The organism is Scytonema hankhaensis NUACC26 (assembly GCF_045865695.1).
Lineage (GTDB): Bacteria > Cyanobacteriota > Cyanobacteriia > Cyanobacteriales > Nostocaceae > Scytonema.
The window spans coordinates 1-57,671 of record NZ_BAACAP010000211.1; the positions used below are offsets into that span (position 1 = coordinate 1).

Sequence of the window (57,671 nt, forward strand, 5' to 3'; positions counted from 1 at the left end):
CGAAACTTTCGGGCATACGCCTGGTTCCGTAGCGCCTTTTCTTTTTTCGGATTGCGGCGCTTAGCCATGTTCACCTCATTAAATAAACAACAAAAACTCGCTTCTAGGGTTGATGTAGGCAGTATCTACTGTTGAGCTTACTTGTTTTTCTCGCCTAGATTTGCGACATCTATATTTTAAACAGCAATCTATACTAACCCATTATAAAGTTTCTGTCAAATCTTGGCATTGGGCATTAGGCATGGGGAGATAATTATTTTCATACCTAGGTTGTGGGATTTTCCTACGATGTCTGGCAGGAAAATAGAGCGTAGGTAGGGCTATGCCTTACAACATCAAACGTGCGACATAGCCCTATCTACTAGAAAATGGAGACTCGAAAAATAATAATTTTCATACCTTGGTTGTGGGATTTTCCCGCGATCGCTATTTGCTAAAGAGAGTGGAGAATAGTGGTCGGATGGTGTTTTCTAAGATAATCTTTAAGATATAGCTCCAAACCACAGCTATTATTATTAGAGGTGCAACTCAGCATTTTTGTTGAGAAATTTTGATGTGGTGAGGTTCTCTACACTACAAGCCTAAATTTGAAGCCCAAATTGGAACATTGAATAATTTTGCTTTTATGGATGTGGCTGTTCAGTCCACACGTAGTTTATGGCGATTTGGACAAACTGTGCTTGGCATAATTTTCCGCCATCCAGTTCCGGGGACAAGTATTATTCCAATATTACCAGATGGTCGGATTGTTTTAATCCGACGACGAGACAATGGTCTTTGGGCATTGCCTGGAGGTATGGTGGATTGGGGCGAAGATGTTCCGAGTGCAGTGGAACGGGAGTTGATGGAAGAAACCGGATTGGAATTAGTGAAGATTCGGCGTTTGGTTGGTGTATACTCAGCACCAGATCGCGACCCCAGAATCCATTCGATTTGTATAGTTGTGGAAGCTGATGTACGGGGAGATATGGTTGTTCAAGACACGTTGGAAGTTATGGAAATTCAAGCTTTTCCAGTCAATTCCTTACCACCAGGGAAAATGTCTCACGATCACAGTCGCCAATTACAAGACTATTTAAATGGTTTGACCACGCTGGCATGAGAATTATGAATTATAAATTATGAATTATGAATTATTTTTTCATCATTCATCATTCATCATTCATAATTTCCACTAGTGTGCATGACTATATTAAATAGCTAATATGGACTCTCTATTCCGTAACTCCCGAAGAAAGCTCTCTCAGGGGCTTTTGTTTTGGCGCGAAGTTGGTGCAGGAATTCCTGTTGTTTTTTTACATGGTTCGTGGAACGATAGCAGCCAATGGGTGTCTTTAATGGAATTGCTTTCGCCAAATTTCCATTGCTTTGCACCAGATTTATTTGGCTTTGGTGAATCTGAGAGTCCAAACATCCACCATTCGATAGATTTACACGTTGAGTGTCTGGCTGAATTTTTGCAAGCATTAAAGCTAGAAAGGGTATACTTGGTAGGGCATTCCCTTGGAAGTTGGATTGCGGCTAGTTATAGTTTGAAATATCCAGAACAAGTTTATGGTTTGGTGTTGATATCACCAGAAGGGATCGCAATTGAAGGACAACAAAAGCGTTTGCAAAGAATGCGGCTGCTCGTTAAGCTTCCACCAACATTGTTTCAAATATTGAGAGTACTCCGCCCAATTACTAAAATTTTTGGCTGGGATGAGCAAATTGCACGAGATTGGAAGTTACGTCAGGCAATGCTCAATTATCCCACAGCCTGTGAATTACTCTTCCAACGTCAGAAATCAGAAATTAAAGCAGAGTTGTTGCAAGAGCGATTGTCCTCAATACTGGCTCCTGTTTTAATTTTAGAAGGAGGAAAAGACTCGAAAGAAGTTCTGGAGATGAGCCGAGCCTATGCTCAGTACCTTTCTCAAGCAGAGTTGAAGGCGATCGCTCACGGTGCTAACGATCTACCTGAGTCTTGCGCCGGGATTATTGCTGGAGATATCCGTGATTTTATTAAGTTAACAGCGATCGGTGACCAGTTTAACAGTGACCAGTTTAACAGTGACCAGTGACCAGTGACCGGTTACGAGTTAAAGCAGTTTCTAGATTCGGATAGACTTCTTCATCATATCCTGATTCATCTTGTTGCCACTCCGAAACAAGCGCAATCATTGAATCCAAAGCTTGCATATCATTTTGGGTGTTCATCTGCTGCTCTGATAAAACAACAATGTCACTATCTTCAACCAAATCTGAAACAAATATTGTTTTGGAATAAGAACCTTTTCGACGTAAAAGAGTTGTATTTCCAAAAGTAGCAGTATTTGAGGTTTTTAACTGTATTAATTTATCAACCTTTTGTTTGACTTCTAACAATTCTTCTAAACTTAAACCATCTAATTCACACAGAATTCCTAATAATGTATCAAATTTCATAGCTTTAAAGTCCTAAACACTCTAACTATATATAGCAATCCTATTCGATTTATAAAATACACGTAGGGTGGGCATTGCCCACCGTTTGCTGTTGGTGGGCAATGCCCACCCTACAGTACCTAAAATTGTTTACAAATGATTTAGGATTGCTATAGTAAAAGGTGATAAAGCTCTACGGCTAGGCAAACTGTCCTACATCCACGACAATAAGACAAATAGTACAAAATTGAGTCTATGCCTTACAGCAACTTTACGTTTGCAAAAGCTAAAAAAGACTTTAACTTAATCGCGGTTGAAGGCGGACGGTTTTTGCCACAAGTTGAGATGATTTCACCAAGTACTAAATTACAAGCAGCTTTGGAGGATTTACCGTGGGCGATCGCTGTTGGTTCTGAACGAGCGAAGTGTGAATCGATTGTTTATCCTGTATTACAAGAAGTGAGACGGATTCTCAACTTTCAAGTCAGCCTGTTCTCTGGACGGGATTTTACTGTTGCTCCAGAAAAGGGACTAAATGGTTATGTTGATTATCTTATCAGTCGTTCTGTTGAACAACTCGAAATTGAAGCGCCAGTAGTGGTTCTGGCTGAAGCCAAACGGGACAATCTTAACGAAGGAATCGGACAATGTATTGCCGAAATGGTTGCTGCTCAGCAGTTTAATCAAATCAATGAAGTACCTATCTCCACAATTTACGGGGTAATCAGTAATGGAACCCAGTGGCGTTTCATGAAACTTGAAGACAGAACAGTGACAATTGACTTAATGGATTATCCTCTACCTCCTGTCGAACCCATCCTTGGTATGCTAGTTTGGATTGTTAGGGAAGGATGAAATATTATGAACACAACAATAGAACTACCTAGTGGTAAAATTCTCAATATAGCCCGCTTTATTGCTCTACTACCCAATCAAAAAGTTGATGAAAGCTACGACCTCATTTTAGAAGGTTATCCACATCCTATTACTCTAGAGAAAAAGGATGTAGAAATTCTTATGAGGCGATTTCAATTTGATTTAGATTCTGAAAGAAGAGAAAACCAAGAGTTTCCAACTTCTTGTAATGAAAGTGGATGGGATAGAGAGGAGCAGTTACAAAAAAATTTAACAGCTTTAGAATTGCTGAAAAAGCGTAGGGAAAGGTATCAGAACATGAGCGAAGATGAATCAAAGCTTCGAGCAGAATTCTTTGAAAATTTTAAAAAAACTGTTGACTCAGAACGCCTTCCCGGACAGAAGTTGTACTCAGAAACATGATAGTTTTTATCGACTCAGGAATTTTGGGGATTTTAGCTAATCCAAATAAAGAAGGTGAAGTCAGTGAATGTGAAGAATGGCTATATGGCTTATTATCAAAGGGAATTTATGTGTTAACTTCTGAGTTGTGCGATTACGAAATACGAAGAAGTCTAGTTCTTGAAGCCAAGAAAAACCCTCAGATAAATGGAATAAAAAATTTAGACGAGCTTCGGGGAATTATCACTTTTCTTCCCATTACTTCTACTTTATTGAAAGAAGCATCTGTACTTTGGGCTGAAGCACGAATTCAAGGTGTTCCAACAGCAGATGCGAAAAGCTTGGACGTTGACATCATTATTTGCACTCAATGCATTCTTTTAACAGAAGAGTTCCCTGGTCGTTCGATTATTATTGCCACAACTAATATTAAGCATCTAAGCCGCTTTGCCTCTGCAAGAAATTGGCGAAATATTAAAGTTTAATTAAAATTGGTATGCTAGTTTGGATTGTTAGGGAAGGATGAATACAACATAGACTGATGGAGAATCTGAACGATCGCCCGAACTAACTGCTCTGGCTCTACAGGTTTGGCAAGATGTTGTTGAAATCCGGCTGCCATCGCTCGTTGATAATTAATCTCTCCAGCATAAGCAGTTAAGGCGATCGCGGGTACTTGTCTGTTCTGAACCGAAGAAGATCTCACTTGCTGTAGCAACATATACCCATCCACCTCCGGCATCCCAATATCGCTAATCAACAAGTCGAACTGATACTGACTCAATGCAATCAGCGCTTCTACTGCTGATACCACAGCAGTCACAGTTGCTCCATACTCTTGGAGTAAGAAAGTGATGTATTCCCGCGTATCTATGTCATCATCTACAACTAAAATCTTCAAAGTATTTAAGTCTGAAGGTTGTTGAGACTGCACCAAATTTTGTTGCGTTGTGTGTTGCTGTTGCGTCAGTGGTAACTTTACTGTAAACGTAGCTCCCTGTCCTTCACCTGGACTCTCTGCTTGAACCGTTCCGCCGTGTAACTCGACTAAACGATGCACGATCGCCAGTCCCAACCCCAATCCGCCAAACTGACGAGTGATTGTGCTGTCCCCTTGGCGAAAGTATTCAAATACGTGGGGTAGAAAGTCAGGGTGAATGCCCTTACCAGTATCGCTGACTACAATGTGGGCGTGAGTCTCGATACGATGGAGGTAAATATCTACTCGTCCGCCTTCAGGTGTAAACTTAATAGCATTGGAGAGCAGATTCCAGATTACTTGCTGTAATCGACTTGAGTCTCCCAAAACCTGCCCCACCTCTGGTTCAAACTCGACCTGCATTTGAATTTCTTTAGCAAGTGCCGCCAGACGCACCGTTTCCATAGCAGATTGAATCGTTATTGCTAAATCGACTGGACACACATCAAAGCTGAGTTTGCCTTGAAGAATGCGGGAGACATCCAGCAGATCGTCTATCAGTTGCGTTTGTAATTTGGCATTACGTTCAATAATTTCTAGAGCGCGAATTGTCGTCTGCTCGTCAAGTTTACGACTTTGCAACAGCTTTGACCACCCCAAAATTGGGTTAAGGGGGGAGCGCAACTCATGGGACAGAACGGCTAAAAATTCATCTTTAACTCGGTTAGCTTCGATCGATTGCTTGGTCTGTTGCTGCAACGTATCCTCCGCTTGCTTGCGATCTTCAATGTCAATTGCGGTTCCTACCCAATTGATGATTTGACCGGTACTGTCGCGTACTGGTCCGATAGACCCTAAATGCCAGCGATATTGCCCGTCCTCAGCCCGACGAAAGCGATATTCAATTTCGTAGCTTTCACCCGTTCTCAGTGCTTTTTGCCAAAGAGCTTGGGTGCGTTCTCGATCGTCTGGGTGCAAAACGACTGCCCACCCTAAGTTAAGGGTTTGCTCTGGAGTCAAACCAGTATAATGATACCAGTACTGGTTGCAATATATGACTTGACCATCCGGCAATGAATTCCAAACAAATTGGGGCAATGCCTCGGCAAGAAGACGATACTGCTGTTCGCTTCTTCTCAATTGATCGTATAACCGAGATAACAGCGCCGAGCGCTCGCTCTCCATTAGCGTGTGATAGCGAGTTTCAATAAAGGTCTTGCCCAACGTCCTCAGTAACTTCGCGTACATCCGCAACGTTTTTTGAGCCACAGGGCGTTGTTGGGAGGCTAATTTCCAAACTTGCTGGGGTGAGAGATTTAATCGTTTTGCGTTCTGCTCCAATTGGAGTTGCAATCGGTCGGGGAACTGGTCGAACACTTGACCTGCAATCAATGTTCCTAGTCGATGCTCGCCTAGTTGCAAAGGTACGACAAAATGTGCCAAGCCCAGGCGATCGCTTGTGAATACTATCTCCCCTTGATGCAGTGCATCTGCAATTGCAGTACAGGGTACAGACCGAAGCAGACAGAAAGGACATCCTGGTCTTTCCTTCATCTGAGTCTGAAAAAAATTCCAAATTGGTTGAGGATTAATGCACTCTCCTAGCATCTGTCCCTGTGAATCCGTCAATACCACAGCTAGATTCATTGCTAAAGCGTATTCCTCAAGCACAGGATGCCAGAGTGTAGGATTTAACAGGGTATCGCGTACCTCTGTTCGCAGTTCGTTTTGGATTTCGATCTTGTCTCGGCTGTCTTCCAAACCTTATGTTTCTCCTCTACTTCTCTGACTTCATGCGATCGCAAACGCTTTAGAATGCGAGTTACAGCCATTTTCATTACATGGAGTAGGGTGGACGTCCTCGCCCGCCCTCTGATCTACAACGGACGAGGACGCTCCGCAGTCGCCTCAACTCTGGGAACCCCGCACGGTGAGCCAGCGCTGCAGGCGGGTTTCCCACGCCCAGGCGACTGGCGAACCCGAAGGGCGCTGCTCTCCGTACCACAAGAAAATGCTGTGGTTCATTTAGGTGAAAACTGCTTTAAGTATAGTGGAGGCGGCAGAACTACCCCCACTTGACTCGACTTTGAGGGATTGAATCTTCTCGATTTTATACCATGTAATTTGTGTTTCAGTCATCTATTTCAGAAGTGAAAGAACGGTGACTCCGACTGAATCGAGTCGGCGCTCGACTCAGTAAATTGTAGTAGCTACCGAAGGGCAAGTTTGGCCCTTCGGTGCTGTCCTCTAATGCTAGAATAATTCCACCTCGGTCAATTCGATACTCGCGGGTCACGTACTGATGGTTACAGCCCCGCGCCTTAGCAACTGTAATTGCCCGATGCATGACGTTCCCTAGTTCTACGTAGCTAAGTAAAATAACATTATCCACTACAGAGGTTACGGTAGAATCGGTCATGAAGCGGGTTACCCCAAACAGTTCCGGATTTTCATAACTAATAAAAATTGTCATTAACCGATTTTTCGTGAAAGCAATTAATGCGTGAAAGAACTCACGGAACACTCGTTGATCGTGGATGGCATTGCTATAGGTCGTGATACCATCCACTACGATGCGATCGATCTGTTGTTCCTCAATTGTTCGGACAATCATGTCGAAGTGAACATTCACCTCTAACTCCAATGGTGAGTCGTGCAGAATGTGAATCATCCCAGCTTCCACCTGCGATCGCATATTCAGACCGAGCGAGTCAGCATTGCGGAGAATTTGTTCTGGATGTTCATCCAAGGTAACTAGCAGGCTCCGCTTGCCCAAAAGCGCTCCTTCCACCAGCACTTGATACCCTAGAACAGACTTTCCCGTACCCGAAGCACCTACAACTAAGGTGACAGACCCGTTATAAAGCCCACCGCCTGTGAGGTCATCTAGTGGCGCACTGCCAATCACCGATCGCTGTACGGTAGAAGTTGGTTGACTGCCAACCGTATGTATCCGACACTGTACCCGACGAAACACCTCTAACCCTCTACCAGAAGTGATTCGTAGTGTGTGTACCCCTGCCTCAAAGTCCTGTCCTCGGCTTTTGAGGATTTCCAGGCGACGATAAATACCTTGCGAATAATCCCCACGTTTGAGCGAGATAACAGTATCTGCCAAAAACTCAGCCACATCTAGAGTCAGGGCTGGCTCTCCACGAGTTGCAAGTTCATGAGAAAACATGGCGGTAAGCCCTTCCCGGTCGATCCCCTCAATCACCTGCAGCAAGAGTTCGCGGTAGGAACTAAGTCCGTTGGATAATGGGGAATCCCCATTAACTATGGTTGGACGGAGTAAGGCAATCCCATCAATAAAAATCCGTCGCGCTCCCAGTTCAGTTGCGGTCTCTATCAGCAAACTATCCGCCGAGCGCAGTTCTTGTTCTAGCACTTGGGGAGTCGTAAAAATAATCCGCAATCGGTTCTGCTGCTGCAACTCCTCTAGATTCCATTCAAAGTTTGCAACATCACGCAACAGCTTTCGCGGGCTATTTTCAAATACGACAATAATACCAGGTTCGTCATACTCGATAATGCCTCGATAGATGAACTCAATGCCAAGTAGAGTCTTCCCCGCCCCAGCTTCCCCTTCTACCAGAATTACATTACCTCTGGGAATGCCACCTAAGAAAATATCATCTAAGCCAGTAATACCTGTTCGCACTAGATCGCCGTTACTCACCCTGTTGCTCCTCACCGCCCGTCTCAATCGTTCAAAAAAAATGAGAGTTGCTAATCTTTCAACAAGACCCAATAATTCTAGAGCATTTAGGGTATCAGCAGTGCATACTCAATCTATCTAAACTTTAGCAACAACTGCTCGCATTCCCCAAAAAATCAAATTCTTTTCCACATAGAAACGTGGTGCAATCTCAGGAAACTGAGCTTGCAAATACTTTATTAACAAAGTGCGATCGCCTCCTGTCATGACAATCTTACCGAGAGGGTAATCCCGCCACCACGCTTCAACAAAGTCTTTGATTCCAGCAATCAGAGTGTAAATAACTCCACTTTGTATGGCTTCTTCAGTCTTTAAAGCAAACCGTTGTGGAAGTTGCTCTTGTACTTCAACAATTGGTAATTGTCCGGTTTTTTGAGCGAGAGTCGTCAACTGTAAATTCAACCCAGGAAGAATTGCACCGCCAACTAAACGCTTGTTAGCATCTGCACCTGTAAAAGTTAGTGCTGTTCCCGCATCAATAACTAACATGGGAAAACCCCAATTCTCTCCTGCACCCAATAGAGCTAAGGCGCGATCGATTCCCAGTGTAGGATAAAGACCTTGTAAGGGGATTTGGTCTAAGGCGATCGCCCGAACATTTGGGTAAGACAGCCAGAGTTCTGTTTGGCTGGGAACCACAGAAGCTAGGAGGAGAGAGGGAACGGAGGTGGGGGAGAGTGGGGGAGAAGGGGAGGAAGGAAAATGAGTAATGAAGTCCTCTAATGTTTTACAGTTAGATAATTGGTGTATGACTTTTGGTGGCAAATGGTCTGTGTCCCAAGCATAAATACGTGTGTCTGTCAACCACGCCCAATGCAGTCGGGAATTCCCTATCATTAATGCTAGCCACAAAGTACTGTCTGCCATTCTGCTTTTTAAGGGATTGGGGATTAGGGGTTAGGGTTTAGGAAGACGAGTTATTGAGTACTTGTCCCCAGTCCCCAGTCTTTCTCATATAGTTTTTTAACCAAAAAATAGAAAATTTAATAAAACGTTACAAAAATCTCGTGTCACAATAGAACAAGAGTAATAAATACTCATTCGCATAGGAGGGGATAATATGGTAGCACTTACCGAAAAAACTAACAAAAGGCTGACCGTACAGGTTGTCGATATTGCTTCCGACACAACAGCAATTCGCTCTCTGGATTGGGATCGAGACCGCTTTGATATTGAGTTCGGTCTGCAAAATGGAACTACCTACAACTCATTCCTCATACGCGGCGAGCAAATAGCGTTAGTAGATACTTCACACGAAAAGTTTCGCCGACTGTATTTAGATACCCTCACGGGTTTGGTAAATCCTACCGACATTAGCTATTTAATTATCAGCCATACCGAGCCAGACCACAGTGGTTTAGTTAAAGATGTTTTACAACTGGCTCCAGATATTACTGTTGTTGGTTCTAAAGTCGCTATTCAATTCCTGGAAAATTTAGTACATCAGCCTTTTAAACGGCAAATCGTGAAAAATGGCGATCGCTTGGATTTGGGCAACGGACACGAATTAGAATTTGTGATTGCACCCAATTTACACTGGCCTGATACCATCTTTACCTTTGACCACAAAACCCAAACACTATTCACCTGTGACGCTTTTGGGTTGCACTACTGCTCGGACAGTACTTATGACGAAGATTTAAAAGCGATTGAAGCCGATTTTGAATATTACTATGAGTGCTTGATGGCTCCTAATGCCCGTTCTGTACTATCTGCGCTCAAGCGTATGGCTGAATTGGAAAAGATTAGCCTAATAGCCACAGGTCACGGTCCTTTATTATATCATAATGTTGAAGAATTAACCGGACGGTACCGCAATTGGAGCAAAACACAAACTAAAGCAGAAACAACAGTTGGGGTGTTTTACATCTCAGATTACGGGTACAGCGATCGTCTAGCTCAAGCAGTCGCTTTAGGTATCACAAAAACAGCAGGCGTTGCTGTGGAACTGGTAGATTTGCGTGCTGTTGGTGACATGGTAGAATTGCGAGAACTTGTCAGTCGTTGTGCTGGAATTGTCATTGGAATGCCTCCAGCTTCAGATGCAACTCAGATCCAAGGTGCTCTCAGTACCATTTTAGGTTCTGCTAATGAAAAACAAGCGCTCGGAATTTTTGAGTCAGGAGGTGGAGATGACGAACCAATTGACCCGTTACTCAGTAAATTCCGGAATTTAGGTTTAATAACAGCCTTTCCAGCGATTCGGATTAAACAAACGCCCACAGAAAGCACTTACAAGCTTTGTGAAGAAGCAGGAACGGACTTGGGACAATGGGTGACACGCGCTCGCAGTATCAAGCAGATGAGATCTTTAGGTGCTGACCTCGACAAAGCCTTAGGTAGAATTAGTGGCGGGCTTTACATCATTACTGCGAAAAAGGGTGATGTCTCCAGTGCGATGTTAGCTTCATGGGTGAGCCAAGCCAGTTTTAAACCTATAGGTATAACAATAGCGGTTGCTAAAGATAGGGCAATTGAATCGCTTATGCAAGTGGGCGACAAGTTTGTACTCAATGTCTTAGAAGAAGATAATTACCAACGCTTGATGAAGCACTTCCTCAAACGATTTGCTCCCGGTGCTGACCGTTTTGAAGGAGTCAAAACCCAACAAGCAGAAAATGGAGCACCCATCCTTACAGAAGCTTTGGCATATATGGAATGCGAAGTCATCAGTAGAATGGACGGTGGCGATCACTGGGTTGTGTACAGCACAGTATATGCGGGACGGGTGAGCAAGACAGAAGCCCTCACCGCCGTTCACCATCGTAAAGTTGGAAACCATTATTGATTGTTAGTTGTTAGGGACTTCCAAATAAAAAAATAACCACCTTTCTCTTGTGGTACGGAGAGCAGCGCCCCTTCGGGGTTCGCCAGTCGCCTAGGTCGGGAAACCCTCCTGCAGCGCTGGCTCACCGTGCGGGGGTTTCCCCCCAACCCCAGAGGGAACCCCAAAGCCCCCCGTTGAGGAGCCACTGCGTTGCGGGGGTTCCCCCCGTTGTAGCAAGTGGCGTGCGACTGCGGGGCGTCCTCGCCCGTCACCAATAAAGAACGGGCTAGAAGCCAGTACCACAAGATGGATAATTTATTTCTTGGCCATCCCTTAGTAGGAATCACAACTAACCACTATCTACTAACGACTAACTACTAACCAAAAAGCAATGACTTCCACAAAACCCCGTGACGTTCAAGTTCTACCCATTGCCACGGATACCACTGTATTCCGTTCTCGCAGTTGGACTCGCTTAAGATTTGAAATTGAATATGCTCTGGCAAAAGGTACGACAGCTAATTCCTTTTTAATCAAAGGGGATAAAACTGCTCTTATCGACCCTCCAGGGGAAACATTTACAGAAATTTATTTGGATGCACTGCAAAAGCGGTTTGATTTACAGTCTGTTGATTACGTAATTTTGGGTCATGTCAATCCCAACCGCGCTGCAACTTTGAAAGCAATGCTCGAAATTGCACCTCAAATTACCTTTGTTTGTTCTAACCCAGGAGCAATCAATTTGCGCGGTGCTTTGGAAAACCCAGATTTACCAGTTCTTGTCATGCGAGGGGAAGACACTCTCGACTTAGGGAAAGAACATCTTTTACAATTCATTCCGACTCCTAACCCTCGCTATCCAGATCAACTCTGTACTTACGATCCACGAACAGAAATTCTCTATACAGATAAGTTATTTGGCGCACATATTTGTGGCGACCAAGTTTTTGATGAAGGTTGGGAAATATTTCAAGAAGATCGACGCTATTACTATGATTGCTTAATGGCTCCTCATGCTCGTCAGATTGAGACAGCGTTAGAGAAACTTTCTGATTTTCCCGTGAGAGTGTATGCAACCGGACATGGCCCTTTAGTACGTTATAGCTTACTCGATCTCACCGAGGCTTACTATCAGTGGAGTCAACAGCAAACATCTCAAGATACTTCTGTGGCATTAATTTATGCTTCCGCTTACGGGAATACCGCAACTCTCGCTCAAGCGATCGCACGTGGTATTACTAAAGCGGGTGTTGCGGTAGAATCAATAAACTGTGAAGCTGCTGAACCAGAGGAAATTCGGACAGCTTTGGAAAAAGCATCCGGCTTTATCATTGGTTCCCCAACACTAGGCGGTCATGCACCAACGCCAATTCAAACAGCACTTGGTATTGTTCTTTCAACTGCGACAAACAACAAACTCGCTGGCGTGTTTGGTTCTTTTGGTTGGAGTGGGGAAGCCGTTGATTTCCTGGAAGATAAGTTGAAAGATGCAGGTTATCGTTTTGGTTTTGAAACTATCCGAGTCAAGTTCAAACCAAATGATACCACTTTACAAATGTGTGAAGAAGCAGGAACTGACTTTGCCCAAGCACTGAAGAAAGCTAAAAAAGTACGTTCTCAAAGCGTACCTGCTACCACAACAGAACAAGCTGTTGGGAGAATTGTTGGTTCGCTGTGCGTATTGACAGCAAAGCAAGAAGAGATTTCCAGTGCTATGTTAGCTTCTTGGGTATCTCAAGCAAGCTTTAATCCTCCTGCATTAACCGTTGCGGTGGCTAAAGACCGTGCGGTCGAATTGCTGACACACTCTGGCAACAAATTCGTTCTCAATGTTTTGAAAGAAGGCAATCATTTGGGTTTGATGAAGCACTTCTTAAAACCCTTTGATCCCGGACAAAACCGATTTGTTGATGTTGCAACAGAAGAGGCTGAGAATGGTTGTCCAATCCTAACTGATGCACTTGCATACATGGAGTGTACTGTAACAAATCGTATGGAATGCGGCGATCATTGGCTGATTTATGCTGTTGTCAAAGATGGTAAGTTGCTAGATAACGAGGGCGTGACTGCTGTTCACCATCGTAAGTCAGGCAATCACTATTAACACCTGACACCTGACCAGTAAGCAAGTTGGTTTAGATACTTAACTTCTTGTACTTCTGGTTTTCAGGTTAATAGACCACTTAATTGTGGTACAGTGGTACGGGCGTCCTCGCCCGTACATTCAGAAGACGGGCGGGGACGCCCGTACCACAAGAAACAAGATACAAGGCACAAGAAACAAGATACAAAGCACAAGAAACAAGATATAAGACACAAGAGACAAGAAACAAGACACAACCACAAGAAACAAGATACAAGGTACAAAATTTTTATTCACTCATAATTGATACTTGGTCGGGTTGAGATAACTGCATATCTAAGTTCTGAGCATTGCAATAAGCTAACTTGCTACCAAAGAGATATCCCGTACTGATAAGTAAAGATAAAAACGCAATAGTTATAGGAGTCATCAAACGATCGCTTTCCACTTTCCATTGAGGTTGAATTCCCAAAAATTCATGTACACTTTTAATAGCCAAAAGCAAAGAATTTTTCTCAAGTCTGTTCCATGTCATCAAATCTCCATTTTTATTGGAGTTGAGGTAAGCACATAAATAACGGGGCATTGACTCATCTTTTTTGATAATAAATGAATAGCCATTAGTTAGCTTGGCAACTAGGGTTTTTCGCCCTTGTTGTTGAATTGTACTAGGCTTCATATTATTTTCTTCAAGGATCGCGATCGCTTCTTTCTCTGATAGCATTTTGCACCCCTACACTATTTTGATGGAAGCTTGACAAAATATTATTTCTCAAAATTTAAACTTCTTTATTTAAACATAAGTTGTGACCAGTAACACATCTTTCTCTTGAGAGAGAAAATACTTTCAAGAGATAAGGTTCCCTGGTCACTAGTCACTGGTCACTCGTCACTGGTCACTGATTAAAAATATTCAACCCGTGCATCTAGACCTTGCGATCGCAAATATTCTGACCGTTTTTCTGCTTCTGAGCGAGTGCTATATTGTCCGGCATTGACATAAGTACCCAGTCGCGAGTCTGCTTGAAAAGCAGAAGGTACATATTGACGGACTCTACTCAAAGTGTCGTAATTGCGAATTGGTACAACGACAACATAGCGATTTTCTCGTCTGGCAGTCCATTCGGGAGGATTGCCTGCATTACCAGGAAACTCAGGAGGATAACCACCAGAATTACTAGGGTAATTTTCTGGATTATCTAATCCCAATGCTTGCCAAGTTTGATAATTTACAAATCCATGGGCTTCAAGTCCACGACTTCTTTGAAATTGAGCAACAGCATTCCTAGTTGCCGAACCGTAATAGTTAGTGATTCTACCTTGAAACAATCCTATATCTTGCAAACGCCGTTGTAAGATTTCGACACGCGGACTTCTTTCGCCCAAACAAATATCACCTCGATCGACCGAACAATTAGAATTTGCTGAATTGCTTCCTCCTCGCAAAGCATCTGCTATTCTGGCTAAGGTTTGTGAATCTACAACACCATTGCTTCTCAATCCAGAATTTTGTTGGAAACGTGCCACCGCTTCTTGAGTTGTGGGACCATAGTATCCCGTGGGATTTGTACGAAGATAACCCAATTGCTGCAGGTCTTCTTGCAATTTTCTCACTTCTTGACTGGAATCACCCTGTTTTAAATATGAACCTCTAATGTTATCTGAATAACCAGATTGGTTTGGTGGATAATACTCGGGTTGATTTGGTGGGAAACTAGGTTGGTTCGGTGGATAATACTCGGATTGATTTGGTGGGAAACCGGGTTGGTTCGGTGGATAATACTCGGGTTGATTTGACGGGAAACTAGGTTGGTTCGGTGGGTAATACTCGGGTTGATTTGACGGGAAACTAGGTTGGTTCGGTGGGTAATTATTAGGTTGATTCGGTGGGTAATTATTAGGTTGGTTTAAACTGACACGAATAGCTTCTTGTGTTCTCGTACCAACAATGCCATCCGGGCTAATGCTATAAGATTGTTGGAATTGAGAAACGGCTCGCTCTGTTTCTGAGCCAAAATAACCTGTTATGGCACCGTTGAAAAATCCTAAACGTTGCAAATCTTGCTGCAACCTTCTAACAGATGCACCTCTGCTACCCCGTCGCAAACCCTCATCGACACGACCACCAGAAATTTTTTTGCTTTGACATTGCGATCGCAAAAGTTTTTGCGTTTGAGTACCTACTTTTCCAACAGTAGGAAGTCTGTTATCTCGTTGAAAACTTCTGACAGCTTCTTCTGTTTTGGAAGCAAATTTACCTGTTACCTTACCATTGAAATACCCTAATTTTTTTAAACACCTTTGAATGGTAGCAACTTCAGGTCCATCACTGCCAACTTCCCAAGCAGCTAAAGCCTGTTCTGCCATACCGAAAACAGACAAGGTTAAGGCTACAGCCAAAAAATGCCTTGCCGTAGTGCTAGATAGTTTCATCCAATCGATCTGTGTCAAAAAATTTCCACTTAATTTAATAGGTGCATAGGGATTGCCAGATAACAGTTTATTTGCTGACTCTGAATAATAGTATCTAATGATTTCCATAGTGGTTCGCGGGCGTGTGGTTTACAAACCTAGTAACGAATTTTTATTTTAACGATCGAGATGGAACTAAACTGAGCTTTATTTAATTGTTGGTCGTTAATATTACCACGTCTTGTAACATTTTAACACTGTATATTCAATTCAATATTTCTTACACATAATTTTTCCAAAATGTCATTAGTCATTGGTCACTGGTTACTGGTCACTGGTCACTGGTCATTGGTCACTGGTCACTGAAAAAGTCCGTATTTTTACGACTGGTTTATATAGAGATTTATTACCAAAATAGAAATTATCTGTACCAAAATTTTTTAGAAATTAACAAAAGAAAATCTTATGGAAAATTTGCTCCTAGAACAGTTGAGTTTAACTCAAGAAGTCTTTTTACACCGCATTGCAAACCGGATTCGGCAATCTTTGGAACTACAAGAGATTTTGTCCACAACGGTTGCAGAAGTCCGTTCGTTTCTTGGTACAGATCGCGTCAAAATATACCAGTTTCAACCGGATGGGCATGGGTTAGTCATTGCCGAATCCATTCAAGAAGGGCGATTACCTCCTTTGCTAGGGCTAAACTTTCCGGCGGATGACATTCCGCTTTACGCCCGCGAACTATATGTTCGAGCACGCCAACGAACTATTGTGAATCTGACAACACACGAGATTGGTATCAGTCTTCTTGATTGCCCAGATACAGGAGAAACTTTGGAAAATCAAGATATTCGCTATCGTCCTGTCGATCCTTGTCATATAGAATATTTGACAGCAATGGGGGTGAAGTCTTCCGTTGTTGTACCAATTGTTTTGGAAAGTCAGGAAACCGGACAAGATTCATTACCTTCGTTACGGCAATCGTCTCTGTTGTGGGGGCTATTGGTTTCTCACCACTCAGAAGCACGGTCTGTTACAGAGCTAGAATTACAATTTATTCAGGCGGTGGTGGATCGGGTTACAATTGCAATTTCGCAATCAATTTTGCTCGATCGCGTTCGAGAGCAAGCTCGTCAAGAAGCTATTATGAACCGAGTTACCGAGCGATTGTATACTACACCTGTTGTCCAACTTCAATTTGCTCTTGAAGAAACAGTTGCTGTTTTTCACGGTTCTGGAGGAAGGCTTTATTTACTACCGGAGGTGGATCTCCTTTCAGAAATTTACACCTGTGGGGAGCAGCCAACCCAGCTAGATGAAAGTAGACATATTGAAGAGCATAGATTGTGGCAAAAATATCTTTACTCTACTGTTCCAAACGTTGAGAATTGTGAACAGCCTGGAACTAAGTTATGGTCGGTCAATTGGATGAGAGCTATTTATGCTTTGACTCCTCCAGCTAACGAAGTTAGTACAAGCTCGAATTTGTGGGCAATAGCTGATATATACAAAGAACCCTTATTCCGGTCGATGACCCCTTGCTTCCAAGCAACGCAAATTCGGGGTTTGTTAATTGTACCACTCCAGTATGGTTCCACTGTGGTTGGTTGCTTGACCATTTTCCGCGATGAGATAAATATTGAAACGGTTTGGGCGGGATGCGTTGATACTGATTCTCGGCAACTCATGCCACGTCAATCCTTTGCAGCATGGCGAGAACTGAAAACTGGACAAGCACAACAATGGGTGGAAACAGAATTAAAGCTAGCACAAGCATTGGGAGAAAGATTTTCAAATGCGGTGAAGCAGTACCGATTGTATCAACAAGTGCAAGCCTTGAATGCAAATCTAGAGCAACAAGTTCGCGATCGTACTGCGGAATTACAACAAACCAATACTAACCTGCAACGCTCGACTCTGGAACTAGAGCGTTCGGTTGAACGACAGCAAGCCCTTGCGCGGATCATTGCCAAAATGCGACAGTCGCTGAATGTTGAAACCATTTTTAAAACCACGACTGAGGAAGTTTGTCAATTGCTTAAGAGCGATCGCTTAGCAGTTTACCGCTTTAATTCTGATTGGGGGGGAGAGTTTGTAAGCGAGTATGAATTCACAAGTTCTCGATGGCAGAAAAATGTTAATTTTGGGGTAGGCACTGTATGGAATGACACGCACTTACAGGAAACTCAAGGCGGGCGTTATCGTAACAATGAGACTTTTGTAGTTAATGATATTTACAGCATGGGATTTGCACAGTGTCATATCGATTCACTGGAACAATTTCATGTTAAAGCGTTTATGATTGCTCCAATTTTTGTAGGTCAAGAGTTATGGGGCTTATTAGGAGCTTATCAACACAGTGATATTCGCCATTGGGAGGTTTTGGAAGTTGACTTTTTCACGCAGATTGCAACTCAGCTTGGGGTAGCATTACAACAAGCTCAGTATTTAGAGCAAGTGCGATCGCAAGCAACATTACTAGCACGTGTTGCAGAAAGACAGCAAACTTTGGCAGGCGTTATTACTAAAGTTAGAGAATCAATAGAATTAACAGTGATTTTTGAAAAAACGACTCAAGAATTACGTCGTGTTTTAAATGCCGATCGCGTTGTGATTTTTCAGTTTTATTCTGAATCTAGCTACGATGGTGGTGAAGTTGTTGCAGAAGACGTTGCTTCTCATTTTCCATCAACTTTAGCAGCAAAAGTATACGATCGTTGTATTGGCGAAAAATATACAGAGAAATTTTGTCAAGGATATGTTCATGCAGTGACTGACATTTATAACTCTGAGTTAGATGACTGTTACATATCAATGCTATCTCGCTTCCGTATAAGAGCCAATTTAGTCGTTCCCATGATTAAGCAAGAGAAACTTTGGGGTTTGTTGTGTATTCATCAATGCAATAAAACTCGTGAGTGGCAAGAATCAGAAATTGAATTTGTGAATCAAATTGCCTCTCAACTAGGAGTTGCAGTACAACATGCAGTCCTACTTCAACGCACACAGCAACAAGCCACACAACTTTCTCAAGCCCTAGATCATTTGAGACAAACTCAAGCCCATTTGATTCACAGCGAAAAAATGTCTAGTTTGGGACAACTCGTCGCTGGAGTTGCTCATGAAATTAATAATCCAGTTAATTTCATTTATGGTAATCTCACTCATATCCATGAGTACACCCAAAACTTGATTGAAATGCTCAATCTTTATCAACAGCAATATCCCGAACCCAATCTAGAAATTCAACAAAAAGCCGAGGTAGTAGATCTAGAGTTTATTGCTGAAGATTTACCCAAGCTATTTTCTTCTCTTAAACTTGGTGCTGAGCGAATTCGTGAGATTGTGTTGTGTTTGAGAAATTTCTCTCGTATAGATCATGCTCAAGTGAAAGCTGTTGATATTCATGAGGGATTAGATAGTACTTTATTGATTTTGCAGCATCGGTTTAAGCCGAATTCATTACATTCAGGTATTGAAATTAGAAAACAATATGGCAAATTACCTTTGGTAGAATGTTTTGCTGGACAACTCAATCAAGTATTTATGAATTTACTATCCAATGCTATTGATGCGTTAGAAGAATCCTGTCGTCAATCTGCTAAATTTAGTGCTAACGAATATCTACCAACCATTACTATTGGAACAAAGATGATAGGAGATGATTGGGTACAAATTTCTATTCAAGATAATGGAGTAGGTATAACAAAAGAAGTACAATCGAAATTATTCGCTCCTTTCTTCACAACAAAACCTGTAGGAAAAGGAACGGGTTTAGGTCTTTCTATCAGTCACCAAATTGTAGAAAAGCATGGAGGCAAATTACGTTGTATTTCTGAACTAAATGAAGGGGCTGAATTCTTGATTGATATTCCTGTAATGCAGGTGGTTAGTAGTTAGTAGTTAGTAGTTAGTGGTTGGTCGTTAACAACTATCAACTAACCATCATCAACTCTTCTGACATATCAAAATTACTAGAGCGTTGGGTTTCGTTCCTCAACCCAACCTACGATGTCTTAATATTTATTAATAACCAACATCAATTCTTCCGACATATCGAAATTGGTGGTAACATTTTGTACGTCATCTAAACTCTCTAAAGAATCGATTAACTTTAAAAGCGATCGCGCTTGTTCTGAATCTGTGACTTCTACGCTATTATCGGGAATCCACCGTAATTCAACATCGCTCACCTGAAAACCTTTTTCTTTAAGAGTTTGGCTGAGGCTTTCCAAATTTGACACTTCGGTAAATACCTCAGCTGTCTTATCCTCAGTCATTTCATAAGTATCAGCACCTCCTTCTAAAGATGCTTCTAGAAGCTGTTCTTCATCCATAACTCCTTGTACCGTACAAACGCCTTTTTGAGCAAACATCCAACTGACACAGCCTGTTTCGCCCAAGTTTCCACCGTTTTTGCTAAAGGCGGTACGCAAATCAGCAGCAGTTCGGTTGCGATTGTCAGTGAGTGCTTCGATGAGAACGGCAACTCCAAGAGGACCGTATCCTTCATAGCGAATTGATTCTAAACTAGAATTATCGCCTGCAAAAGTACCAGCCCCTTTAGCGATCGCCCTTTCAATGTTATCATTAGGAATTCCAGCGGCTTTTGCCTTTTCAATAGCAGTACGTAATTGAAAATTGCCAGCCGGGTCGGGTACTCCGCTTCTGGCGGCTACAATAATTGCGCGTGACAGTTGGGTAAAAGTTTTACCTTTTTTTGCGTCTACCACTGCCTTTTGTCGTTTAATATTTGCCCATTTACTATGTCCTGCCATATGTGGAAGCGATCGATACGAGCTTTTCAATCTGAGAATATAACCTAATTTTATCCTTTGCCTAGTTCTGTTTATGAAAAAGCTAGTGCCATTGCTTATCACCTGCGTCAAAATAAAGACAGAAATGTCCGCGATAAACGGCTACATCTCTTCCCTGTACTGACAACCCAATTCTCATGACCTCCTCTGCTTCCACCTCAGCATTGACATTAACAAAAACCTGTATCTGGCAAGGATTTCCCATTTGTTATCAAACTCAGGGAACCTCCGGACCAGCTGTTGTTTTAGTACATGGCTTTGGCGCGTCATGGTGGCACTGGCGAAAAAATATACCGAAGTTGGCAGAAAATTGCCGTGTGTTTGCGGTTGATTTAATTGGTTTTGGTAGTTCGGCAAAACCGAAACCAGGTGAAAAAATTTCCTATACTTTTGAAACTTGGGGTCAGCAAATCGCAGACTTTTGCCGCGAGGTTGTAGGCGAACCAGCATTTTTAGTTGGTAACTCTGTTGGTTGTATTGTAGTAATGCAAACAGCCGTGGATAATCCAGAAATTGTTTTGGGAGTCGCCTTGCTCAATTGTTCCTTGCGTTTGCTACACGATCGCAAACGCATAACTTTACCGTGGTATCGTCGCTTTGGCGCACCGTTACTTCAACAGGTACTCTCCATTAAAGCTATAGGAAACTTCTTTTTCAACCAAATTGCCAAACCAAAAACAGTACGGCAAATTCTCCTCAAAGCCTATGTTAATTCTGAGGTAGTCACAGAAGAACTCGTAGATATTCTGATGCAACCCGCACAAGACCCCGGTGCTGTCGCCGTGTTTCTTGCCTTCACCGCATATTCTACCGGACCCTTACCGGAAGACCTATTACCTCAACTCCCATGCCCCGCTATTATTTTATGGGGAGCAGCCGATCCTTGGGAGCCAATTGAATTAGGAAGAGAATTGGCAAATTACCCAAAAGTACAAAAGTTTATTCCTTTAGAGGGCGTTGGGCATTGTCCGCAAGATGAAGCTCCTGAAATTGTCAACCCAATTTTACAAGCTTGGATTTGGGAGTTAGAAGCAAAGTATAAACTTTAAAATATACGCAGTAGGGTGGGCATTGCCCACCATTCGCCGTTGGTGGGCAATGCCCACCCTACAAAAATCGGCAATTTTAGAGCGCAAAGGAAGTAACACCTGATACAATCGAGTGGAGTCAATTATTTAGATTGCAATCCGTGTTAGCAGCTTTACTTTACGGTAAAGAAGATTTACGCTTGGAAGAAGTCGCCGAGCCAACACCTGACAAAGGCGAAGTCATTCTTCAAGTAGAAGTATCAACAACTTGCGGTACAGATCTGAAAGTGTGGCGGCGCGGCGGTCACGCAAAAATGCTGAAACCACCTACTCTCTTTGGTCATGAAGCTACAGGACGGATTGTAGCTGTAGGAGAAGATGTTACAAATTGGCAAGTGGGCGATCGCGTAGTCGCAAATAATTCGGCTCCGTGTATGAAGTGTTTTTTTTGCGATCGTCAAGAATACTCTTTATGTCCCAACTTAACCTGGAATAATGGAACATTTGCCCAATATTTAAAAATTCCCGCTCCAATTGTGCAGTATAATATGTTGCCCATTCCTGATGACTTACCCTCTGAATTGGCAGCCATGACAGAACCTTTGGCTTGCGTATTGCACGGGGTTGCTCGTTCCAATATCAAATCGGATGCTCGTGTTGTTGTGTTAGGGGATGGGGCAATTGGGCTGATGTTCGTAGCAAAGTTAGCTCTCGATACACAAGTAGAAGTACTGCTTTTTGGAGGAAATGACCAACGACTGGCTATTGGGAAAAAGTTAGGTGCGGCAGAAACATTTAATTACCACCAATTACCGGATATTTCTGATTTTGTGAAAGATTTAACGGAAGGAATGGGTGCAGATGTTGCGATCGAGGCGACTGGAATACCTAGTGTTTGGGAAACAGCAATTGCCTGTACTCGCCCTGGTGGAACTGTTAATCTTTTCGGTGGTTGTCCGCGAGATACTAGTATTACTGTAAGTACAGAACAACTCCACTATAGCGAACTGACACTAAAAGGAGTTTTTCACAACACTCCTGTATTTGTAAGAGAAGCACTTTCACTCATTGCTAGCAGGAAAATTCCTTTTGAGTTATTGATTAGCGATCGCCGTCCCTTAGCCGATTTAGAACAAGTTTTCTGTGATATGAGGGAACGTAAAGTTATTAAAGTCGCAATAGTTCCTTAAACACATTTAATAAATACTAGTTATCGAAATTCTCCTAGCGCTAGCCCTGAGTATAATTTCTTCAATCATCGATGAACTAGATTTAAATTGGTAAAAAATAAATGCAACAAAAAACACTTGACGCTCTATTCCGGGTATATGCGAAACTTGAAGAAATAACCAACGAACTGTACAACCTAGCAGATGACGCCGTAGACGAAGGAAATTTCAATGACGCTAGCATACTCCAAGCTAGAGCCAATATACTTTATGAACAAATGGAGAATATAGACGTTGTAATTTCAGAATTAGGAGGTTAACCCAAAATGCTATCAACCATAGAGTATGAAGAACTGAAAGCTAAAATCAAACAATACAGTCATCAAGCGGCTGAATTAAGCAATCAAGCTGTAAAAATTTCTAAGGTGGATCGCAAACAAGGACTCGATTTAATGCGACAAGCCAGAGATGCCAGTACCCAATGTCAAGCATTAATAGAAGAATTGAAACGATTGCAAGCTAGTTAAAACTGGCAATATACATATTCTGCTAGTTTCTATTCCAAAATACAGAAGCCCTTCTAGGTGAGGGGCTTTACTGATTTTTATTTGGAAGTCCCTTAAAGCTTTTGACTGAAAAAGGGAAAACTATAATTACTTACCCTGTCAGTCACAAACAAAAAATGATACATAAATCTCTACCTAAGTTTTTAATATTACCTTTTTCCCTTATTGCCTGCTTTTCTTGGAGCGTTATCTTTGATTCATCAGCTTTTGCTTTACCAGGACAGTCCACAGAGGATGTTGCTGCTTGGATTAAAGCACATCCTACATTACGCCCATCCCCAGCAGAGCGATTCTTTGTCCAAAAGAGCGACACGGCTGCCCAAAGATTCTCTTTTCAAGCATCAGTGCTAGCAGCCGGTAAAGTCGGATTTACAAAAGACCGTAGTAAAATTCGTAACGAGCGGATTACAATGTTCGATGCTGTTAACGGCATGACATTCGATCGCCTTCAAGAATCTTTACGATCTATTTATGGGTTGGAAATTTATCAAGACTTCAAAAATGCTCGCGTTGTGTACGAGTATCCCAACCAGAGTACAGTGAATGCCTCCCGCTTTGCCAAAACTCCAATCAAGGAAGCTTTGCAAGGACAATTACGTGTAGGCGATCGCTATGCTTACTGGGTAGAAGTCGCGCAACCCAGGGATGGCAAAGCATTTACGGGTCAAATGACTGTTTTACTGAAATCCGATCTAGATAAATTAGAGACAGAGTTAAAAGTTCGTTAGTTGGTCTGGTCACTGGTCACTGGTCACTGGTGAGTCCAGCCCTGTAGGCGGGTCTCCCGCCGTAGGGGACTGGCGAACCCGGAGGGCGAACCCGGAGGGCGAACCCGGAGGGTCACTGGTTTAATGTAAACTTTGCCACTCGCCTGACAGAATACTTTCAGTAGCGATCGCAATTCTCACCAAATCTTCCTTCAGCAGTGGTGGCCATTCAACCCCTGCTTTACGTCCTGCTGCAAATAATTGTTGTGTTTTAACAGCTAACTGGAATAAGGCAGACACTATTTCCCTGTCCATCATAGTGGCATCCTTTAGACCTTCAAACACCACCTTCATGGCCAGCAAAATCGAGGTGATTTGACCGGGTACAGGAGGTTTCCCCTGTTTGAGACGAGTCAACAGAGCATCTGGGCTATCCTCATTTGTTATTGTTTGGTCAATCAGGAATTTGCGAGCAGTTTCGTAATTCATTAATCTTATTAGAAGGCATTGCGAGGTGTATGAAGAATGAAAGTATAAGAGCAAGGAAAAAGTGTAATTCATAGCTTACTACAACACTAGCCATACAAACATAAATTCAGAGTAAAAATACTTAAATGTTTTTACGTAATTATAGTTTCTGAGAGATTTAAACCGAACGTGAGAAATGCTGTGAAGCTAACTTTGCTCGCATAAGTTCGTAAATTAGCTAGAGTAAAGTTACTGTGAGTCAAAAAAAGTATGATGTCTGTGCTTCCCGTCAACGACGCTCAAAATAATTTACAAAAGCTAATCAACCAAGTTTCAGAGCAGGGTAAACCCGTTATTATTCAGGGTGAGCATGGTAATGCGATTCTGCTTGCCGAAAAAGACTGGTCTGCTATTCAGGAAACTCTTTACTTATTATCTGTCCCTGGAATGCGAGAGAATCTAGAAAAGAAGGGCTAGCAACTCCTCTCGAAGAATGTGATGGGGAGTTGGATTGGTGAGTTAGAAGTTGGTTTATACAAAACAAGCGCAAAAAGACGCCAAGAAATTAGCTTCTAGTAATTTGAAGGAGAAAGCGGAGGAATTACTCGCAGTCCTTAAAGAAAATCCTTTTCAAAATCCTCCGCCTTATGAAAAGCTGGTTGGTGACTTATCAGGTGCTTATTCTCGCAGGATAAATATACAGCATCGTTTGGTATATGAGGTAATCGAATCCGAGCAAGTAGTTAAGATAATTCGTATGTGGACTCATTACGAGTAAATTTTATACCAATCTTAAATGATGCGTAAATATTCAACAATTTGCATAACTTCCTTTTGCATTGGCTTGAAAGTCAAGCGAGCGCAGGATGAGGGTCCTTTGGCTGGTTGTTCCACACATTATCCTCGTTCTTCACAGAAAATTGCACACAAAAATCAACTACTTGTTTAAGTGAAGGCGTTTACAATACCGATGTAAAGTTAACTATTATGAAAGAAGTAGATGAATTGCAGCACATTTTGGTATCTACTCTTCAAAAACTAGAAAAGAAGAGGGAAGATGAAAGACCAAAGTTGTTTGAAAACTCCTTTCTTCTTCTTCTGTAACGTGCGTAACGGGTTGGCAACTTTATCCTTTAAGTTACACAATAACTCGCTTATGCTTCTAGACCTGACGAATTATGGGTCTAGTTACAATTACTTTCATGTTCAGGAAATGGCATAGAACCTATATGTGGATAGTTTAAAGCTAAAAGTCCATTCCCTTTTTTTAAAACTATACCTAAAGCTGATAAAACCAATGATTGAATGTTTTCTACAATATCTTCGTTAGCATTTCCTCGTACTCCAATCACTCGTGCTCCTTCAAGAAATTGCTCAAAGGCTACTTCCGCAAAAATTTTCTCAACAGTTGCTAAAGCATTGGCAACATCTTCTGGAAGCACAAGCATATTTCCCAAGTACCCAGGAAGTCTACTAGCCCTTTCCCAACCCAAACCACCCCAAAGAATTTCCGCTGCTCCCACACGATTAGTTATAACAAATTCTAATTTTGCTTTGTCCATTGGTTCAGAAATAATTGGAGCATCTCCCATAAAAAGATTTTCAAACATTTTTACAAAAGTATGTGGAAAGAAAAGATGGTATGTCTTATGTAAATCATTCCAATCAAACACGCCAAAGTTTTTGTTTTTATTCACAAAAGACCCAGGAATAAAATGATTGAGCGTAGCTTTATCTTGACAATGAAATTCATTAAATTCTTCTACCTGCTTTCGGAGAAATTCCTGTAATTTTTCAGAGACTTGAGACTGTTCTACAGCTTTGTCAAATGTTTTTTTTACATTAGGCACGTCTGAGGGTTTTACTCTAAACAAGCACCAAACCGGGTCTGCACTCATGATTCTGTTTACTTTTATGTTGTAATAATGTGTGGTGATATAGCAGAGCAACAATTTGGAAAAAGTTAGGCTTTCGCTGATACTACCTTAGTCAAAGGTACTCCTGCTACTTTCAAACGCAATGCTTTACAGTGTGGCAGATAGCCACGCTTCTTCTATACTATCTAAGTAATAGGAAGATTGTTTCCGCAGTTATCTAAATGGTATGTGCAGAACAGAAGGGTTGTTTCCCCATCTATCTCTGACAAGATTAGCAAGCCCCTCATTTGAGAATGCCCATTGAAGATTATATCGACATTCACTTGCTACTCTTAATTGTCTGGCTCTTTCTCCTTCAAATGTCGTAAGATTTGCCTCAGCTAAAAAGGGAACCGTAAGCATTATTTCATAACCGTACTTTGCTTCCCAAACATTTCTAGTTCCAGGTGTACGACCATCAAAAGTAGCTGCAACTCCATCTGGTGCAATTTTTATCAAAATCAGATTGCCAACTTCGTCATAGCCATACTCCGTCCAATCAGAGAGCGCATTTTTCACTCCAGTCAAACGACCCAAATCGTCATAGCGATATTCAGTGCGCTTTTGGTTTTGGTCGAGCGCCGCAATGCGCCGACCTAAGCTGTCGTATTCAGTGGTAGCGTAAGTCTTATCATTGCTTTATACAATGGAACACATTTAATAACTACTGTATAAGTTGCCGACGTTGGCGTTCGCGAAGCGCAAGCTGTACCCAGCTTATCGCCCCAACAGGTGGTTGGCGGTCAATTGCCGAGACCCCACACACCGCTTTGATGATTTTCATTCTCCTTCAGTCATTCTTAGTCCAATAAAGCTGGACTTTATTGTCTCAATACATCTGTGCCTAAAAGTAGATTTTCAATTTCAGTATGCCCAGATTCCTGCGCGTAAGTGAGTGCTGTATACCCTTCTTTATTCTTTAAATTGGAATTTGCACCAGCTTTCAATAGAATATTGACTATTTCTAGATGACAATTTTTTGCTGCATACATGAGAGCATTACACTCATTCTTATCAGAATAATTCACATCTATATCACTTTCTAGCAAGAGACCAACTATATCTTTATACCCTTCATTAGAAGCTAAAATTAGTGCAGCACCGATATCTTCAATATTTATTTCTGTTTTTAAAACCTTTTTAACTATATCTGTCTTTCCCTTTCTAGTCGCTACTAATAATCTTTTTCCTTGGTGAGATCTTCGATATTGAAGTTGTTCTTTAGCATACTTTTGTTCGTCTAAAGATAATAAGGGTAATAAATATTCAACTATTTTCCATCGGTTTTCTCTTAAAGCAATATTCAATGCTGTATGATTATCGTCATTAACTATATTGATATCCGCTCCGGCATCAATTAACAGACGAGCAATATCATCACAGCCAGCATCAATAGCTACCATCAAAGGAGTCCATCCAGATAAGTTTTGATAATTTAGGTTGGCTCCAGATTCAATCAGAAATTTTACAATTTTAATTTTCCTAGAACTGACAGCTATTTCTAAGGGCGAATAACCATTTACTGTATTATTCACATTTACACCAGCGTTCACAAAAATCTTAACAATTTCAAAATCTCCGAGAGTTAACGCTAATTGTAAAGGAGTTAATTTCTCATATCCAGTTTGTTCTAAATTAACACCTTTGATGATGGTATTTTGAATTTTTTCAATTTTGCTATTTTTAATTGCTGAGAAAAGGTTAATATCAAAGGCTTCCCAAAATCTTTCATTGTTTTCTAGCATCTCATTATTATTTTTCTCTAATTTTAACTAGTTAATTTTTGAAATCAATACAAAAAACAACTTTTTTTACGTGGAGCAAGCATTAATTCTCGCTCCACAGAATCACGAAATCAAAATATTGAAATAAGCAGCATTACAACTCCTTTACGAATTGCTTTACTTTGCAATTCATTTTTCTTACTTTGTGGACCATCTTTACCTACAATGAACATTGTAATTGGAGCATGGCTTCGTTTGCGGTTCTTGGCATAGTTTGCAATGGCATCAAATTGTTTTTTCTTATTGGTTTCTGTATAAAGTCTGTGCATCTCATCTAAACTTATTTTGATATCCCCAATCAACCAACTCTTAGAACCCCCATTTTCTGTTGGAAGACCATTTTTGAAGAGAAAATCAGCTTTATTCGCATTAAACCTGCGACCAAATGGATCGTACCTAAGTCTAGCGCCTTTGTAGTTCTCCAAAAGTTCATTACTATCTGGTGTGCCTGGTAACGCACCGCAAGAAAATCCATTTCCGACAGGAGTCCCATCACGTAAAATAGGAACTTCAATCCATAGGCTATTAAGCCATTGTGTTTGGCTAGCACCTATGATGTCGCAAACGCCTTTCATGATTAAATTTTCTAACCAACGTCCTTTTCCAGCTTGAATGGCGTTAGTCAGGTCAGGGACACCAGGTAAAGCTGATTTAAGGTAACCCATAATGACATTACCCACTATTTCACCTGCCTTATCTTTAGCATAGTCAAGACCTGTGCGAAGAGTTGCACGCTGAATATTTTGTAGTATGTTTTGAATTGTTTGACTGGCGTTAATATCTACCAGTGTAATCATCCCCGTCGGATCGCTATTGGAGCGTAGGTGTAGCTAATACTGCTATCGTTGGCATAATCTATCCCATAGAGACGGTTGTTGCTGTCGTAGCGATATGTCGTAATCCCCGTCCTGTCGGTCATTGTCTTGACCGCACCCTCAGTGGTATAAGTGTAGCTAACTTTATCTTTTACAACACCATTATTCTTGGTTGTTTGGGTTTTCCCTGTCGCGTAAATCAAAAAGCAAGTGAAGCAATAAAACTTTACAACGTGTCCCGTTTTGCCGCGATCTCGGCAGGCATCCAGTTGACAACATACTTTGTACAATTGACAATTCACCTTTCTCGACTGCATATTCAAGAGGCGTATAACCAAAATTTAACAGGCATTGATTATTATTTACACCTTTCAAAAAAATTTTTTTGACGGTTTCTAAATTGCCAGAATCAATAGCATCAAAGAGTAGTGTTTCAATTTCTTCTAACTCATCATTTTGATTAGACATCATTGGCATTATTTCTTGCTAAACCTTACTACAGCAAACAAAGAAAAGCTTGATTTTCCTAAAAAACGCTTGGCGAAAGGACAATAGCGCGGAGCGCTCTTATAGCGCTCGCTAACTACTTTATCGAGTATGAACGTTGAAAAAAACGTTTGGTCAAAAGGACAATAGCGTAGAGCGACGCCATTTTATTTTGACCTGTCTACCATCATCTTGTCAAAAATATTATCTACTTTCTTAAGCTAAACAATATTTTAAGAGTCAATAAAAATTGCTCAACATCTGGAGGAACAGTAATTGCTCTTCAAATTTTTAGTGCTTACATAACCTATTTTATGGTTCAAATATTTTATGTTTAATTATTTATCTTCATGGGTTAGATTCATTCTATACTCTAGTTCTTTACCATCCTGATTTTTTGCTTTTCTCTTACCCATAATCTCTTTGTACTTCAAATTGAAGTGCGGAAGGTGGGTTCTTATATTTTGGTGTGGTTGTGAGGTGGGCAGTCGCATCCGTGAAAACACTAAGGTAGCTACTCTATAAGTGTAGAATGCATCTGTGGAAAGGCTACTGTACTAATCTGGGGTGGGCTTTTGGGTTTGTCTATCCTGAAAACTAGATACACAGAGATTTTTGATGCTATTTTTGCGTTTTCTTTCTTAAAATTCCTTGTGGTAATTCTCTTCGTGCGAAATCTCGTTCATCAGTGTCTGTAACTAAAGTCAATAAGTATTCATAAACATCTTGATGACCATATTTAGCTGCAAGCCCAAGCGCACCTAAAAAGGGAGACTCGTCACTAACAAAATTTACATTTGCCCCAGCTTCTACCAATAACTTAACCATCTGTAAATTTCCTTTGCTTGCTGCTGCTAGTAAAGGTGTTCCTTCAACACTAACAAAATTTATGTCTGCCCCATATCCGAGCAGGATTTGAACAATCTCATTACTCCCCCCTTGTACTGCGTGAATTAACAGTGGGTTTAATATGTATTCATCAAGCTGAGTTTTTAAAGGTTGTATTAACATTTGTGCTATTTCTATGTCGCCTAGAAGTGCAGCAATGTCTAATGCTCGGCATATATACGTTTGTCTCCAGTTATGCACATCAACTTCTGCTTGAAGTAAAACTTGGACAATGTTTTTATTCTTCATTACCACTGCTTGTTCAAGAGGAGTCAGAAAATCCTCCCAATATTCATCCCATTCTTCGTTAGCCCAATGATTGACATTAACACCTTGGGTCATTAGTTCTTGTACTAGTTGTAAATTGCCAGACTTTACTGCTTCAGAAAGTTTTCTTTCTTCTAAATTTAATGACTTTTCAGTATTCATAATATACATCTATTACTACTTGAATGGAGAACTAGAACCTTGTGAGATAGTTGCAATTAATAATCCAACACCAAGATTTCCAAAACGTCCTTCCCTTGGCTGAAGTGCTTTTTCAATTATTTTATGTCTATAAAAATCAAATTTTTTACCTTCCCCGAATAATGTAATGAATCCAGCAACATTAAAACCATTTTTGGCGGCGTAGTTCAGATTGGCGTTCCATTGATTCGGTTTTTTAGCAGCGTATTTTGTGCTTCCAACATAGTCGTTGTATAGTGTTTTGATTGAAAGTTTAATATCTCCAATAACCCAACTGGGTCTAGGACCGCCAAATACTAGTGTTCTACCGTTGTCTCTAGATTCTCGTGGTTTACTACCTGGAGGTGTGACAATAAAATCTGGTCTGGCTGTATCTTTCTGTGCGCCAAGTCCAGAAAAGAATCCAATTAACTCATCACGCTCTCGTGTGGGCAAAGAGTACACTCCACATGTGAATCCAGGAGAATAAGGTTGTCCGTTTTGTCTTACTCCAACTTCTAGAAATAACTGACTAGTATCAAATGGAAGCATTTCACATATCGTGTCACGAAACATATCCTCAAACCATCTTCCAGCTTGTAGAGCATCTTTAAAGACCATAGGAAAACTATCACCATAAGGTATAAACGCTTTTAGCGCCTCAAGAGCTACATTACCTATAGCGTCACTAGCTTTTTGTCTAAGACGGTCACGAGCTTGATTCATACCATATGTTCTCAAAGCGTTCATGCTTTTCTCTAAATATTGACTTGCAGAAATTTCAGTAATTGTAATCATCCCGGTCGGATCGCTATAAATATACGGGTTGTTATACACAAACTGATAGGGATTAAAACTCTCCGGCACCATCTCAATAATATCAACCCTGTCACGACTTAAGAACAATCCCGTTGCTGGGTCGTAATCCCTTGCTCTCAAGTGATACAACCCACTTTCGGACTCCAACCACTGCCCTTGGAACCTAAAGTCACCACCTGCAGCACTGTTATTACCACCAACCAGGGACAAGATGTTACCAAAGGCGTCATAGAGGAACTTCCCTTTACTAGCTCCACTACCATCAGTTAACCCAATGACAGTCCCTATTGTATCAGTCAAATAGTACACATGTGTGCCATCAGCTCCGATTCGCATCAACGGACTTGAACCACCTGCGTAGATGTAGTTAGAAATCAAATTCCCATTACTATCGGTAATTAAATCAGTTGATTCTAAACCTCCACCCATCGCAGGTGCTACCAAAAATCTTCTTTCAGTACTACCGGATACTGCCTTAACTCTGTTACTAGCACCATCGTAAATATACTGTGCTTTCTTCCCAGTAGTTTATAAAAGCCGGTTGTCATTACATCTGAATACATCTGTGTCTAAAAAAGTAGATTTTCAATTTCAGTATGCCCAGATTTCTGCGCGTAAGTGAGTGCTGTATACCCTTCTTTATTCTTTAAATTGGAATTTGCACCAGCTTTCAATAGAATATTGACTATTTCTAGATGACCATTTTTTGCTGCATACATAAGAGCATTACACTCATTCTTATCAGAATAATTCACATCTATATCACTTTCTAACAAGAGACCAATTATATCTTTATACCCTTCATGAGAAGCTAAAATTAGTGCAGCACCTATATCTTCAAGATTTATTTCGGTTTTTAAAACTTTTTTAAGTATATCTGTCTTTCCCTTTCTAGTCGCTGCTAATAATCTTTTCCCTTGGCGCAATCTTTGATATTGAATTTGTTCTTGAGCATACTTTTGTTCGTCTAAAGATAATAAGGGTAATAAATATTCAACTATTTTCCATCGGTTTTCTCTTAAAGCAATATTCAATGCTGTATGATTATCGTCATTAACTAAGTACTTATGAATAAATATTTATATATTTTGTAAAGCAGCTAAAATCGCTGTAATCCAGCACTGTTACCTGTTCCCCGTTCCCTGTTTTCTCTCCCAATTAGATAATTTATTTTGCACGACTACTTATATTGATATCCGCTCCAGCATCAATTAACAGACGAGCAATATCATCATAGCCAGCATCAATACCTACCATCAAAGGAGTCCATTCAGATAAGTTTTGAGAATTTAGGTTGACTCCAGATTCAATCAGAAATTTTACGATTTTAATTTTTCCAGAACTGACAGCTATTTCTAAGGGCGAATAACCATTTACTGAATTATTCACATTTACACCAGCGTTCACAAAAATCTTAACAATTTCAAAATTTCCGAGAGTTAATGCTAATTGTAAAGGAGTTAATTTCTCATGTCCAGTTTGTTCTAAATTAACACCTTTGATGATGGTATTTTGATTTTTTTAAATTTCGCTATTTTAAATTGCTGAGAATAGGTTGATATCAAATCTAGAGCGCCAGAATCAATAGTATCAAAGAGTAGTTTTTCAATTTCTTCTGACTCATCATTTTGATTAGGCATCATTGGCATTATTTCCACCGACAGTTTTGGTCATAATCGTAATTCTCTGTCTTACCAGTTTCCCTTACCGTATCAAGTTGATAGCCTACTGTGTAATTGAAAGTGCGATCGGGTTAATATGTAGCACCTGCTTTTAGTAAAATCTGTATAATCAATGGAGTATCTGGATCTTTTTCTACAATAAACAAAGCCGTATGACCGGATTTATTTCTTGCATTGACATTAGCTCCACTTCTCATCAATGCTTGGATTGCCCTAAAGTCTCGTCCAGTTACTGCCATCATTAATGGAGTGGAATCTTTGCTTTCATCCAGGATATCCAAATCTGCACCTAACTCAGCTAGTAACTCAATCATAGTAATAGAACGCCAGCAAACAGCTAAATGAATTGCAGTTTTACCTGTATCACAAAAAGCATTGATATCCACCCCCGCTTCTATTAACCTGCGAACAGCCTCAACATCTTCCTCTTCTCCAAGACTTCCCTCGCCCACCGCTTTAAAAAAATCATTTAGAAGCTTATTCTCTCTTCTTTGTTTGCGAATTATTCCTTGTGTAAGTTCTTTTTGGGCATATTCTCGCTCTTCTTGGTCAGAAATTAGGGGAAATAAGTAGTTGAATACTTCCTGATGACCATATTCTGCCGCTATAGCAAGGCTACCAGTGGCAAGACCACAAATTGCTTTACTAACCCAAGTTGCGGGTTATCAACTGATGAATGCAAGTAACTCCTCAATTGATATAAATGCGCATAAAAAAGTAGTGGTGACGCTACGCACCACTGCGCCCTAAACTGAATTGAGTCTTCAGTAAATTAAGTTGTTTTAAGTTCTATAAATTACTCATTTTAGAAAAGCTTGTTGAAGAGTAAAAGAAAAAATAAATGCCTCTAGCTTAAGTAAAAATCCCTCATAGGTGACTGCATGAATGGATTTCGGGAAAGCACAAGTAATGCTGCTGAAAACGGTTTCTATGTAGTGTCTAGTACTTTGCTTGATATACTGCTCCCAAGGTGGGTCTTGACGCTTAGAGTTCTTTTTTCTCATGGCTTTTAGGGATATTCGAGCTGACTTCTCTAAGTCATCTTCTGCCGTATAATCAGTATATGCAGCATCAGTATATACTTCACTGTTCGCGGGCAAATTTAACGGGAGTGCATTTAACGCTCGCACATCATTTGCACTCCCAGGTAAAAACACAAACTCAACCGGAATACCACTTTTGGTGGTTAGTAACTGGACTCTTACGCCATAAAAGTAGCGTTTCTTCGATGCAATATAACCTCTGTATTCCTTAGATTTGATTAACTTGACATGAAAAATCCGAATGTTATCACACATCGGAACAGGAAATGAGTCTAAAAGATATTCAGTACAATTACTACTTTCTTTTAGTATCATTCCTATTTGATGAAATAAATCGTTGAGCAACATGGAGAGCCTGTGTAAGCGCAGATTAAAGCGTGATTTTTCTAACATTCTTGGTATCAAATTATGGTCTTTCATATAAGCACAAGCTTTGCTGTGATTACCATGAAAAAAAATGGCTGCAATCAATGCCGTTGTGATAATTTCAGCATCACTCATTTCACATCTCGGATCGTTCTTATGCCCAATCGCCATCAATAGGTCATCAGTGATAGCATAGATCGCTATAATTTCATTAAGCATATTCCCCTCCTAATTTTCTATCTGGAGGGGATTTTATTGCTTAAATGGCTCGTTGCGATCGCCTATCTGGATAACTAGCAACTTGGGTTAAGTGTAAGTAGTTGAGATTTGACCCTTGGTTGTTTCCGTCAACAATCGGTCATTATTGTCATAGGTATAGGTCGTGATGCCCTCAACTGAATCTACCTGAGTCTTGCGGTTACCTATATTGTCGTAGGTGTACTCAAGGGTGCTAAGTAGTTGAAAACATTCTGCTGTTTGTTTTCAGCAGCCTTCATTAAAGCCGTATTTCCATTTTCATCAACCGCATTTACGTTTGCACCAGCCTCAATCAAAATTTTTACAAACTCAATGCTCCCAGATAACGATGCAATCATTAAAGGAGTTATACCAGTTTCGTCTGCTGAATTCACATTAGCACCCGCGTTTATCAATGTGATAGCAACATCAAGATGACCTTGACTTACCGCCCGATCCAGTGGACTTTGACAACCTCCAGCATCAACTTTAGCTCCATTTTGCAGTAATAGTTGTAGGACTTCTAGGTTACCTAGTTCAGCTGCCAATCCTAATGGTGTAGCAGGTTCAAGGTCTAATTGATGCAAATCAGCTCCAGCTTTAAGAAGAACTTGAATAATTGCCAAATCACCCAGAAGGATAGCTTTAGTTAGTGGAGTTAATCCCTCGTGCCAGTCTAATTGATTGACATCAACTCCATTTTCAATGAGTTTTTGTATTTTTAATAAGTCATGAGCAACAATTGCTTCATAAAGTTTTTTGTCTTTATAATTTGATTCATCATTTCCACTTAGATTTAATGAAGTTAGAGACATTTTTCTTTACCAAGGGTTTACTAATTAACAGTTTTTTTAAGAAAGTATAGGAAGACTTAATGCAACAACCCCAGATTGAAATGCTTTTTCCTGTAATTCTTGACGATAAAATTCTTTCTGCCTTCCTCCGTCAAACAGCGTTATAAATCCAGCTATGAAGTATCCCTGCTTTTTCGCATGGTTAGTAATAGCTTGCCACTGGTTTGGTTGTCTAGCAGCGCGACCATTTCCTCCAATATACGAGTCGTAAATAGTTTTTGCAGATAGCTTAACATCGCCGACAAGCCAGCTTTTTAGTTTATGGTTTGAGGGTTCGCCGCGTCTAACAATATAATCAGGTCTAAACCAGTTTTCTCTGACATTATCAAATCCTACCACCACAGGACAATGATAGCCATCACCCCCAGCAAAACCTGCTCTGTTCACTTCTGGTTGGAGCCAAATATCGTTGGTATATGTCTGTACAGGCTCAAGTATTTCACATATTATGTCTATGAGTAAAAATTCAAACATATCTCCTGCTGCTAATTTTTCTCCAGCGTTAAGGGCTGCTTCTATTCCTCTTCGATATGGGTTAGTGGCAGGAATAAAGGTGTTAAGGGAATTGAATAGCAATTGACCTACAACTTCGCCAGTTTTTTGTTTGAAATACTCAAGGGTTTGTTGCCGAGTGTAAGTTTGTATAGACCTCAAAATATTACCCATAGCGTCAGCCGTATTTAGTTCCGCCAAAGTAATCATTCCTGTCGGGTCACTATACACATAGGGATTGTTATACACAAACTGATAGGGATTAAAGCTCTCCGGCTCAGTCTCAATAATATCCACTCTGTCACGGCTTAGGAACAATCCCGTTGCTGGGTCATAATCCCTTGCTCTAAAGTGATACAACCCACTCTCAGATTCTAACCATTGCCCTTGGAACCTAAAATCACCACTAGCAGCGCTATTATTACCACTAACCTGTGACAAGATGTTACCAAAGGCGTCATAGAGGAACTTACCAGCACTCGCCCCTTGACCATCAGCTAACCCAATAACAGTCCCCATCGCATCAGTTAAATAGTACACTGGCTTTCCATCAGCGCCTATTCGCATCAAAGGACTTGAACCACCAGCGTAGATGTAATTGGAAATCAGATTGCCAGCAGCATCGGTAATTAAATCAGTTGATTCTAAACCTCCACCCATCGCAGGTGCTACCAAAAATCTTCTTTCAGTACTACCGGATACTGCTTTGATTCTGTTACCAGTACCATCGTAAATATACTGTGTTGTCTTACCAGTGGTTTTATTCTTGACAGTAGTGAGATGGTCATAGGCATCGTGGTCTAGATCGAGGGTTTTGCCATCTCTGTTTATCAGCGTCAACCTTCCATTTGCATCATAATCGTAATTCTCAGTCTCGCCAGTTTCAGTGACAGTATCTAATTGATACCCAGCAGTGTAATTGAATGTACGATTACCATTTGTTGTACTAGATTGCACTTTGCGCTTACCTGATGCATCGTATTCATAAGTCGTTTCTTTTAACAATGTACCTGATGCATTGTAGTACGATTCTTTCTCAACCCGTAGCGCTTCATCATACTCCAACTTCACATAGGAACCATCCTCACGGGTAATCTTACTTGGTTCTCCGATTCCCTCACGTTCGTAGGTGACAGACGTTAACACTTGTCCTTGTGCGTTGGTGTGGACGATAGATTTAATTCGATCGAGGTCATCATATTCATAGACGGTTTTCACACCATTGGGTAAGGTACGTTCCTTCAAAGAGTTGACCACATCATATTTCATTGTGGTAATTCCGCCTAGAGGGTCTTTAATCCAGTTCAGATTACCAAACACATCGTAATCATACTCGGTGGTGTATGCTGTTGCAGTTGCAGAACCTTTCTCGGTGACAGTCTTAAGCCGTCCAACTACTGGATCGTAGGTGTAGCTAATACTGCTACCGTTGGCATAATCTATCCCATAGAGACGGTTGTTGCTGTCGTAGCGATAAGTCGTAGTACCAGTGCTGTCGGTCATTGTCTTGACCGCACCCTCAGTGGTATAAGTGTAGCTAACTTTATCTTTTACAACACCATTATTCTTGGTTGTTTGGGTTTTCACTTGTCCCGATTCATAGTAATCGTACTTGATGGTTTCTCCACTTGGTAATGTCACTGTTCCCAAACGGTTGTCGCCAGGACGATAGGACATTTGTTTAAAGGTATTATTGCCAAATGTGACTTTTTCTAAATTACCGAGTGCATCGTACTTATACTGGAGAGTTTCTTGAGTTGGTGAGGTGATTTTGGCGCTACCATCATCATAATCATAGGTATAGGTATTGCTAGCAAGGTCAGTTGCAGTTTTTAATCTGCCCTGTGCATCATATCCGAACACTCGGTCATTACCACCAATCATTTAATTTGAGGAAAAAATGCTTCCATCAGGCATAATAGTGTTGCAAAAAATAACATTTTTTAAATCAGCACCTACTATGTCGGTGCTACTTAGGTTAGCTTCAGTCAAGTTAGCTCCACTTAGGTCAAGACCTATTAAGTTTGCACCAGTTAAGTTTGCCCTAGTCAAGTTGGCTTCACTCAAATTAGCGCCTTCAAGATCGGCTAAACTCAGGTCAGCGTTAGTTAGATTGGAATGACTTAAATTAGCACCACATAAATTAGCTTTACTTAAGTTGGCTCCGTTTAAATCTGCTCCCAATGTGGATACTTTGAAAAAAGCTCCTGTGACTGAGGCGTTGATTAAGTTGATTCTGCCTTCTAGATTTGCATCTATAAGATTGGCATTTTCTAAGAGGGCATTGCACAAGTTTACGTTAGATAAGCTAGCACCATATAAATTAGATTTGCTTAGATTAGCCCCATTCATATTAGTGTCGCGCAAGTCCGCACATAATAACAAAGCTCCCGTCAGGTTAGCACCTGTCAAGTTAGCACCTGTCAAGTCAGCAGCACCCAGATGTGCGCCCGTCAGGTCAGCACCCGTCAAGTCACTATCCCTGAGATTGCAACCCCCTAAATCAGATTTAATGAGTTTGGCAGTGCTGAAATTTGCACCACAAAGGTTAGAACTTGCCAGATTACACTCTCTCAAATTAGCACCGCTCAGGTTAATACTGCTTAAATTACAGTCCCTAAGGTTGGCACCACTTATGTCAGTTCCAGAAAAATCTCTTTCACCTGCTGCGTAGCCTTTAAGTAACTTGTTGTCAAACATATGTACTCTCCATGATTAGACAAGGTTAACGAAAGTCATTCCTTTTAACTGCAGATAATATAACTACGACTACATTTTTTCTAAGAGCAGCCTCTGCTATTCTCTGATGCATACTTGGATTTCCAGAATAGAAGGTAATAAAGCTAACTACAGGTAAACTTTCATGTTTTCTAGCATACCCAGTCATAGCTAGCCACTAGTTTGGATTTGCTGTATATGTTTGGATTATAGTGTTCACTGATAACTTAAAGTCTCCAACAAGCCAGCCCTTTTGTCCTGTGCTTACATTTTCTTTTGGTGTTACAGGACTAATGATATAGTCTGGTCTTGAGTCAGTTACCCATCCTGAATTTTTGATAAAATCGACTAGATCTAAGCTGTTACATCCAAAACCATTACCAGATGGATTGCCATCTCTTTCGACTGGTGTTTCAAAATAAATATTGTTTAGAAGTTCTGAACCTGCTTGCCCAAACACGTTGCATACTTTGTCTGTAATTAAGTCTTCAAATACATTCCCCGCTCTCTTTTCATTATTGTTATCGCCAAAGGCATCTAGTACTGTTCTGAAGCCTCTTAGCTCTGGCACGAATGACTGTAAAGCTTGAAGGAGTAAATCGCTGGTTGCTTCCTGGATTCTCCCTCTAAGGTAATTCTGGACTTGATTGTAAGTAGCGGTTCTGATAGTTGCTAACTGATTTTGTATACTTTGGCTTGCATTTAATTCAACCAGAGTAAACATCCCCGTTGGGTCGCTATATACATAGGGATTGTTATACACAAACTGATAGGGATTAAAACTCTCCGGCTCAGTCTCAATAATATCTACCGGGTCACGACTGAGGAACAATCCCGTTGCAGGGTCATAATCTCTAGCTCTAAAGTGATACAACCCACTCTCTGACTCCAACCACTGCCCTTGGAACCTAAAGTCACCACCCGCAGCACTATTATTACCACCAACCTGGGACAAGATGTTACCAAAGGCGTCATAGAGGAACTTACCAGCACTCGCCCCTTGACCATCAGCTAACCCAATAACAGTCCCCATCGCATCAGTTAAATAGTACACTGGCTTTCCATCAGCGCCTATTCGCATCAAAGGACTTGAACCACCAGCGTAGATGTAATTGGAAATCAGATTGCCAGCAGCATCGGTAATTAAATCAGTTGATTCTAAACCTCCACCCATCGCAGGTGCTACCAAAAATCTTCTTTCAGTACTACCGGATACTGCTTTGATTCTGTTACCAGTACCATCGTAAATATACTGTGTTGTCTTACCAGTGGTTTTATTCTTGACAGTAGTGAGATGGTCATAGGCATCGTGGTCTAGATCGAGGGTTTTGCCATCTCTGTTTATCAGCGTCAACCTTCCATTTGCATCATAATCGTAATTCTCAGTCTCGCCAGTTTCAGTGACAGTATCTAATTGATACCCAGCAGTGTAATTGAATGTACGATTACCATTTGTTGTACTAGATTGCACTTTGCGCTTACCTGATGCATCGTATTCATAAGTCGTTTCTTTTAACAATGTACCCGATGCATTGTAGTACGATTCTTTCTCAACCCGCAGTGCAGCATCGTATTTGAGTTTGACATAAGAACCATCCTCACGGGTAATCTTACTTGGTTCTCCTATTCCCTCACGTTCGTAGGTGACAGACGTTAACACTTGTCCTTGTAAGTTGGTGTGAACGATAGATTTAATTCGATCGAGGTCATCATATTCATAGACGGTTTTCACACCATTGGGTAAGGTACGTTCCTTCAAAGAGTTGACCACATCATATTTCATTGTGGTAATTCCGCCTAGAGGGTCTTTAATCCAGTTCAGATTACCAAACACATCGTAATCATACTCGGTGGTGTATGCTGTTGCAGTTGCGGAACCTTTCTCGGTGACAGTCTTAAGCCGTCCAACTACTGGAGCGTAGGTGTAGCTAATACTGCTACCGTTGGCATAATCTATCCCATAGAGACGGTTGTTGCTGTCGTAGCGATATGTCGTAGTACCAGTGCTGTCGATCATTGTCTTGACCGCACCCTCAGTGGTATAAGTGTAGCTAACTTTATCTTTTACAACACCATTATTCTTGGTTGTTTGGGTTTTCACTTGTCCCGATTCATAGTAATCGTACTCGATGGTTTCTCCACTTGGTAATGTCACTGTTCCCAAACGGTTGTCGCCAGGACGATAGGACATTTGTTTAAAGGTATTATTGCCAAATGTGACTTTTTCTAAATTACCGAGTGCATCGTACTTATACTGGAGAGTTTCTTGAGTTGGTGAGGTGATTTTGGCGCTACCATCATCATAATCATAGGTATAGGTATTGCTAGCAAGGTCAGTTGCAGTTTTTAATCTGCCCTGTGCATCGTATCCGAACACTCGGTCATTACCACCAATATCAATGACTCTGGTGGGATAATCCTTGGCTTCTTGCAGATTATTGGCGTAGAGATATTCTGTTTTCTGAGTGAATTTACTCCCATCGCGTAGTTGATAAATAATTTCTTTGGGCAAGTAGTAATCATCACTAACGCTAGTTGTCTTGCGTCCTAAGGGGTCAATGACTGTTGTCTGCAAACCATTGTACTCATAGCGATAAGTCCGGATCTCAACAGTTGTATCAACTACGGGTTTTCCTTTTGCGTCGGTGACAATATGACCAGCAGCGTTGGTTAAATACTTACCACGTTCGGTAGAGTCAAGGCGACCAGTGCGCGTGTTGTAATTGTATCGGGTAAATAGCTTGAGGGCATCAATTTCTTCAATGACCCGATCACCTGCATCATATTCCTTAGTAGTGGTTGCGCCCGTCCGCAAGTCTTTCACGCTCGTCAACCGTCCGGCGGGATCATACCCGTATTCAGTCACATCATTACCACTAGCATCAGTTTCTCTATACAGCCGTCCGGCAATATCGTACTTGAACGTTGGCGTACCACCATCAGGAGTCACCCAACCTGCCAATTTCCCATCATCCGTTAACTTGCGCTCCATTTTACCAATAGTGGGAGCTTCCAACTTAGTCCAATCGCTACCTGCACCAGTGTAATCGTATTTAACCCAAATGCCTTTACCGTAGTCTGCAAATTTCTCTCGTCCGAGTTTGTCATACTCAAACGTTGATACTTCATCATCACTGGTGTCATTGGGAGTCCCCATGTCCTCAACCATCCGCTTCAGCTGACCGTTAGCGTAGTACTCCATGGTCGTAACACCGTTATCGGCGTCGATGGTCGTAATGACATTGCCAAAGTCGTCGTATTGGTATGTTGTCGTTCCTGTGGAATCAGTTTCAGTTTCCACTTGTCCAAAAGCATCATAGGTGAAAGACTGAATAACATTGCCTAAGCCATCTTTCATTGCCAGCAGATTACCGAAACGGTTATAGTTCATCGTCATGGATGCACCAGTTGGTGTCACCAGCGTTGTCATATTGCCGTACTTGTCGTAAGTGTAGTACGTAACTCCTGGCACAATAGTGGGACAACCGCAATACTCCTCTGTGCGTGACTTGAGGTTACCAAAGTCGTCATACTCATACTTGGTGACGAGATTGTTTGCGTTGGTAACTTGTAACAGATTATTGTCGTCATCGTATTTCATCTGAGTTTGATGACCAAGGGCATCAACTACACGCAAGACATTTCCACGAGGATCGTATTCATAAGTAGTCGGATTGCCCAATGCATCTTTGACGGTTTGCAATGAGTTCGTTGGGTCATACTCAATTTCTACAGAGTTATTTGCCGCATTCAGTGTCTTCTTCAAGCGTCCGTTGGAGTCATACTCAACTTTTGCACCAGTACGATTGAGCGGATCGATGATTTCTTTGAGATAATGCTGATGCTGTGGGTCGTAGATAAACTGAGTTTTGAATTTTGCCTGGTCGGTTACACTCATCAAATCGCCCTGAGCATTATACTCATAAGAGATCAGCTCACCCATCGGGTCTTTCACCACTGCAATCCGCCCTTGGGCATCCTTTTCAAAGGTAATCTGTTTCCCGGTTGAGCTAGTAATGCCCGCATCGCTATAAGTCAGTTTATTTCCCTTAGTGTCAGTGACTGTGAGCAAATCACCAGTTTGTGCATCGATTTCATAGACAATCCCTTCCTTGGTTGTCAGGACGTAAATGCTACCAAAGTTAATATCAGCAGGATTGTACGGCACTCCTCCATTCAAACCAACATACTCACTCGTACCAGCCTTATGAAGAATTTTGGCATCTTTCACACTCAGAGTGCTAGTAACGCCCATATCGCCAACAAACTTGGGACGATAAACAACCGCATCCGGATCTCTAGCGATCGCAGCTGCTAGTTTAAATATTGGGTCTAGGGTTGGTTTGAACGTAAACGCTTCTCGCTTACCACCTGGTAGTGTAATATATACACGAGTCCCATCTTTGAATGCACTTTGATAACCAATCAGTTGGTCTTCTTCAGTTGGTGGTCTCAACGAAGTTCGCAAATCCGTATCGCGGAACTCCATCCTCCACCCGTAGCCAAAGTCATCAGCGATCGCAGAAGTTAGCGTATCGTAAGTACGAGTCAGGGTAATGGGTATACCTGTAACGGGGATTGTGAGGTCAGTAAACGACAATCGGAAGTTACCCAGCTTCAAATCGCCTGCAACATCGACTGTTCTTTCAGAGTAGGAAATGTTCCCACCCTTATCTTCAACTTCGAGACGCAGTACATAAGAATCGTTTTGCAACAAAGAGGGGTCAAATTTACCGAGTACACCATTAATATTCTTGAGATTTTGACTTGACTTATCAACCTCAAAAATCGTCTTAGACTCCCCACTATCAACAGGTGTGGCAATCAATCGGTAAGATTTAATGCCAGTATCATCGGAGATTGTTCCCTTAATATCAGTAGGTGCTTTAACAAATCCATCACCAATTGTTGACAAATCAAAGCTGACAGTAGGTGCATTAATATCGCTTGGGTCAATGACCGTGACATCAAATGTAACTGGAGTAGACGTATTATTACTACTATCTGTGGCTGTTGCTACACCCTTAATTGTTCCACTACGTGATGCTTTAACTGTGACAATACCGTTGGCATCTAGTACTACTGGTGTACCATCCACCTTTAATTGCAAGCTTGCAACCTTAACATTATCAGTAGCACGCGCTTGGAAAGTAATATCCTCACCCAACCTAACTGTATTGTTGAGCGCAATCAACCGCACAATAGGTGTCTCAGTATCGCGCACGACACTCAAGTTAATCGTTTCGGTTGCACTACCACCATTACCATCACTCACAGTCACTTGCACCGTATGGGGTGCGAGTGTATGTGCTGTAGTTGGTGTCCATCGTAACCGACCCAAGCTATCAATGGTCATTCCTTTACCCAAGGAAGTTGAGTCAAGGCTGTAGGTCAATGCATCATCATTCGGGTCGGGAGCTTTGATATCGTAAATGTACGTAATCCCAGGTATTGCTTTATCGGGAGCTTTGGAGCTAATGACAGGGTTAGAGTTAGCCCGTGCGGTGAGAGTAAATCTTTGTGTGGCACGCAGACCACCTTTATCAATTGCACTGATGGCAATTTGATGCGTACCTACAGTAGGGTTAGCCCAGGTTAACAACCCAGTGGTGGTATTAAAGCTCATCCCTGTTGGTGCAGGAGAAGGAAACAATAGCTGATAGGTGAGGCTATCTCCTGCATCCGGGTCTGTCGCTACAACTTGGTATCGGTAAGTGGTAGTACTGCCAGTACCAGTCACAAATACTGGGGTAGAAGTAATGCTGGGGGCATTATTGATAGCAACTGTACCCACTGTTAGAGTGTAGGTTTGGCTTTGAGTACCACCTTGGGGATCGCTGACCGTAACTTCAACATTGTGAGAACCAACTTGGGTTGTTGTCGGAGTCCACTGAATCACCCCATTGTGGTCAATAGCTATGCCCTTGCTTTTTGACACTGAGTCAAGATTGTAGGTAAGGGCATCGTTTTCTGGATCGCTAGCGACTACAGTATAGGTGTATCGTTGATTTTGAGATGCTCTTGTTACAGGAGTAGAAACTATTTGTGGAGAAGTATTAACTCCTGTGACATTTAAGGTAAATTCTTGAACAACGAATGCACCATAAGCATCTGTCAACCGTACTGCTACTGTATGCTCTTCAATTTGCTCGTCTTTGGGTTGCCAACGCAACACTCCGGTTTTAGCATCAATCACCATGCCTGCTGGTTTTTTGTCAAGACTCCAGATTAACAAATCGCCATCAGAGTCAATACCAGTCAGGTTGTACTGATACTCTCGCTCAATATTGGTAATCAGGTTGGGAACAGAAGTAATACTGGGCGCTCTATTGCTTCTGACAGGAGTACTGACAACATCAATATTAAAAGTTTGGGGAGTCACACCACCGCGCCCATCACTGAGTGTAATTGTGACAGAATTTGCACCTAGTTGTGTGAAATTGGGAGTCCAGGAGAGTATACCCTGGTTATCAATAGTCATCCCCTTTTGACGGGATTGTTCATCAAGAGTGTAAGTGAGGGGGTCGTTATCGGGGTCGAAAGCAGTGACAGCGTAAAAGTAGTTCTGTCCTAAAGCAATGGTCTTGCGGGGAGTGGAACTGATGAGGGGGATCTGGTTGGGAGGAGCCGCACTGGCTCTGAGAACATTGATGTAGAAAGACTGGTTTGTTTTCCCACCTAAGAGGTCAGTTGCAGTGATGACGAAGTAGTTGTTGTTGCCTTCCATTGCAGCGGTTGGTGTGAAGGTAAACAAACCTGTAGTGCTATCTAATGCGACTGTTGCCCCTTGTGGAAATGTAGTTAGACTGTAGGTGATGGGATCGCCTTCGGTATCTTGTGCCATTGCCTTGTACTGGAAGGTTCGCCCGACAGCAGTTTCAGTTACATTAACAGTAGCTCCACTAGGCAGAACACGAGTCATATAAGGCAGATTTGTTGTAAATGCTGGTGGCGTGTTCCGCTCTGAGACATTGATTTGAAAAGCTTCAATATCCTGTCCGCCCTTACCATCTCGAACGCGCATGACAACATCATGTTTGCCTAATTGTGTAGCAGTTGGCTTCCACGCAAGGATACCTGTTGCTTCGTCAATAACCATGCCCTCAGGCTTAACCAACAGGTTATAGGTGAGAGGGTCTGCATTTTGGTCTAGAGCGACAGCTCGATAACGCAATTGCTTGTCAACCATACCCGAAGTTGGTGGCGTGCTGATGAACTCGGGTTCAGCATTACCGACGCCTGCAATAATATTGGTAAAGTCTACATTTTTAGTAGTTTGGCTGCTAGCAACTGCGATCTTATAAGTACCAGTTGTTGGAGTAGTTTGTGTCCAACCAAGTTTTGCTGACTGAGCAATTGTGTAAGTACCCGGTTTAAGTACCAGAGAATACTGACCTTGAGTATCTGTGGTGGTATATTGTTCCTCTGGGTCTTTTTGACCATTGTTGTTGATATCAGCGTAGATAGTTGCACCTGCAATCGGAGTCACATTGCTGCCTACACGAACTTCTACATCATCTAATCCCCAGCTTTCATTGTTGATGTCTTCAGTAGTTCCACCAAGAAAATCCAGAGCAACAGAACTGCTCGTGTGGTCGAATTTGAAAGATAATTCATAAACTCCAATATATCCCTCACTTCCAGTTAAAGTGTAATCATCAACCCCTGTCCCTGCCGGAAAAGCGTGTAGTGTAGGGTTAGCGTCATCAAAGTTGTGAGGATATGACTGTCCTCCTGGTAGTGTGCTTTGATTATACGCTTGGGATTGGAAAGTCGTATACAACAGCGTTGAACCGCCTACAACTTGTAGTTTCCACTTGTCTGGTCCCCAGTAATTACTGTTACCATCCCATGTATCAAGGATAAACAGCTTAAAAGACACTGTGACAAAATCGTGTTCTGGCAAATTGTCAAGTGTCAGTTTGGTTTGTCTAAGTAGTCGGAATTCGTCATTTTCATAGAGAGTTCCACCAAATTTTCCTAAAAAATGTCGCTCTCCATAAATATCTCGTTTTACACTTGACCATTCTGCTAAGGATTCACTTTGGTTCTCAAAGTCTTCAAAATAAACCAGTTTGTCTTTTAGTTTACCGTTGCTAACATATACCTGTCCCGTAATTTCTCCTACAACAACTGAACTGACATTTAGCTTGAAACTCTGGGTATCCACTCCACCGCGAGGATCTCGTACTTGCACTGTCACATCTTTTTCACCAGCCACAGGTTTGTCCCAGCTAATCAAGCCAGTGTTAGCATCAATTGTCATTCCTTGGAGAGGGTTCACCAATGAATATTGCAGCGAGTCGTTATCCGAGTCAAGTGCTTTGACATCATAGGTATAGCCTAAAGACGTATAAGCAATAGTAATCGGATCGCTGATGATAATTGGTGCATGGTTTCCAGGTTCTGCAAGTGTCTTGACTTTAAAGACTTGCTGTGCCGTTCCTCCCTTGCCATCCGTTACAGCTAAGGTCACGTCATAAGTGTTCAATTGATTGCCATTGGGAGTCCAACTCACGACTCCCGTGCTGGGGTTGACTGTCATCCCCTCTGGCTTGTTGACCAGTGAAAAGGTCAATGTGTCATTATCGGCGTCTTTGGCGAGCGCCTGATAAGTATAGTTTGTATTAATTGCTGCATCAACTATGGGAGTGCTCGTAAAAACAGGGGGTCGGTTGGGAGGTGCATCGATGACCGAGAGCGCGAACTGTTGCGTTGTTACTCCACCACGACTGTCGTTAGCTTCTACCAGTATCGTATGGTTACCTTTGTTGGTAGTGAGGGTGTTCCAGGTAATCAGCCCGGTTTTTGAGTCAATTGTGGTGTCAACAGGAGATGACAGCAGTTTGTAGGTCAAAACGTCGCTATTGGGGTCAGTAGCATCTACATCATAGCGGTATTGCTGACCCCCAATGATTTCTGTTACTGGTTGACTCTGAATTGAGGGTTTTTGATTTAACTGCGCCAGTACTACCAAATCATAAGTAAATTGTTTGCCTTGAGGGTTGTAGAATTTTAAAGAACGTTGGTTAGTCAGTTCTAGGGGTTCTACTTTACCATCACTGACCAGTTGGCTGAAATCATAGTAAGGAATTCCCTCTGGAGTAATTCCATCGGGTTTGTGTAGCGTTATAGTGGGGTCACTCATGTGGGTAACGCCAACAAGCAACGGACCATCAACGCTGTATTTGCCAGTGTTGCGAAGAGCAATGTCTGTATGCAATAGCTTAGTGTCAGCGTTAAAGCTCGTGCGATGGTATTCAGCTAGGAAGCTATTGGAGACATCTGCCAACAAGTTGAAGTTAGGCGTTGTTGAAGTGCTGGGCAATGTCTGGGTACCAAAATCTTTCTGAGTAGCTGGTAGTGTACCAACTGGCGCTGGGTTAATCGCAAAGTCTGTAATAGTAGCGCTAGTAGTCGTATCGTCATCATTATTGACTAAGCGAAATATCAGGTTAGCTTTGGTTAAGGGTTTGGTACCAGTGAGATTCAAACTAACAGTACGAGTTGTAGTATTGTAACTCGTACCTGCACCTAGGGCAACGGCTTCACCTTCAGTCCAGTTAAAGAAAGCATCTCTCCCACTAGAAACAGTATGTACTAGAGAGTTACCCGCCTCATCGACTAACGCCACCTCAAAAGCATCATTAATTGAATCTAAATCCTTGGTGTCAAAACTCGGAGCAATCTTAAAGCTGATGAGGGAAGGAGTAGAAGGAATTGTGAAGGAATTGTTGCGCTTTGCTGTAAACAAAGTAACTTCATTTAGGGAAGCTTGGGGGAACAACTCAAACGTCTGAGTTGCTGTTAATCCACCAGCATCTTTAACTGTTAGAGTAATGTTGTTCTTACCATCCGGAAATTGGTTGAGAGTGCCGCTCAAGGTAGCAGTGCCATTACCATTGTCTTTTAGAGTTAACCAACTGGGTAAGTTGTTAGCGGTAATAGTGCGCTTATCTCCGGCGTCTGGGTCAGTGGTGACAATATTGTAGATATAAGGACTATTCACCTCAGCATTCAGGATAGGATTACTGACAAAGCTGGGAGCCTCATTAACATTTGTAACGCGAATAGAAAAGGTTCGATCGAAGAACAAGCTAGGGTTGCTCTTATCGGTGGTTCGCACCTTGATACTATGACTGCTGCTGCTTTCAAAATCAACTACAGCACCGTTAGCTACTTGCAACTGATTAGAGACAAGTTGGAACCGCCCACCAGCATTGTCCACCAAACTGTAACTATAGCGATCTTTCAACGCTGGGTTAGAAGTTCTCAACTGCCCTACAACCGTTCCCTTTGTACTGTTTTCAGCAAATGTGTCGCCGTCCAAAGTCACAGCAATTTTGTAGGCGTGATTGTCACTTTCAAACGCTGCTGCATCTGACCTAAATACAATTTTGTCAAAGGATACCCCATCAGAAGCGAAGAAGTTAACGTACTCAGTCAAATAAGGAGAACCATTTGCAAGAGCGATAATGTCATTACCTCTAAAACTCTGGATTAAACTGCCGTTACTATAGAAATCAACTGAGTTATAACTATCTATTGTTCCCCAATACAGACCAAAGTAATTGATTGGAATAGCAAAGTTCAGCGCGACTGGACTTGTACCTCTGCTATCGTTGAAAGGAGCAACTGTCAAAAATTTGGTGGTGTCATCGACTGGAGATTGGTACAGTCCTGGACTCGCTCCTGAGACAATCGCCGCCGAAGAGTTGATGTTCGTGTAGGTAACAAAGTTAGAGGGAAACCCTGAATTAAAGTCAATAGAAGTTGCTCCCCAAACGCTAGAAACTTTGCCAACTCCATTAACAGATGTGCCTCCCAAAGAAACTGCAATTGTACTTACAGTCTTTGGTATTCCAAAGCGTCCCTCCTGCTGTCCGTAAAGCACAAAGTGGTTGTATGCAGAGGCATAATTATTGTTAAAAGCTGCCTTCAAGTCAGCATTCTTCGCCAGGTAGTACGTCACGTTGAACAGTTTTGATGAAATTCGTCCTTCGCGAAGACCATTAAGTTGGAAATGCTCGTACAATTGCTGATTATTGAGACGTGCAGACGCTAAGTCAGAATTGGCATTTTGGTAGTCATAAACATCAAAGGCAGCAGAAAAAGGGCGTCCATCTCTCAAACCCGACTGTTCAAAGTGTTTCAACAACTGATAGCCACTCAAGATCCCCGTAGTTGCTAAGTCGGAATTCTGAGCGCGGTAGTAATTGATATCGAAGAACTGAGAAAATTGGCGGCTTTCATTTAAACCGTGTTTGACAAGATGCTCTAGAGCTTCAAGGCGATCGTTTTTGGGAGTGCTACTGAAGGCTGTGCGGAGGTCAGAATTCTTAGTCAAATAAAAGTCTGTCTCAAAAAATTGTGAAAATCTTTTTCCTTCGGCTACACCAACGTAATTCAAATGGTCAAAGAGTTGCTTATTGTTATAGTTTGTCAAGTCACCATTGGAAGCTCGATAAAAATTGAGGTCAACCAACGGCGAAAATCTTCTTCCTTGGGCTACACCAAAGGACTTCAAATGGTCAAAGAGTTGTTCGTTGCTTAACCCAGTTAAATCGTCATGAACACCCCGGTAAAAAGAAAGATCCACAAATGGGGAAAAGCTTCGTCCTTCTGCTACACCGTAATTTTGCAGATGGTTAAATAAAGCCCGGTTATTAAAACTCGCTAGATCGCTATTGGCAGAACGATAGAAGCTAAGGTCGGCTAGTGGTGAGAAAGCTCTGCCTTCATCCAAGCCATAAGCTTGGAAATGTGAAAAAAGTTGGTCGTCTGTTGTAAATCCAGCCGCCGCGAGGTCGGTATTGGCAGCACGATAGAAATTAGCATCAAATGGGTTGTTTATCATTTATACGAGGTAGTAAATCTAAGAAATTTTAATACGTTGAATTTTGGGAGCGCTATCTTTCTGAGTGAAGTGAGTTGGCGTACTCACTTAAAAATAAGGATGATAAAATAATTAAAGACTTGGAGCACAATTCCAAGAACACTTAGACGTGCGGTTCCTATAATTATGAGAAGTGAGTTCTGAAAATTACGATTTTTTCATAACAGCCGAAATCACAAATATTATCTGTTTATAACAGGATATTTATTCTTATTATTGGAAGGTAAAACTCACTTCAAATAAGCACAAATTTTCATTATCTTTGGGATGAAAATAATGAAGAATTGGGCTGATAGCATGGCTGAATTTGTAGTTAATATCCCTCAAATATATAGCTCACGCTCTTCTTATTTAAAAGTAGTATTTAGCCTAGCTATGTGTTTCTCGCTTTCGGACACGAGCAAAAACTCAGAGCTAGTTGGCTCGGTGTCCAAATCAAATACTATGACTCATAGCAAGCACGTTGGGAATAACAGAAACGTTTTCAGTTCTCTTTATCAGAAATTTTTGGTTAATTATGTCAGAGTAAGTCTCCAAATCTACTTGCCAATTATCAATGCAGTTATGCAGACTGTTGATTTTTTCGGCTCCAGAGTCACCACTCAGTTCGTAGCTAAAACTGCCAGAAAACATCACAATTGGGGTGCTTGTTTCGTCTTCATTACGCAACGCGGCTTCAGTAATGCCCAGGTAGAAAGGAGCGCGTTGGAACTTGTACACTAAGTTGAGTGAAGCGAGCATGGGGGAATCTCCCGACTCTTGCCAAGCACCGGGAGACAATAGAGTTTCTGCTATGTAGAGGCGAGCAGCATCTGGAGAACCTGCAAAAGAAACGTAGCCTCTGGGATTGATACCTACAGCTTCGTATTCTACGTTGGGTAGGGTTTGTACGTATTTATGAGCCATTCCGGCGATCGGCAATGACTCTAAAGTAGAACTACCAATTTGTTGCAGGAAAATTATTCTATTTTGTTCAGCAATAATGCTAATAGTTTTTTGATTTTCATCAGTGAAGGTCACCTGACTCGCCGTTTGCCCATAACTGGGCTGTTGTGCCAAATTCCAATTTTTGGGGACGATACCACTGCACTTGAGGAATTCTGGATTCACGAATGAGTGAGAATTATTTTTGGTAGCGGTGACAATTGCTGCTTCTTGAACGGTTAATTGTAAATTCATAAAGTTCCTCCAAATGAATACCTCGATATTTCTGACTTTTTAAAGCACACAACTCTATACCGGATGCCTTTGGTTTTCATCCGGTTTCCTAGTTTCACACTGTCTAACAGTTGAATCAAGATAATGAGTATTTCTGCGTGGAGACGGTGAATCGGTAAGAGCGAAAACTTCGAGCCGATTCAATTTTTATTTCTATTATTAAATGTCTCAATAGATAAAAACAGCGAAATTTTACTGACAAGTCTTCGGAACTGATAAAAAATTCAGTAGAAACGCTGAAGTTGTTACTTTTGTTTTTAAATTCTTCTCACAAATATTTGGGCATTTTGTAAGAAAAGTGTAAAGTTCGAGGTAGCTAACAGTTCTGCGTTTCTCCTGAGTCAAGCCCAGAATTTACTTAGTTACGTCAGTCAATTATCACTTTCTTGGCAAAAACATTGGTCAGTAATTATAGCGCTTTTCACTTGAATCCAATACAGTTCTTGTGGGGCGGGCAAGATGCCCGCCTAAAACGGGCGGGACGCTCCGCAGTCGCACGCCACTTGCTACAACGGGGGGAACCCCCGCAACGCAGTGGCTCCTCAACGGGGGGCTTTGGGGTCCCCTCTGGGGTTGGGGGGAAACCCCGGCACGGCGCTGCTCTGGGTTCCACAAGACTATTATTCATGTATTGCAGCCAACTGAAAACCGCTATATCTCTCAGCCTGCGGAAATCGCTTTTGTTAACGCCACCTCAGCTTCTTGGAGCGATGCTGCATAGCAACCGCTACACGAACGTATCTTAAATATGTCTGGTTTGCTCACCTCAGAAACAGAAAGTGTTTAGGTACTACTTTTATAGTTCATTACGTGTAAGCGATCGTTATGCATACTGGGTTTGAAATCTACTACGTACAAACCAAACTCACTTGCGTGAGGTTCATTAGTGTAAAGTAATATGTTTAAGTTCTTGATTGTGGTTTGAGGCAGTACTTTGATTTTAATTATCCGCGAACGTGCTACTCCCGAAGAATTGGAAGAAATATTAAAAGAGTGGGGAGTTTTTATCAAAATCGCCGTTGATATAGAGCGTGAAATATTAGCAGGTGGAAGCCAAAAACATTACGAGTGCGAACAAGAATTACTCAAAGACGGGAGCAAACAACGTGATATTTGGGGAGCAGATTGGAATCCATATACGCAAAAAATCTTTTTTGAGTCTATAATAAATATCCGTCCAAGTCAGAATAACCGCAATATGGAGATACAATCTCCGGACATAAGAGAAAAAGTTGCTCAAATTACCCTACGATTATTGGGAGGACTATAATGCCTAATTGGAGTTCTATCGAAGCCGGATTTTTGAAGCAACCTCGCTCAATGCAGTTAGGAGAACTTGCATCTTGTCTATCACGTATCAAAGCCTGGTGTTTTGATATTGAGTCAGCTCGCCAAGGTGTTCCAGTCATCCTAAGTGAGAGTTTATTTTATTTGGCACTATTGATAGAACATGAAGAATTTCATACACCAGAATTTATTCAGTTACGTCAATTATTACTTTCTTGGCAAAAATATTGGTCAGTAATTATCTCTCAGCCTGCTGAAATCGCTTTTGTTAGTGCTACGTCAGCGTCTTGGAGCGAGCGCATCTTAAATATGTCTGGTTTACTTACTTCAGAAACTAAGAGTGTTTAGGTATAGTGGTACGAGCGTCCTCGCCCGTCCTAGCGGACGCTCTTCAAAGCACAACAGCTTACTTCTGCAAAAATCCTATTTCAAAATTTGAGCTATCATCCGGTTGGCTTGGGACGAGTAACTGCCACCAAATAAATTAAAATGATTGAGGATGTGATACAAGTTATATAAAACTTTTCTTTGCTCGTATCCTTCATCTAGAGACCACACTTCGTTATATCCTTGATAGAAAGCAGCAGGGAAACCGCCAAAAAGTTCAGTCATGGCAATATCAACTTCGCGATCGCCATAATAGGTAGCAGGATCGAAAATGACTGGTTCTCCCGATACAGTACTCCCAGCGTTTCCTCCCCATAAATCGCCATGTACCAGTGAAGGTTGCGGTTTGCGATTTGCCAATAACTCAGGTATCGCTTCAAGTAATTCTTTTTCTTGAGGAAAATGCCCGTTTCGCCGTCGAGCTAATTGGAATTGATAACCCAATCTATGCTTAGTATAAAATTCTAACCAATCTGCTGTCCAAGTATTAATTTGAGGCGTAGAACCAATAGTATTGTTCGTATCCCAACCAAAACCTTGGTTACTCGTGAATTTATGCATTGCTGCTAGTTTCCGTCCCATCTCTTCCCAAGAGTTGGTGTTTCCCGAACTAATTTCCAACCATTCCAACACCAAAAAGCTGTAATTTCCAGTAACACCAGAGCATATTGGTTTGGGAACGCGGATTGTTGCTGTTTGATACATTTGCTGTAAACCCAAGGATTCCGCCTGAAACATCTCCAATTTTGACGCCTGATTGAGCTTAACAAAGTAGGTGTGCTGCTTATTGGAGACTGTATAACCTTGGTTGATGCATCCGCCACTGACTGAGCGTTGCTGTAAAGATTTGAATTGTTCGCCTGTTGTCTGAGAGATGTAAGCGTCTATTTCAGTCCACATAAGAATGGGGTTAGGGGTTAGGGGTTAGGGGTTAGGGAAGAGTTTGCTCTTATCCCTACTCCCTACTCCCTACTCCCTATTCCCAATTTACAACGGTTTAAGCACGACAACACCATAAGCGTCTGGAGAAAGGTAATCTTGGGAAGCTTGCATCAAGTCAGTTGCATCTAAGCTTTGAATGATACTGGGGTAATTAAATGCAGGTTCCAAGTCGCCTACCATGGATTGATAATAGCCGTATAATGTAGCGCGATCGCTTGGAGTTTCATTACCAAAAATAAACCTGTTAGCCACTTTTGTCCGAATGCGATCGATTTCCGCTTGTTTTACCATCTCTAACTGTAGATTGCGAATGTGTTGAATAATTCGGGCTTCTACGTCTGGTAAATTTTCTACCGGACAATAAGCCAAAATATAAAAAGTTCCTTGTAACTGTTGGGTGATATTGCTGACAGAAATATGAGAAACCAGTCCTCGTTCTTCTCGTAAATCTTGTACGAGTCTTGATGTCAAACCATGTCCGAGAATTCCCGCTAAAACGTCTAACGCATACGTACACTCCAGTTGAGTTAACCCTGGTACTCGCCAAACAATCGCCAATCTTGCTTGTTGAAGACTTTCATCAATAAATTCTTTACGAACAATATCTGTAAATGGAGGTTCTGGGTTAAGTTGGGGGTAAGGAGTAGGGGCGCAAGGCATTGCGCCCGTACCGGAGTAGGGTGTAGGGGCGCAAGGCATTGCGCCCGTACCGGAGGCGTATCCTTCAGCAACAATTGCGATTAACTCATCTACAGGCAAATTTCCAACAGCCACAGCAGCAATAGATTTCGGTTGATACCAAGTTCTATGAAATTCTCTCATTTGCTGGGGCTGAAGTTGCGAGATGACTGATTCTGGTCCCAAGACAGAACGCCGATAGGGCAGTTTATCAAAAGCTGTCTCCATTGAGCGTTGAAAAGTGCGACGGCGAGGATTATCTTCCGAGCGCCGAATTTCTTCCAAAACGACCAATCGTTCTCGTTCAAAGGCATCATCGGGTATGCTGGCATTAAATACCACGTCCATTTGCAGTGGTACAAGTTCTGCAAAATCTTTCGGAGCCGTTGTTATGTAGTAGTGAGTGTAATCTTGGCTAGTCGCAGCGTTTGTTACAGCGCCTCGTTCTTCAATTCGACGTTCAAACTCGCCACTCGCTAGTTGCTCGGTTCCTTTAAACACCATATGCTCTAGAAAGTGAGCTACACCGTTGATTTCGTCAGTTTCTATGGCTGAACCAACATCGAGCCACAAGCTTAAGTTTACAGCTTCAATTGGCACTTGCTCAGCAATTATTGTTAAACCGTTAGGCAATCGGTGCAATGTAGGAGCGTTAAGGCGAGGAAACTTTAACAGGGTTGATGTCATTTTTACTGACTGAATAATGGGGCATAGGGCATAGGGCATGGGGCATAGTTAAGAAATAATTTATTGCCCATTTCCCATTGCCCTTCTATCTTAACTACTCATCAAATCCACTATTTTTGAAGCGTGTTTTAAGATTATGATAGAAGTATTAAGAAATATATAGCAGACATCAATGCCCGGTCATAGTATTGTCAATAGTAAATCTCGTGTGGTAGTTATCGGTGCCGGAATAGGCGGGCTAACTGCTGGTGCATTGTTAGCCCGCAAAGGGTACAGTGTTTTGATTCTAGACCAAGCCCTCGTTCCTGGAGGTTGTGCTTCCACCTTTAAACGCAAAGGATTTACCTTTGATGTAGGAGCAACTCAGGTTGCTGGGTTGGAACCTGGAGGAATTCACCACCGCATTTTTTCGGAGTTAGAGATCGATTTACCAGAAGCAACACCATGCGATCCGGCGTGTGCGGTTTATTTACCTGGAGAGACAACGCCTATTAATGTTTGGCGCGATCCGTTGAAATGGAAAGAAGAACGACTTCGGCAATTTCCTGGTAGCGAACCGTTTTGGCAGTTGATGGCTACTTTGTTTAAAGCGAGCTGGAAATTTCAAGGACGAGATCCAGTATTACCGCCTCGAAGTTTGTGGGATTTGTGGGAGTTAACCAAAGCAGTTCGTCCCGATACGCTGATAACTGTTCCTTACACCTTATTTACTGTAGGGGATGCTTTGTTTGCCTATGGGCTGGGACATGACTACCGCTTGAGAACTTTTTTGGATTTGCAACTCAAGTTGTACTCTCAAGTTGATGCTCAACAGACAGCTTTACTTTATGCCGCAACGGCGTTGAGTGTATCGCAAGAACCACAAGGGCTGTACCATCTTCATGGCAGTATGCAAGTTTTGAGCGATCGCTTGGTAGAAGCTTTGGAAAGAGATGGCGGCAAATTGCTCATGCGTCACACTGTCGAGCATATCAAAGTCGAGAACGGCAAAGCAACTGATGTGGTTATTCGCAATCAAAAAACTGGAGAGGTATGGACACAACCAGTCGATCGTGTTGTGGCTAACGTGACAGTGCAAAACTTAGTACAGTTGTTAGGAGAAAAAGCGCCCAAAGGGTACAAGCAACGAGTGGAAAAATTACCCCCTTCATCTGGTGCATTTGTGGTGTATTTAGGTGTTGATGAAAGTGCTATTCCCTTGGGGTGTCCTCCTCATCTTCAATTTTTATACGATCCGAATGGACCTATTGGTGACAACAATTCCCTGTTTGTATCTGTCAGTCGTCCCGGAGATGGTCGCGCCAAAAAAGGAGAAGCGACAATTATTGCTTCTTCTTTTGTCGATCCAGAGCCATGGTGGCGTACTGAAGATTATGAAGGTTTAAAACAACACTATACACGAGATGCGATCGCTCGTCTTGCCAAATTCTTCTACTTAAAACCAGAAACGATCCTTCATGTAGAAGCAGCAACTCCCCGTACTTTTGCCCATTACACGGCAAGAGATCGAGGTATTGTCGGTGGTATCGGTCAAAGAATACCTACTTTCGGTCCTTTTGGTTTTGCCAATCGCACACCTATTGAGCATTTATGGCTTGTAGGCGACTCTACCCATCCAGGGGAAGGGACTGCTGGGGTGAGTTACTCGGCGCTAACTGTGGTACGGCAAATTCTTGCAGAGTGAATATAGCTAGTACATGAAGGCAGTTTAC

General features: G+C 41.8%; 47 protein-coding genes. 18 read left to right on the plus strand and 29 right to left on the minus strand.

Annotation, left to right across the window (positions count from 1 at the left end; all coding sequences use genetic code 11):
- A partial coding sequence (locus ACKTT2_RS52380; RefSeq protein ID WP_500691403.1) for an Asl3888 family RNA-binding protein occupies positions 1 to 122 on the minus strand: 122 nt, incomplete at its 3' end.
- 503 nt (positions 123 to 625) lie between these two features.
- Between ACKTT2_RS52380 and ACKTT2_RS26720 the strand changes: the two genes are divergently transcribed.
- Together ACKTT2_RS26720 and ACKTT2_RS26725 are read left to right on the plus strand one after the other, a co-directional pair.
- Positions 626 to 1,102 (plus strand): NUDIX hydrolase, encoded by a 477-nt coding sequence (locus ACKTT2_RS26720; protein ID WP_407892404.1) that lies wholly within the window; start codon positions 626 to 628, stop codon positions 1,100 to 1,102.
- A 103-nt stretch (positions 1,103 to 1,205) separates the two neighbouring features.
- Entirely contained in the window at positions 1,206 to 2,063 is an 858-nt protein-coding gene (locus ACKTT2_RS26725; protein WP_407892272.1) for an alpha/beta fold hydrolase, read from the plus strand.
- Here ACKTT2_RS26725 and ACKTT2_RS26730 read toward each other — a convergent pair.
- Positions 2,047 to 2,427, minus strand: a complete 381-nt coding sequence (locus tag ACKTT2_RS26730) for a hypothetical protein (RefSeq protein WP_407892274.1) — start codon at positions 2,425 to 2,427, stop codon at positions 2,047 to 2,049. The genes ACKTT2_RS26725 and ACKTT2_RS26730 overlap by 17 nt on opposite strands.
- 234 nt (positions 2,428 to 2,661) lie before the next feature.
- Here ACKTT2_RS26730 and ACKTT2_RS26735 point away from each other — a divergent pair, with 234 nt between their 5' ends.
- From ACKTT2_RS26735 to ACKTT2_RS26745, 3 genes are read left to right on the plus strand one after another with little or no spacing between them, the layout of a single operon-like run.
- Positions 2,662 to 3,261, plus strand: coding sequence for a hypothetical protein (locus ACKTT2_RS26735; protein ID WP_407892276.1), 600 nt, complete (start codon positions 2,662 to 2,664; stop codon positions 3,259 to 3,261).
- Positions 3,262 to 3,267: 6 nt separating this feature from the next.
- Positions 3,268 to 3,684: a hypothetical protein gene (locus ACKTT2_RS26740; RefSeq protein WP_407892278.1), complete on the plus strand. Its 417-nt coding sequence runs from the start codon at positions 3,268 to 3,270 to the stop codon at positions 3,682 to 3,684.
- A complete protein-coding gene (locus tag ACKTT2_RS26745) occupies positions 3,681 to 4,148 on the plus strand; it encodes a PIN domain-containing protein (RefSeq protein WP_407892280.1) in 468 nt (155 codons plus the stop codon). Before ACKTT2_RS26740 ends, ACKTT2_RS26745 begins: the two co-directional genes overlap by 4 nt.
- A 14-nt stretch (positions 4,149 to 4,162) precedes the next feature.
- Here ACKTT2_RS26745 and ACKTT2_RS26750 read toward each other — a convergent pair whose 3' ends face one another.
- The 3 genes from ACKTT2_RS26750 to ACKTT2_RS26760 all read right to left on the minus strand — a co-directional run bounded on the left by ACKTT2_RS26750 (position 4,163) and on the right by ACKTT2_RS26760 (position 9,167).
- Entirely contained in the window at positions 4,163 to 6,343 is a 2,181-nt protein-coding gene (locus tag ACKTT2_RS26750; protein ID WP_407892282.1) for a hybrid sensor histidine kinase/response regulator, read from the minus strand.
- 370 nt (positions 6,344 to 6,713) lie between these two features.
- Positions 6,714 to 8,261, minus strand: coding sequence for an ATPase domain-containing protein (locus ACKTT2_RS26755; protein ID WP_407892284.1), 1,548 nt, complete (start codon positions 8,259 to 8,261; stop codon positions 6,714 to 6,716).
- Positions 8,262 to 8,378: 117 nt separating this feature from the next.
- A complete protein-coding gene (locus ACKTT2_RS26760) occupies positions 8,379 to 9,167 on the minus strand; it encodes a pantothenate kinase (protein WP_407892286.1) in 789 nt (262 codons plus the stop codon).
- A gap of 193 nt (positions 9,168 to 9,360) precedes the next feature.
- Between ACKTT2_RS26760 and ACKTT2_RS26765 the strand changes: the two genes are divergently transcribed.
- Both ACKTT2_RS26765 and ACKTT2_RS26770 read left to right on the plus strand, forming a co-directional pair.
- The gene (locus ACKTT2_RS26765) at positions 9,361 to 11,088 is read left to right on the plus strand and encodes a diflavin flavoprotein (protein WP_407892288.1); all 1,728 of its coding nucleotides are present in this window, start codon (positions 9,361 to 9,363) and stop codon (positions 11,086 to 11,088) included.
- Positions 11,089 to 11,458: 370 nt separating this feature from the next.
- On the plus strand, positions 11,459 to 13,171 hold the full coding sequence (locus ACKTT2_RS26770) for a diflavin flavoprotein (RefSeq protein WP_407892290.1): 1,713 nt from the start codon (positions 11,459 to 11,461) through the stop codon (positions 13,169 to 13,171).
- A gap of 268 nt (positions 13,172 to 13,439) precedes the next feature.
- Here the strand turns inward: ACKTT2_RS26770 and ACKTT2_RS26775 are convergent, their stop codons facing one another.
- Together ACKTT2_RS26775 and ACKTT2_RS26780 are read right to left on the minus strand one after the other, a co-directional pair.
- The gene (locus ACKTT2_RS26775; protein WP_407892292.1) at positions 13,440 to 13,874 is read right to left on the minus strand and encodes a hypothetical protein; all 435 of its coding nucleotides are present in this window, start codon (positions 13,872 to 13,874) and stop codon (positions 13,440 to 13,442) included.
- Between the two features lie 179 nt (positions 13,875 to 14,053).
- A complete protein-coding gene (locus ACKTT2_RS26780) occupies positions 14,054 to 15,691 on the minus strand; it encodes a peptidoglycan-binding domain-containing protein (protein WP_407892294.1) in 1,638 nt (545 codons plus the stop codon).
- A 336-nt stretch (positions 15,692 to 16,027) separates the two neighbouring features.
- Here ACKTT2_RS26780 and ACKTT2_RS26785 point away from each other — a divergent pair, with 336 nt between their 5' ends.
- Complete coding sequence (locus tag ACKTT2_RS26785; protein ID WP_407892296.1) at positions 16,028 to 19,462, plus strand: GAF domain-containing protein; 3,435 nt, start codon at positions 16,028 to 16,030, stop codon at positions 19,460 to 19,462.
- Positions 19,463 to 19,578: 116 nt separating this feature from the next.
- Here the strand turns inward: ACKTT2_RS26785 and ACKTT2_RS26790 are convergent, their stop codons facing one another.
- Positions 19,579 to 20,340, minus strand: a complete 762-nt coding sequence (locus tag ACKTT2_RS26790; protein ID WP_407892406.1) for a YebC/PmpR family DNA-binding transcriptional regulator — start codon at positions 20,338 to 20,340, stop codon at positions 19,579 to 19,581.
- A gap of 176 nt (positions 20,341 to 20,516) precedes the next feature.
- Between ACKTT2_RS26790 and ACKTT2_RS26795 the strand changes: the two genes are divergently transcribed.
- From ACKTT2_RS26795 to ACKTT2_RS26815, 5 genes are all read left to right on the plus strand, one after another.
- Positions 20,517 to 21,428 carry an alpha/beta fold hydrolase gene (locus ACKTT2_RS26795; RefSeq protein WP_407892299.1) on the plus strand — a complete coding sequence of 304 codons (912 nt, stop codon included), beginning with the start codon at positions 20,517 to 20,519 and terminating at the stop codon, positions 21,426 to 21,428.
- 140 nt (positions 21,429 to 21,568) lie between these two features.
- Positions 21,569 to 22,597: a zinc-dependent alcohol dehydrogenase gene (locus ACKTT2_RS26800; RefSeq protein ID WP_407892408.1), complete on the plus strand. Its 1,029-nt coding sequence runs from the start codon at positions 21,569 to 21,571 to the stop codon at positions 22,595 to 22,597.
- Between the two features lie 101 nt (positions 22,598 to 22,698).
- Positions 22,699 to 22,896 carry a hypothetical protein gene (locus ACKTT2_RS26805; protein ID WP_407892301.1) on the plus strand — a complete coding sequence of 66 codons (198 nt, stop codon included), beginning with the start codon at positions 22,699 to 22,701 and terminating at the stop codon, positions 22,894 to 22,896.
- A 6-nt stretch (positions 22,897 to 22,902) separates the two neighbouring features.
- Positions 22,903 to 23,103, plus strand: coding sequence for a hypothetical protein (locus tag ACKTT2_RS26810; RefSeq protein WP_407892303.1), 201 nt, complete (start codon positions 22,903 to 22,905; stop codon positions 23,101 to 23,103).
- 155 nt (positions 23,104 to 23,258) lie between these two features.
- Positions 23,259 to 23,870: a hypothetical protein gene (locus ACKTT2_RS26815; RefSeq protein ID WP_407892305.1), complete on the plus strand. Its 612-nt coding sequence runs from the start codon at positions 23,259 to 23,261 to the stop codon at positions 23,868 to 23,870.
- A gap of 120 nt (positions 23,871 to 23,990) precedes the next feature.
- Here ACKTT2_RS26815 and ACKTT2_RS26820 read toward each other — a convergent pair whose 3' ends face one another.
- Complete coding sequence (locus ACKTT2_RS26820) at positions 23,991 to 24,338, minus strand: Dethiobiotin synthetase (protein ID WP_407892307.1); 348 nt, start codon at positions 24,336 to 24,338, stop codon at positions 23,991 to 23,993.
- 249 nt (positions 24,339 to 24,587) lie between these two features.
- Between ACKTT2_RS26820 and ACKTT2_RS26825 the strand changes: the two genes are divergently transcribed.
- The gene (locus tag ACKTT2_RS26825) at positions 24,588 to 24,794 is read left to right on the plus strand and encodes a type II toxin-antitoxin system Phd/YefM family antitoxin (RefSeq protein ID WP_500691402.1); all 207 of its coding nucleotides are present in this window, start codon (positions 24,588 to 24,590) and stop codon (positions 24,792 to 24,794) included.
- A gap of 49 nt (positions 24,795 to 24,843) precedes the next feature.
- Positions 24,844 to 25,095, plus strand: a complete 252-nt coding sequence (locus ACKTT2_RS26830) for a Txe/YoeB family addiction module toxin (RefSeq protein WP_407892309.1) — start codon at positions 24,844 to 24,846, stop codon at positions 25,093 to 25,095.
- Between the two features lie 406 nt (positions 25,096 to 25,501).
- Here ACKTT2_RS26830 and ACKTT2_RS26835 read toward each other — a convergent pair whose 3' ends face one another.
- The 18 genes from ACKTT2_RS26835 to ACKTT2_RS26920 form a co-directional block, all read right to left on the minus strand.
- Positions 25,502 to 26,215: a hypothetical protein gene (locus ACKTT2_RS26835; RefSeq protein ID WP_407892311.1), complete on the minus strand. Its 714-nt coding sequence runs from the start codon at positions 26,213 to 26,215 to the stop codon at positions 25,502 to 25,504.
- Between the two features lie 192 nt (positions 26,216 to 26,407).
- Positions 26,408 to 26,770 (minus strand): hypothetical protein, encoded by a 363-nt coding sequence (locus ACKTT2_RS26840; protein ID WP_407892313.1) that lies wholly within the window; start codon positions 26,768 to 26,770, stop codon positions 26,408 to 26,410.
- 284 nt (positions 26,771 to 27,054) lie between these two features.
- Complete coding sequence (locus ACKTT2_RS26845) at positions 27,055 to 27,978, minus strand: ankyrin repeat domain-containing protein (protein ID WP_407892315.1); 924 nt, start codon at positions 27,976 to 27,978, stop codon at positions 27,055 to 27,057.
- Positions 27,979 to 28,088: 110 nt separating this feature from the next.
- Complete coding sequence (locus ACKTT2_RS26850) at positions 28,089 to 28,814, minus strand: hypothetical protein (RefSeq protein ID WP_407892317.1); 726 nt, start codon at positions 28,812 to 28,814, stop codon at positions 28,089 to 28,091.
- Positions 28,811 to 28,936 (minus strand): hypothetical protein, encoded by a 126-nt coding sequence (locus ACKTT2_RS26855; RefSeq protein ID WP_407892319.1) that lies wholly within the window; start codon positions 28,934 to 28,936, stop codon positions 28,811 to 28,813. The genes ACKTT2_RS26850 and ACKTT2_RS26855 overlap by 4 nt, the downstream gene beginning before the upstream one ends.
- A 58-nt stretch (positions 28,937 to 28,994) precedes the next feature.
- Complete coding sequence (locus ACKTT2_RS26860) at positions 28,995 to 29,303, minus strand: ankyrin repeat domain-containing protein (protein WP_407892321.1); 309 nt, start codon at positions 29,301 to 29,303, stop codon at positions 28,995 to 28,997.
- Between the two features lie 636 nt (positions 29,304 to 29,939).
- Entirely contained in the window at positions 29,940 to 30,635 is a 696-nt protein-coding gene (locus ACKTT2_RS26865) for an ankyrin repeat domain-containing protein (protein WP_407892323.1), read from the minus strand.
- Positions 30,636 to 30,650: 15 nt separating this feature from the next.
- Positions 30,651 to 31,916, minus strand: coding sequence for an RHS repeat domain-containing protein (locus ACKTT2_RS26870; RefSeq protein WP_407892325.1), 1,266 nt, complete (start codon positions 31,914 to 31,916; stop codon positions 30,651 to 30,653).
- Between the two features lie 125 nt (positions 31,917 to 32,041).
- The gene (locus tag ACKTT2_RS26875) at positions 32,042 to 32,506 is read right to left on the minus strand and encodes an ankyrin repeat domain-containing protein (RefSeq protein ID WP_407892327.1); all 465 of its coding nucleotides are present in this window, start codon (positions 32,504 to 32,506) and stop codon (positions 32,042 to 32,044) included.
- A 133-nt stretch (positions 32,507 to 32,639) separates the two neighbouring features.
- A complete protein-coding gene (locus ACKTT2_RS26880; RefSeq protein ID WP_407892410.1) occupies positions 32,640 to 32,978 on the minus strand; it encodes an ankyrin repeat domain-containing protein in 339 nt (112 codons plus the stop codon).
- Complete coding sequence (locus ACKTT2_RS26885) at positions 32,957 to 33,115, minus strand: hypothetical protein (RefSeq protein WP_407892329.1); 159 nt, start codon at positions 33,113 to 33,115, stop codon at positions 32,957 to 32,959. The genes ACKTT2_RS26880 and ACKTT2_RS26885 overlap by 22 nt, the downstream gene beginning before the upstream one ends.
- 110 nt (positions 33,116 to 33,225) lie before the next feature.
- On the minus strand, positions 33,226 to 33,606 hold the full coding sequence (locus tag ACKTT2_RS26890; protein WP_407892331.1) for an ankyrin repeat domain-containing protein: 381 nt from the start codon (positions 33,604 to 33,606) through the stop codon (positions 33,226 to 33,228).
- 348 nt (positions 33,607 to 33,954) lie between these two features.
- Complete coding sequence (locus tag ACKTT2_RS26895) at positions 33,955 to 34,782, minus strand: IS982 family transposase (protein WP_407892333.1); 828 nt, start codon at positions 34,780 to 34,782, stop codon at positions 33,955 to 33,957.
- A 203-nt stretch (positions 34,783 to 34,985) separates the two neighbouring features.
- Positions 34,986 to 35,615 (minus strand): ankyrin repeat domain-containing protein, encoded by a 630-nt coding sequence (locus ACKTT2_RS26900; RefSeq protein ID WP_407892335.1) that lies wholly within the window; start codon positions 35,613 to 35,615, stop codon positions 34,986 to 34,988.
- Positions 35,616 to 35,651: 36 nt separating this feature from the next.
- Entirely contained in the window at positions 35,652 to 38,030 is a 2,379-nt protein-coding gene (locus ACKTT2_RS26905; protein ID WP_407892337.1) for an RHS repeat domain-containing protein, read from the minus strand.
- A complete protein-coding gene (locus ACKTT2_RS26910; RefSeq protein WP_407892339.1) occupies positions 38,031 to 38,846 on the minus strand; it encodes a pentapeptide repeat-containing protein in 816 nt (271 codons plus the stop codon).
- A gap of 196 nt (positions 38,847 to 39,042) precedes the next feature.
- Positions 39,043 to 50,721, minus strand: a complete 11,679-nt coding sequence (locus ACKTT2_RS26915) for a putative Ig domain-containing protein (RefSeq protein WP_407892341.1) — start codon at positions 50,719 to 50,721, stop codon at positions 39,043 to 39,045.
- A 474-nt stretch (positions 50,722 to 51,195) separates the two neighbouring features.
- Positions 51,196 to 51,939, minus strand: coding sequence for a hypothetical protein (locus ACKTT2_RS26920; RefSeq protein ID WP_407892343.1), 744 nt, complete (start codon positions 51,937 to 51,939; stop codon positions 51,196 to 51,198).
- A gap of 973 nt (positions 51,940 to 52,912) precedes the next feature.
- Between ACKTT2_RS26920 and ACKTT2_RS26925 the strand changes: the two genes are divergently transcribed.
- Both ACKTT2_RS26925 and ACKTT2_RS26930 read left to right on the plus strand, forming a co-directional pair.
- Positions 52,913 to 53,248: a DUF5674 family protein gene (locus ACKTT2_RS26925; protein ID WP_407892345.1), complete on the plus strand. Its 336-nt coding sequence runs from the start codon at positions 52,913 to 52,915 to the stop codon at positions 53,246 to 53,248.
- Complete coding sequence (locus ACKTT2_RS26930; RefSeq protein ID WP_407892347.1) at positions 53,248 to 53,613, plus strand: hypothetical protein; 366 nt, start codon at positions 53,248 to 53,250, stop codon at positions 53,611 to 53,613. The genes ACKTT2_RS26925 and ACKTT2_RS26930 overlap by 1 nt, the downstream gene beginning before the upstream one ends.
- Positions 53,614 to 53,688: 75 nt before the next feature.
- On the opposite strand, the gene ACKTT2_RS26935 is transcribed toward ACKTT2_RS26930, so the two are convergent.
- Both ACKTT2_RS26935 and ACKTT2_RS26940 read right to left on the minus strand, forming a co-directional pair.
- Positions 53,689 to 54,552 (minus strand): fructosamine kinase family protein, encoded by an 864-nt coding sequence (locus tag ACKTT2_RS26935; RefSeq protein ID WP_407892349.1) that lies wholly within the window; start codon positions 54,550 to 54,552, stop codon positions 53,689 to 53,691.
- Positions 54,553 to 54,639: 87 nt separating this feature from the next.
- A complete protein-coding gene (locus tag ACKTT2_RS26940; protein ID WP_407892351.1) occupies positions 54,640 to 55,959 on the minus strand; it encodes a M16 family metallopeptidase in 1,320 nt (439 codons plus the stop codon).
- A 172-nt stretch (positions 55,960 to 56,131) separates the two neighbouring features.
- On the opposite strand from ACKTT2_RS26940, the gene crtD reads away from it, so the two are divergent.
- The gene (crtD, locus tag ACKTT2_RS26945) at positions 56,132 to 57,643 is read left to right on the plus strand and encodes a C-3',4' desaturase CrtD (protein ID WP_407892353.1); all 1,512 of its coding nucleotides are present in this window, start codon (positions 56,132 to 56,134) and stop codon (positions 57,641 to 57,643) included.
- Positions 57,644 to 57,671: the final 28 nt, after the last annotated feature.

What these genes read in the sequence shown, in the direction of transcription:
- ACKTT2_RS26720 (WP_407892404.1), top strand. Translation starts at nt 626, where the DNA reads ATGGATGTGGCTGTTCAGTCCACACGTAGTTTATGGCGATTTGGACAA.
- ACKTT2_RS26725 (WP_407892272.1), top strand. Translation starts at nt 1,206, where the DNA reads ATGGACTCTCTATTCCGTAACTCCCGAAGAAAGCTCTCTCAGGGGCTT.
- ACKTT2_RS26730 (WP_407892274.1), bottom strand. Translation starts at nt 2,427, where the DNA reads ATGAAATTTGATACATTATTAGGAATTCTGTGTGAATTAGATGGTTTA.
- ACKTT2_RS26735 (WP_407892276.1), top strand. Translation starts at nt 2,662, where the DNA reads ATGCCTTACAGCAACTTTACGTTTGCAAAAGCTAAAAAAGACTTTAAC.
- ACKTT2_RS26740 (WP_407892278.1), top strand. Translation starts at nt 3,268, where the DNA reads ATGAACACAACAATAGAACTACCTAGTGGTAAAATTCTCAATATAGCC.
- ACKTT2_RS26745 (WP_407892280.1), top strand. Translation starts at nt 3,681, where the DNA reads ATGATAGTTTTTATCGACTCAGGAATTTTGGGGATTTTAGCTAATCCA.
- ACKTT2_RS26760 (WP_407892286.1), bottom strand. Translation starts at nt 9,167, where the DNA reads ATGGCAGACAGTACTTTGTGGCTAGCATTAATGATAGGGAATTCCCGA.
- ACKTT2_RS26765 (WP_407892288.1), top strand. Translation starts at nt 9,361, where the DNA reads ATGGTAGCACTTACCGAAAAAACTAACAAAAGGCTGACCGTACAGGTT.
- ACKTT2_RS26770 (WP_407892290.1), top strand. Translation starts at nt 11,459, where the DNA reads ATGACTTCCACAAAACCCCGTGACGTTCAAGTTCTACCCATTGCCACG.
- ACKTT2_RS26775 (WP_407892292.1), bottom strand. Translation starts at nt 13,874, where the DNA reads ATGCTATCAGAGAAAGAAGCGATCGCGATCCTTGAAGAAAATAATATG.
- ACKTT2_RS26780 (WP_407892294.1), bottom strand. Translation starts at nt 15,691, where the DNA reads ATGGAAATCATTAGATACTATTATTCAGAGTCAGCAAATAAACTGTTA.
- ACKTT2_RS26785 (WP_407892296.1), top strand. Translation starts at nt 16,028, where the DNA reads ATGGAAAATTTGCTCCTAGAACAGTTGAGTTTAACTCAAGAAGTCTTT.
- ACKTT2_RS26790 (WP_407892406.1), bottom strand. Translation starts at nt 20,340, where the DNA reads ATGGCAGGACATAGTAAATGGGCAAATATTAAACGACAAAAGGCAGTG.
- ACKTT2_RS26795 (WP_407892299.1), top strand. Translation starts at nt 20,517, where the DNA reads ATGACCTCCTCTGCTTCCACCTCAGCATTGACATTAACAAAAACCTGT.
- ACKTT2_RS26805 (WP_407892301.1), top strand. Translation starts at nt 22,699, where the DNA reads ATGCAACAAAAAACACTTGACGCTCTATTCCGGGTATATGCGAAACTT.
- ACKTT2_RS26810 (WP_407892303.1), top strand. Translation starts at nt 22,903, where the DNA reads ATGCTATCAACCATAGAGTATGAAGAACTGAAAGCTAAAATCAAACAA.
- ACKTT2_RS26815 (WP_407892305.1), top strand. Translation starts at nt 23,259, where the DNA reads ATGATACATAAATCTCTACCTAAGTTTTTAATATTACCTTTTTCCCTT.
- ACKTT2_RS26820 (WP_407892307.1), bottom strand. Translation starts at nt 24,338, where the DNA reads ATGAATTACGAAACTGCTCGCAAATTCCTGATTGACCAAACAATAACA.
- ACKTT2_RS26825 (WP_500691402.1), top strand. Translation starts at nt 24,588, where the DNA reads ATGATGTCTGTGCTTCCCGTCAACGACGCTCAAAATAATTTACAAAAG.
- ACKTT2_RS26835 (WP_407892311.1), bottom strand. Translation starts at nt 26,215, where the DNA reads ATGAGTGCAGACCCGGTTTGGTGCTTGTTTAGAGTAAAACCCTCAGAC.
- ACKTT2_RS26845 (WP_407892315.1), bottom strand. Translation starts at nt 27,978, where the DNA reads ATGCTAGAAAACAATGAAAGATTTTGGGAAGCCTTTGATATTAACCTT.
- ACKTT2_RS26850 (WP_407892317.1), bottom strand. Translation starts at nt 28,814, where the DNA reads ATGATTACACTGGTAGATATTAACGCCAGTCAAACAATTCAAAACATA.
- ACKTT2_RS26855 (WP_407892319.1), bottom strand. Translation starts at nt 28,936, where the DNA reads ATGACCGACAGGACGGGGATTACGACATATCGCTACGACAGCAACAAC.
- ACKTT2_RS26860 (WP_407892321.1), bottom strand. Translation starts at nt 29,303, where the DNA reads ATGATGTCTAATCAAAATGATGAGTTAGAAGAAATTGAAACACTACTC.
- ACKTT2_RS26865 (WP_407892323.1), bottom strand. Translation starts at nt 30,635, where the DNA reads ATGAATACTGAAAAGTCATTAAATTTAGAAGAAAGAAAACTTTCTGAA.
- ACKTT2_RS26885 (WP_407892329.1), bottom strand. Translation starts at nt 33,115, where the DNA reads ATGATGCCTAATCAAAATGATGAGTCAGAAGAAATTGAAAAACTACTC.
- ACKTT2_RS26895 (WP_407892333.1), bottom strand. Translation starts at nt 34,782, where the DNA reads ATGCTTAATGAAATTATAGCGATCTATGCTATCACTGATGACCTATTG.
- ACKTT2_RS26900 (WP_407892335.1), bottom strand. Translation starts at nt 35,615, where the DNA reads ATGTCTCTAACTTCATTAAATCTAAGTGGAAATGATGAATCAAATTAT.
- ACKTT2_RS26905 (WP_407892337.1), bottom strand. Translation starts at nt 38,030, where the DNA reads ATGATTGGTGGTAATGACCGAGTGTTCGGATATGATGCACAGGGCAGA.
- ACKTT2_RS26910 (WP_407892339.1), bottom strand. Translation starts at nt 38,846, where the DNA reads ATGTTTGACAACAAGTTACTTAAAGGCTACGCAGCAGGTGAAAGAGAT.
- ACKTT2_RS26915 (WP_407892341.1), bottom strand. Translation starts at nt 50,721, where the DNA reads ATGATAAACAACCCATTTGATGCTAATTTCTATCGTGCTGCCAATACC.
- ACKTT2_RS26920 (WP_407892343.1), bottom strand. Translation starts at nt 51,939, where the DNA reads ATGAATTTACAATTAACCGTTCAAGAAGCAGCAATTGTCACCGCTACC.
- ACKTT2_RS26930 (WP_407892347.1), top strand. Translation starts at nt 53,248, where the DNA reads ATGCCTAATTGGAGTTCTATCGAAGCCGGATTTTTGAAGCAACCTCGC.
- ACKTT2_RS26935 (WP_407892349.1), bottom strand. Translation starts at nt 54,552, where the DNA reads ATGTGGACTGAAATAGACGCTTACATCTCTCAGACAACAGGCGAACAA.
- ACKTT2_RS26940 (WP_407892351.1), bottom strand. Translation starts at nt 55,959, where the DNA reads ATGACATCAACCCTGTTAAAGTTTCCTCGCCTTAACGCTCCTACATTG.
- crtD (WP_407892353.1), top strand. Translation starts at nt 56,132, where the DNA reads ATGCCCGGTCATAGTATTGTCAATAGTAAATCTCGTGTGGTAGTTATC.